This window comes from Xenococcus sp. PCC 7305, from assembly GCF_000332055.1.
Taxonomy (GTDB): domain Bacteria; phylum Cyanobacteriota; class Cyanobacteriia; order Cyanobacteriales; family Xenococcaceae; genus Xenococcus.
Genome location: NZ_ALVZ01000190.1, coordinates 1 through 46849 on the forward strand (window position 1 = coordinate 1; position 46849 = coordinate 46849).

Here is a 46849-nt window from a genome sequence, read left to right on the forward strand (position 1 = left end):
GATTCAACTGTAATTTCTACATTTGCAGTCGCTGTTCCTCCATTTCCATCAGCAATAGTATAGCTGTAGGTATCAATCCCGTTAAAGTCTTCTTCTGGAGTATAGGTAATGCTGCCATCTGCGTTAATAGTAGTTGTGCCATTGCCCCCATCGGTAGCGCTGGTTACTGTTAGGAGATCTTCGTCGGGGTCACTATCGTTGTCTAATACTGCTGTAGTTACTGCTGTATCTTCATCTGTTGTATCTTCATCATCATTCGCTATGGGCTCAGTGTTAAAATCGTTAATCGTTACATTTGCAGTATCAGTTCCGCCATCTGAATCAGTAATCGTATAGGTGAAGCTATCGCTATCGCTAAACTCATCAAGATCAGGGGTATAGGTAAAGGAACCATCAGCGTCGATACTCACTGAACCAGCTAGAGGCTCACTATTTGCAGTAACAGTGAAAAGATCACCTTCGGGGTCGCTGTCAACACCGTCTCCTGTATTATCGCTAATCAGATTGCCACCGATAGAAGGCTCCCCATTAAGAGTGTAAATATTATCAACTGCATCGGGAGGTAGATTATCCGTAACCGTTACAGTCAAAACTTGCGTCGCACTCAACCCCTGAGAATCAGCAACCTCAATTTCAAGTTCGTAGTTATTATCAGTATTGATATCCAGAGGGTTTTCAAAATCGGGGGCTGTGTCGAAGTCTACTATGCCAGTAATAGGATCTATGTTAAATAATGCTGAGTCGGCCCCTCCAATAATGCTATAGGTAAGTCCTAGTCCTTCAGAATCATTATCATCAAGGGACATTACATCGATAACTAAGGTTGTATTCTCTAGTATATTTGCAGTGTCAGGACTGATAATTATGGGAGGATCATTTTGATCAACATTTACTGTTAAGTCCACAAGATCACTGAGACCTCCAGAATCAGTAACTGTGACTTGAACCTCATAATTATTATCACCATCAGCATCTTCAGGATTCTCAAAATCCGGTGTATTAACAAAGGTTAACTCTCCTGTCTCGTTATCTAAGTTAAACAGAAGCGCATCTAAGCCTGTTAAGCTATAGGTCAATCCTTCTCCTTCAATGTCTAGATCATCAGTGGTCTCAATATCTATGACATCGCTTTGCCCGGTAGGAATACTAACAGTGGCAGGAGTAGTATCAGGAATGATAATAGTAGGAGCTTCATTCGGCAAAATAGTAGCATTACCAGGTAATGTCAATGCCACCAGAAAAATAGAATCGTCATTAGAGGGATTAGCCGTATCAATCTGAATAGAACTATCGCCATCATTGAGGAAATCTGTCAAATCATATAATTCGTCATCGCTAGCTAAATTGTCAAAAGGATCAATAGGATTGTCTAATGAATCACCTACCCCACCAACAGTGATCAGTGCACCATTACTGGCAGAGCCATCGTCAAAATCACCTGCTGAACTTGTTAGTCGCACGCCGTTGATATCAACTTCACTAAACTGGAGATCAGGAAGAGTTCCCCGCACAAATCCAAACTGGATTCCTAAAGCTAATTGAGCTATAAAGTCTGGATCGCTTTTATCTATAGGATCAGCTAGAAACACGGTGTTCGTTTGTGGCGTCGGCCCTGTAAGCCCACCTTCTAAGAGGAAAATGCTTCTTTCTGGCAAAGACGGATTTGAGTAAATAACAGATAGACTCGTTCCCTCAATAAATTCAGGTTGACCTGTAGTAGTTTCACCAACAGCAAAATCAAATAGTCCGCCACCGAGGCCCACCCTATCGCTAACAATGGAGGTAACATCTGCACGACCTGTTTCAAAGTTCAATACTGAAGCATCCCCTACATTTTCTAGCCAAGTGATATCAACTAATTGATCATCAAAGCTAATAGTATCGGGTTGGAAAGATACGTCAAATGTTCGGGTTGCCACATGCAAATAGGCAGCCTCTATTGTTGAACCTGCAGGAATATCAGCTTGTAATAATCCTGAATCGGAGGTCCCCAATCCGTCGGTAGAAATCCCAGTAGGCCCAATAAATGTAGCAGCTATATCTGGATCAGGTTGAATCAGATCTAGAGAACCTAAATCTTCATTTAAATCAGCAACTGTGACAGTCAAATCTTGATCATCTGTCAGTCCACCAGAATCAGTCACTATGACTTGAACCTCATAATTATTATCGTCATCAGAATCTCCAGGATTCTCAAAATCTGGTGGATTAATAAAGGTTAAGATACCAAAGCTATTAATCGCAAATAGTTCTTCATCTGCTCCTGCAAGACTATAGATCAATCCTTCTCCTTCAATATCTAGATCATCAGTGGTCCCGATATCTATGACATTAGTTTGTCCTTCCAGGATACTGATAGTTGCAGGATTAGTTTCAGGGTTGATAATAATAGGATTTTCATTGACAAAAGGAGTAATAGTAATTGAACTTGGTAAGTTTTGTGCTCCACGGGAATCTGTTGCTTGAAACTGGATAACAAAACTTTGTTCAGCTTGGGAAATAGTGGGAGTCCAATTAACAGTTATAGTGGCTGGATCATTAGGAATTATAGGATTAGGGACAAAAGTCATCCCTGGAGGTGGATTTAAGGGGACTAGAGAAGCAATATCGTCATCGTCTGGGTCATCAGCTGTTACGGTAAAAGATAGTTGCTGTCCTACTTGAGAAGATAATGGACCAGCAGGATCAAAGCTAATTAGTGGAGCTTCATTTACAGTAGAAGGATCTACGATCTCCAAAATGAAATCAATCGGACTTGATGCTCCTACAGAATCTTCCATAATGACTTGGGTAGTCCACAAATCACCTACAACTGTAAAATCAGGTGTTGCGACATTCTGCCAGCTTAAAAGCCCGGATGAACTTACGACTAAGCCATTTGGGAAGGGAACAATTCCACTTTCTACTGTAGTAGCTAAACGAAAGGTGACATTATCTCCGTTAGGATCTACAAATGGAATTTGGAAACTAAAATTAGCATCATCAGGAACTGTAACAATAGAAGGCAAGCTACTAAAAGGTGGTAGATTGCTTGGGCCATTAGTTCCACCACCGTCAATAGTAACAGTTGTTTCTGTCCTATAATCAGAATCACTACTATTTTGCAGAGTTGAAATTCGAGCAAAGTTCTCGAAAAAAGCTGTATAGTTCCCTGGTGAAGTATAGATGTAATTAATTAGATCGCCACCGGCATCTACAAGACGACCTTGAATTACATCGGCTTGGGAATCAGCCACTGTTATCTCTAAGTACAAAGACTCAGACGATCCATCGCCAAAGTTTAGAGTTCCAACATTTATTATCTCGCCTACTCCGGGAGTTCCAAAAAAACTTCTTCGATAAGCTTGTTCACCACGAAATTGAATCGCTAATGGATCATCTGAATTAGGATTATCTTCCCAAAAAAGCGTTGCATATCTAAAATGTGACATAAAAATATCTCTCTTTCAATTTTGGATAATGAACAAAATAAAAATTTTTTAGAAGTCAAAATTACAAAATTAATTGAATTTAAACTTCTGATTATTGATGAGCAATAAAACAAAATTATGCCTAATAAAGCTGTAAAAACTGCGATTATAAGTTGCTTATCGTTAAAAAAGCTTACCCGGATTCGATAGCTACCAAGGGTTGCCAATGATAGTAAAGGCACTCCAGTAGCGAGGATGAGTTAAATCTATATCCAGTTCTGTAATTTCAGCAGGTAAATCAAACGTTACGTCTTCCACAATTAATTTTCCTTTTTCTAAACGAACTTCTTCATTCAATAGAGACAATTGAGCTTGACGCAAAGCTTCAGCTTTAATTGGTGAACTTTTAAGCTCCCTATAAAATTGAGACATTAATGACAAAGTCCCAGAATCACTCACGTACCATAAACTTCCAAGGGCCGATTTAACTCCTGCCTGATAAGCTAAGCTGGCAAACCCATATTCGGCATCTCTATCTCCCACCGCAGTGTTGCAAGCACTCAGCACGATAAGTTGTACTAACGGATTGTTTAATCCCAGCTGTCTAACTTCGTCTATACCCAATTTGCGATCGCCAAACTGAATGAATGAATTAGAAGGTTTTCCCGGTAAAAACTCAGCATGAGTGGCAAGATGCAAAATGCCAAATGGTTGATTGGTTTGAGTTTGTTGGAGATTCTCTACTGTAAAGTCTTCGTTGAGAAAGGATTCTCCTTCCCATAGACTTTGGGCAATAATATCCAACTCGGTCGGTACTGCTGGAAGAGGTGATAATTCTGGGTCGGCAAAATTATCAGCCCCCATAGCTAATATTTCGACATCCCGAATATCCTGGTATTTGGTATTCGTCAGCCTGAAACTAGGTATCATTCCCACACTATATTTTTCGATCAGATATTCTTCCCCATCATGTAATGCGGCTAAAGGTAGGGATCGAATTCCGCTATCCAAAATAAAAACAAGATTTTCTATTTCTCTTGCTTTTAGCTCTTCCCTAAGAGGTTCAATTAGCCATTGATACAGTTGTTGTGATGGGGGTAAATATTTTTCCTCGGGCAATCCATAAAAAACACTATCGCTAAAACGATTGGCAGCTGCTGTAACTTGAGCTCGATCTGTCCCCTTGATTCGTCTGCGAACAGCATCTCCTTTTGCCGTGACTAATATTAGTTCTAGTTCATCATCGGGTTGGGGAAAAAAACCAACTTGGCCACTATTTAGAGTAGCTTCTGAAGGATAAAACACTGCATAAATGACTGCTGGTTTAATTCCAGCTTCCTCTTCAATTTTAGTGAGGTCTTGCTGAATTTGGGCTAAAGAAACCTCTGATGTTTCTTCCTCTAATTCCCCAATATAGTATTGATAGCTTGTAGTCAAATCTTCATCCACTTTCGCTATTCGTTGAGATAATTCCCGAGGAGGAACTCTATTTTGCGGATAAGAAGTAACTAAGCCTGGTGCCGGTGAGGTAGGAACATTCGGGGTGGGCTGAAGATTGGTTTCGATTTCAATACCCTGTTCTGGAGTAAACTCTGGTGGCCCATCAACTGTTACGCCAGTGGGTACATCAATCGTGCCATTGCCATCAAGATCAATCCCAATTAGACCGTTGTTTGAGGGAATAATTATTTGAGCAGCAACAGAATCAATTGTTAGTGTTAAATAACCTGTTGCTAAGAATATGCAAGATATTACATTGCAGCGGTTGAGAACCGAGGAACAGATTCTACTCTTTCTTTTATTGCTGGGAGAAACCATTGTGCTTTTAGTAGTTTTTTTGAGTTTTTAATAAGAAAATATACTAATTATAGTATCGATCAAAGAATAGGTAAACTTCATGATTTTTAAAATAAACCATCCGCAATTGTAATTGACTTACGATAATCTCCTAAGATTATTTTTTACAGCTCCCCATAGTATTCACAACTTCAACAAAAAACTCTCATTGTTCTTAATCAATATTAACAATTGACTGACTCAATTAAATCAAGAATAAATTATTCTTTTAGCCTCAAATTCCAACATGTTCCTAAACTAAAGAGTAGCTTCATGGTAAAACTCCACCTGAAAATATTAAGTTTTCGTTACTCTATCTTTCTAATAGTCTGAAAATGTTTTTTCTTATATTACTTAAATAACATGTACAGTTTGTAATACTTAACATCTGCCTACTCTTAAACTTAAATTTTTTCTGTCCGGGTTTCGAGATTTTTTCAAAAAACGATTTTGTCATTTTTAACGAATTAACAAGGGTTTTAGGGCTAAATACAGACTATGAATACTTGAAAAATTTTTACATACCAAACATTGACAAAATTTAAATTAGTGTTATATTAGTGCTTTTAGTAATAGGGAATTCAAGTTGGTTAAAATTGATTCAAGTTGGTTAAAATCAACTTTGCTCGGTAAGTAATTCAAGTTTTATCTATAAAGTTTGATCTATTTCTGATGCATATTGTATTACAAAAAGATGCGGTTTTTAGATGACTAAAAAGATAGTTGGGACTATTATAAAAGTGATTTTTTGTTAATTTAAGTTGTAAGCAAATGAAATTTATATTTAAGCGCTTTATGACGTTATATTTTGGCTGCGATAATTCATTTATATTAAAAAATAATTATCTATTTTTCATTGTATTTTTTCTTAGCTTGGTAAGTTCAATTGACAATAATTGTTATGCTCAAGCAGGTATTAATTCCGAATTTGAACATCAAAAAGCTAATATTTTTTTATCCCAAGCTAATCAAGAATCTTTAACGGCTCCTTCCTCTACTCCTTTGAATAAAGTAGATCCACAAGCTTCTATTAAAATAGATACGATAACAGTTTCAGGTAGTACTATCTTCCCACAAGAGGATTTCAAGACAATTATTCAACCCCTAGAAGGCAAGATTTCTTCTCTGTCAGAACTAAGATTAGTTGCCGATCAAATAACTCAGTTATATTTACAGGATGGTTACATAACTTCGAGAGCAGTCATTAATTCTGATTCTCTTGCAGAGGGAAACATTCAAATAGAAATTATTGAAGGAGAGATCGAAGAGATCAAAATTATCGGCGCAGACAAATTAATTAAATATGTTCGTTCTAGGGTTAATTTGGGGGCTGCCTCTCCTCTAAATACTAGGAAACTGGAAGAACAACTACGTCTACTAAGAACAGACCCTTTAATAGAGAATATAGAAGCTAATCTCTCCGCTGGTAGTGGGATAGGCCGAAGTACATTGATAGTCAGAGTGAAAGCTGCTAAACCTTTAGCGTTGGATTTTGGGATAGATAATTATTCGCCTCCAAGTGTTGGTTCAGAACGTTTAGGTTTAGAATTGGCTTATCGGAATCTTAGTGGTTTGGGAGATACATTTTCAACTTCATATTTTCCTAGAATAGAAGCTTTTAGTGATACATTTGATCTAAATTTCCAATATCAAGTTCCCATTAATCCCAAAAATGGAACTATTACTGCTGAAATTGAGCTTAACAGAAATGAAATTGTTAATGGGATTGGGGAAGATTTTGATATTAATGGAGAAACAGAACTTTATAGATTAAATTATCGGCAACCAATAATTCGGAGCACAAAACAAGAAGTTGCTTTGTCGCTAGGCTTTGATTATCAGGATTCACAAACTTTTTTACAAGAAGATGGTTTTAGCTTTATCGCAGGACCAGAAAAGGGAGCAAGTAAGACTAGTGTGCTTCGCTTTGGACAGGATTATATTTTGCGTCAACCTAAGGGCGCTTGGGCATTTGCTTCTAGTCTAAATTTGGGAATAGATCTTTTTGATGCTACTACTAATAGCTCTGAGTCTGTTCCCGATGGGAAATTTTTTAGTTGGTTAGGTCAAATACAAAGAGTACAAGTACTTAATAAGGATAATTTTCTAATTATTCAAAGTGAGTTTCAATTAACTCCTGATAGTTTGCTGCCATCTCAACAATTTATTATTGGGGGTGGTCAATCAGTAAAAGGATATCGTCAAAATACGAGATCAGGAGATAATGGGTTTCTATTTTCTATTGAGGATCGTTTTACTGTAAGTAGAAGTACAGCTGGTCAACCAATCTTCACTTTGGCCCCTTTCTTTAATATGGGTGCTATTTGGAATGCAGATGATAATCCTAATGAGCGGCCAAATCAAAATTTTCTAGCGGCGCTTGGATTAGGATTTATTTGGCAACCTATTAGTGATTTGAATATCCGACTTGATTATGCACCACCATTAATTGATTTAGATGATCGTGGAGATAATGTTCAAGATGATGGATTTCATTTTAGTGTTCGTTACTCTAAAAAAATATAGATATAGCAGCAAGGCATAAAGACTAATTATCTCTGTATTAAAGTTTTTCAAAGAGAGTTCAATTCAATATACTAGCCAGGGCATAGCAGAATTTACGCTTGGGGAGAGTCTCTCTCTTGGGCAGTTGGAGTAATTCTGCCGTCTAACGGAGACTCGTTGCAGCAAAAACCCTCTCGCCTTTAGGCATGGGGTGTGTCAAATCAGTATAATCTGCGAATTTATTCATCATTCCCAATCCTGATTTACTTGTAGATTTATCCTTTCCATTTTAGGATTATCTAGATTCCTATTTGATCAATCTGATTTTCAGGGATTAAAACTTTGTCAACTAATACTACAATCAGATTTTCACTAACCTTTTCAATTTTCTGTACTGTTGAATTATTTAGCAAAATTGCTTCCGTTTGATCTTCGAGAACTACCCCTGTAATGCTTATAGTATTGCCATCGGAGGTAGTGATCTTTTGATTTTTAATATCATCTTCCGAAATTGTTCCAGGAATAGAATAATATTTGATTAATTTATTTATTTCTTCTGGATTCGATAGTTTCTCCTTGTCTTCAGCCGATAAGTTGTTGAATGCATCATCTACTGGAACAATGAGGGTCGTATTCAAATCTTCATTCTTCAATTCGGACTCTAAATCGCTATTTTCTAGCAGGGAAGCAAAAAAAGTTGCATCATGAACTTCAAGCCATCTCTTTATATCCTTGTTTGCACCTCTAAATAAACTAGCAGAAGGATTGAAAAAACTGGCAGAAGGATAGTATATTTGGTTTGAAGGATAGTATATTTGGGCTGAAGCATTAAGCTGAATATGAGAAATAGCAAACGCTAACCCAAGTACCTTAATTAGATTCTTCATATTAAGAAATGTCCATTCAATTTAATTAAGCACAAAGTCAAATGATTAACTTAATCTATTAAAAGTAGTATATCGTAAAACGACATGATATAGGTGATGTAATCCGCCAAGAAACGACATTAGTACCTTATCTTTATATTTTTATATCTTTGTCTTCTTATATATTTCACATACTTAGAAACAAATTTGTATTGTAGGACACATAAATATGTGGATAATAAATAGTCATGAGGATAATTTATGGTATTAGATTTTTGGGCGAAAACTAGTGGGACTTGGATTAATATTGTGACGGTTTTAATTGGTTCTAGTTTTGGTCTAATTTTAAAAAATCGGCTCTCGGCAAAAATACAAAGGATCATTACTCAAGGCATTGGTTTAGTGACTATTTGGATTGGAGTCACTATGACAGATAGTATGGGCAAGATTGATGCAGGAGCTATTAATGGAGTGGTGGTTGGATTGGTTGCAATTGTCTTGGGTGGTATTTTTGGTGAATGGTTGCAGATTGAAGAGAAATTAAAATCTATTGGAGATTTCTTAAAGGCAAAGTTTCGGGGACAGGGTTTGTTTACTGAGGGTTTTGTCGCTAGTAGTTTGTTATTTTGTGTGGGGCCAATGACTTTAATTGGTTGTCTAAATAATGGCTTAAATGGTGATAATACTTTGCTAGTCATCAAGGCAACTATGGATGGTATTGTAGCTATTGCCTTAGCTAATATTTATGGCATTGGAGTGGGATTTTCGGTTGTCGTTTTATTTTTTTATCAGGGAGGGTTGTCGTTACTAGCAGGTTTAGTTGCCAATGTGATTCCTGATCCGAATAATAATCCTTCTATTTTGCTTGTAAGTGGGGTGGGTGGGTTAATGATTATGGCGATCGGTTTTAATTTATTGGAAATTACGAAGATCCGGGTTGCTTCTTTTTTACCGGCGATCGCGATCTCTCCTGTTCTTTATTGTCTTATGGCCCTATTATAAATCCTTTGAAAACTGCTCGCTGTGAAGATGTTTTTTGTATTTTTCATAAAGAGCAACTCCTGGTAACTCTGTAGAAAATTGTGGGGGAATTCTATATTCACTAGCTGAATATTGTTCCCGAATCAAGGTTAAAGATTTATAGGGTTTTTCCCATTTTTTCAAGGTATTGAGTAGCAAAATAAATTCTTGATAGGCTTTGGAATGTCTGTTGACGAGCCCCATATATTGCAGCATCTTGGCGTAGGTTTCAGGAGAATGTTCCTCCTCGGAAACGCCAATTATCGGGGACAGTTTTTCAAAAACATCATAATTTTCCAAAACTAAAACTATCAAGCCCTTGAGTTGGAATAAATCTTGGGCGTCTAGTTGTTGCGTAATGTCAGATACTGTTCTTAAAATAGTGAAATCAGCTAATTGATATTTTTTAAACAAAGCTAATAATTTTAGCCCCAAATCATGTTTAGAAATTTCATTAACTTCTTTGATATAAGACTGTAATGCATTCCTGCCTTCTTCACTATTCAAAAGGGGAAGTATTTGACCAAGTTTCTTTTTCACCTTATCGCGAAAAACATCCTTATCAAGATCATCTGAAATAGTATCCGCAACGAAATTATAAAATTCTTGCTGTTTCCGACTGCGAAAACGCAATTCTGTTGATTCTAATTTTAAAAAACTACTTTGGGCTGCGATCGCAACTTCTAAATATTTAATACTTTGACCAATTGTTTGATATTCATTAAGACCTTGGTCAACCTGTTTTTTGAGCTTGATGTATACCATAAACTCTTCACTGCCAAATTTTTCATCGGAAATCCTCAAAGCCCTATTGGCCAAGGTTTTTAATTCCCTAAAGGTCTTATTGTGTAAAGTGACAGCCTTTTCTGGAGCTTTTGGCTTCCCATATTTTTCCTGTAAACCTTCAACAATCCCTTCTTCTAATACCTTGCCGACTGCTAGAAAAATTGGAGCCATCACAGTCATGAGGATTAGACTAAAGCCAACTATTAAAGGTAAAGGAAAAGTGTTACCTTTCTCACCAGGCAGAGCATCTAAAAGACCTTCACCTTGAAGCATGGCAACAGCTTGTTCGGGGTCAATCTCCGCTCCTTCGGCAAACTCGGCACCCAACAGATTATCTTCAGATGATAATAATTTACGAGCATCTATCATGCCCATCATCTCTGTATCTTCTTCAAGTAGTCCTAGATATCTCTCTTGAATATCTTGATTGATTTGGTCGGCATTGGGCAGTCCAGCTAATTCTTTATCTAAAATTGCTTCCGCTTCTTCTTGCGTAAGATTTGTTGGCTCGTCTAGAAATACTTGATAATAGTCTTCAATTTGCTTATTGAGTTGATCTACAGATTCTAAGCTATCTAATTTTTGTGATAGGTCAACTTGCAAATCCTGTGATTTGTTAGTTTCTGTAGCTTGATTTCCCGATAATAAATTAATAATATCTTGATTTTTGGAAGGCGATAGCAACAGCTTAACATTGCTACTGGAGTAACCGTATTTTCCTGCTAGCAAAGCACCTGCTTGAGTAGGACTAGTAATAGTTCCTAGACTCAATAGATACATAGTTGTTGCAATCGTGAAGTTTGAGCTTATGCTGATCGCGTAGCGCTTTGCCTTTGGCGAAATCGCGATTTTGTTTAGATATCTTCCCATGGTTACTCTATTCTCAAGAAATCCTGCCTCTTGTTTTTTAGAGTACCCATTTCTATTTTTCAATATATCTTGGTTGATGAATTTTTTATGTGCAGGGTAAGTATTTTGGTAAATTTAGGGCATCTGAAGATCAACGACTTGGCATATTTATTTACGTGTCAGGACTGATGTTAGGTTTTAGGTATATTCCCCGTTCCCTGTTCCCCGTTATATATAACGATCAAAAAATTGTGTTATCCAAAATTGTATTAGTTAAATTAGCGTCAGTTAAATTAGCTCCAATGAGCTTGGCTCCTGATAAATTAGCTCCTTGCAAGTTGGCATTTGTCAAATCGGCTTCGATTAACTTCGCCCCCGATAAATTTGTATTCTGCAAGTCTGAAGCTACAAGATTTGCCGCAATTAAATTAATTTTTGTTAGATTCTTACTCGCTAAGTTGGCATTTTGTAAATTGGCATAGGAGAAATTTCTTCTGCCCAAGGCATATCCTCTTAATAGATTAGCGCGATCGCTAATACTAATAGCTCTGACATTACTACTTGAAAACATAAACTTAAATTTCTTCCCATTGGCAATCACTTGTTCTAGCTCCCGATAAAAATCATAGTCCCCAATCCCACTCAAATTTACCCAGCCCCGAGTGCGAGTTAAACCGATAAATAGTTGATTGCGCAAAACTAGATTGTAGGGAGCTTTGCCTAAATTATCTAATCCAATAATATATACAACCGCAGCCTCTTGTCCTTTGGCTCGATAGCTATTGGCGATTGTCACTGCCCCAGAATGCCAAAATTTATTAGTATAGTTATTGCTTTTTTGCTCCAGTGAATTAATAGATTCAGTTCCAGGAATATAAATATTAATGTTTTGCCTCATTAGAAATTTGGCAGTTTGCTGGATTAAAAAATTGCTATTTTGAGTCGAGCCCAAAGGAATAATCAAAATATCATTGGCCAATAGCTCATCTTGCGATAAATTGTATTTTATCTTGGCAGCCAAATCAGTCAGCTCTTGCGGTCGAGAACTGTAAACCTGATAATTGACCATTTCGTCTTGCCACAGCGCTTCGATGGAATTAGCATCATTATTTGCTTTATATTCCAAGATAATTTGATCACCAGATTCCAGTTTGCCTGAGACTTGATAACCAATCGCTTCCCATTCTTCCTCATAATTGAAACTGGTTAAAATTGATTCTGGAGCTAAATAGCCCATTGCGATCGCATTTGCAATATTGAGAATGGAATCTGGACTGCGATAACAGCGAGATAGATTAATAGTTTTTGGAATATTATTGTGGTATTGCCCTGTCACTAAATGGGCTAATTCTTCTCCGAATAATACTTCTGCGGTAGGCACTTGAGAACTAGACAAATTTTGCATTTCATCATAGGCCCAAATCAATCTTTTTTGTTGGGGATGAACTGGATTGACAGGACGCAAAGCCTGATAAGCTAGCCAATAGAAGGGTTGTTTACCTTGATATTGCCATTGCTCTACTAATAAATCTTGACCCTCATCAACTAAAATAGCATCAAAAACCTGAGGAATCGCAGTAGTTTCCAATAAATAGGAACAGACTTCTCCTAAAGATTCATTCGGCTTTCTACTAACAGTTTCGGCTACGGGAATTGCTCTTTTTCTGGTTAAATTACAAATGGTACTATAAAACCCTGGTTGATCTTTGCTACCCCAAGCATGAAGGATTTTGAGATTAGATTTTTCCGCATCATATTGTTGTTCCCTGTTAGTAAAATACTGAATGCAGCGATTAACTTCTTCTGTGATTACTTCATAAAGACTTCTGGAAAAAAATACTAAGGCAATCTGCCATTGGGGATATTTTAAATGCATCAAAGCTGCTTTTTGGCAGAGGATCACTGTCTTGCCTGAACCAGCTACGCCGCGAATTCTCTGCATTCCAGTCGGAATTTGTTTGGCGATGAGCTCTTGTTGCCAATCTAATTGATTTAAACGCGATCGCGCTTGTTGCAAAATACGACGACGACTCTGTTTGTTCTGGCTAGTCTGCTTGACGTTGGTCTGATAAATAGCAGTTCCGGCTAAAGTTGCGAGTAACAGATTCCATTGAGTTATTGTCATTTGAGGAGCCAATCTTAATGACGAACTTGCCTTAATCACCGAATGAAGAGTTTTCGGTTGTACCAAATCATTTTTAAATAAAATCGGCGGATTACTTGGAAGTTGATTAAACCCTCTGGCTTGCCACTCTTCTTGTGTAATATAAGGTAGAGCGATTAATGCTTGAGCCGAAATTTGCTTATTCAAGATCGGTTCGCGATCGCTATAGTCTAATAGCGCAAACAATTGAGTTTCTGCCTGTTGATACGGAGCGCCATAATTAGTATAGAAATTCTGATATTGCCAACGATGTCCATTAATTCCTACTATCTGGGAAATTGCGATCGCTTTAACTTCAATGACAATTAAGCCTAAACTATAATCAGCAATTAGAATATCTGGTTCTTTGCGAAATTTGCCCCCTGGGGAAAAAACCGGATAACGCCAATAAGCCAGACAATTTCTCTCTCCAAATGCGGACTGAATTGCTTCCCAAACTAGTTGTTCCCCTTTTTCTCCCTTAGTTTCTAAGGGTTGTGTCGCAATAAATCTTCCTTTCATTGTTGCGCATGCTGTTGAGATAAGCAGGTTTAAGACTCCCTGACCTTATCTCAACTGATATCAAAATATTTATTCGGTGGTTGCCAAACTTTCTAAACTCAAGGGCACAAAATCACCATATATAGTGAAAGCGAGTAACATGGTCTCGCCTTCTTGGATTAATTTTCCTGTCAGAGCACAACTCTCATCCTTCCTCGCAACCGCCTCAGCAGTGGCACGAATATCAGAAGCCGCAAATTGAGGTCGATAATCTCCTGATTTTTGATGTACATAATTCCATAGGATATCTCTGATCAACGCCTGATATCCCTGATTTCCCGACAGTTCCTTTAGTTTATCCTTAAGGCTTCGTTCCAGACGGATACTGGTGACTTCCATTTCAGTGGTTGACGTACGAGTTAAAGTTCGCATAATTTGCTCCTATAAACGACTAGATATTTCGGTAATATTAGTGTAGTACTAAATACATTTATTTAGACACTACTGACAAGCAACCTTGGTGTTACTTCCTGAACTCTGCAATCCAATATTTCATCAAATCCGAGACAATAGCTCAGCAACAATATTGGATAAAAGATGTTTTTCCGTAGATATGAATAGCAATTGCATCTATATTACCAAGCTGGGAATCTAAACACGATCGCAGTACAGAGTATAGCTTTAATTACAACACAAACCACAGGAAGATTGAATTAAAAATTCAATTAAAATCTGAATTACAACCGAAATGTAACGGAATAAGGTACGAAAAGGATCAATATCAAACAAGAAACTTAACAAAAGTTCATTAGTCTGTCTCTCACAGATTGCTCAGCCACAGATTTTATTTATTTTGTGCCAGAAGTTTTAACTCCTAGAAAAGAAAGGTTATCGGTAAAAAGAAAAGTTAATTTATTAGTTCTGATCAGCAAAATTGCCAGCACTTCTCAAAATTTATTCTCCGCAGTGATTTGTATCAATGCACATTCTTAAGAAATGGTGAAAAGTTGAATAGAGGGGAGATTCGTTCTTCTTTAAAGAGAGTTAGGAGTAATCATGTTTTTATAACTGCTTATAAGTAAGTTTTAGTGAAAATTCAACTAGCTAAGAAAATTATAATTTTTAATGAGGAAAGTAAATAATGTTAAAAATTACTTATACTAATACGGGCTTTTATCTGGAACATTTGCCAGAATCTTTGGAAAATTGGCTGGTAGAGAGGGTTTTACTCTGCTTACGTGCCTCTACAAGCATTTATATTGAACCCAGCACTGCTTCTGTCTTACTGCCTGGAGATCTTCCTCACATTCAAAATATAGCTGCCTTCAAAGATGAATATGAGGGGATTATTGAATTAGATCCTTGTGATGAGGAATCTGTGGAATTCAGATTAAGGGGTACTTGGATCACAACAAAAGAAAATAGTGAATCGGGTATTTTTGTCTCAACTCTTGGTGATCAGGCGGAAACATCAATTTACAAGTTATGGCAATCTGCCAATCTCGGAACATCTCTAATCGGAGAGTGAAAGTATAAGGGATGAGGGATGAGGGATGAAGGATGAGGAACTAGGAGCGAGGAATGAAGCACAAAACTTTCCCTAACTCCTAAAATGGGTGGGCTAATTATGCTTCTGGAGCCGTGCCATTGGGATTATCCTCTATTACAGCCTCACCTTTGGTAGGGTCGACGACTAATTTGTCTCTCACCAATTGTTCAACCTCTTTTGCCAGCTCGCTATTTTCTGTTAGATATGTGATTGTGTTTTCTCGACCTTGACCGATATTATCCCCGTTATAGCTATACCAAGCACCTTTGCGAACTATAATATCTTCACTTTCGGCAATGTCTAGAATGCAACCCATGCGGGAAATCCCTTGACCGAAGATAATATCGAATTCAGCGACTCTAAACGGTGGTGCAACTTTGTTTTTAGCGACTTTGACCTTAACGCGATTGCCGTATTGATCTTCACTACCTTTCTTCAAAGATTGACTACGGCGAATATCTAAACGTACCGAAGCATAAAATTTTAATGCCGTACCTCCTGTCGTAACTTCAGGATTACCATAGGTGATCCCAATTTTCTGGCGTAACTGATTGAGAAAGATTACCGTAGAACCTGATCTACCAATGTTGCCCGCAATTTTCCTTAAAGCTTTACTCATCAAACGAGCTTGCAATCCCATTTGATTGTCACCCATTTCCCCTTCTATCTCTGCACGGGGAACTAATGCTGCTACCGAATCTATTACCACCAAATCTACCGCCGCAGAACGCACCAATTGATCAACTATTTCTAAAGCTGATTCTCCGTGATCTGGTTGCGCCACCAAGAGATTCTCGATATCGACCCCCAAAGCCTTAGAATAAGTCGGGTCAAGGGCATGTTCGGCATCGACAAAGGCTGCTACTCCTCCTGTTTTTTGAATTTCTGCGATCGCGTGTAATGCCAGTGTGGTCTTTCCTGAACTTTCCGGACCATAGATTTCAATAATTCTTCCTTTAGGTAAACCGCCACCAAGAGCAATATCTAGGGTTAAGGCGCCACTGGGGATGGTTTCCACCTTCATTTGTGCCGCATCGCCAAGACGCATGATGGAACCTTTGCCAAAGTTACGCTCGATTTGTTTTAATACTAAATTTAGAGCTTTCTCTTTATCTGGATTACTAGAAATATTCACTGTAGTTGACATAAATGCCTCATTGAATAGGGGTTTAGATTTTAGAAGTTAGATTTTAGGGGTTAGGTACAATTATATTAAATTAAAATTATTTAGATATTGATGCTAAATTAGTAAGCTGTAGCTGAATATTACGGTAAATAACCTTCGTGTCCAAGATTTTATACCGATGGGAGCAAGCTCTCTTATCAATTTTGTCCCAAGCTCAAGCCAAAGACTGGGATATTATGGCCTTGTCTCCCAAACAGGTATCCCAAATCACTACTAAAGGGCTATTACTCCTCGGAACAATCCTTTTATGGTGGTGGAATTGGAAATTACTTTTGGCAACTTCTGTCGGTATCTTAGTCATGTTGGTGGTTTATACTTTCAAACAACAACATTGGCAGAGATTTTATCGTAGATGGCAAGGTTTACTGGCTGGCTACAATCGTAAACTAGCTTTGGCCGTGGCAACCGGTGGCATGGGCGCTTTTGTCACCTATATGACGGCCTCTATTTGGGCAGATTCGGAAAATCGTTGGTTGGCTACAGGCTCAATTTTACAAGGCTTTGGTACCTTAATTACCCTATTTTTACTAGGATGGCATCTTAATCGCGATCGCAATTCTGAAACTCAATTCGAGAAGTTGCTTCTGGAATTAACTGCTGTTGAACCACTCAAACGTTTAATTGCAATCCGACAACTAACTAGTTTAGAGAAAAAAAATCATCTCAGCCGAGAACAACGCTTACAATTAGTAGAATATTTTTATTTAATGCTTGCCCAGCCCCAAGAGTCGATCGTCTCAGAAGCTTTACTAGATAGTTTAGAAAGTTTTGGGTTTTCTCAACTAGAAGCCAAATCCATCAAGATGCCTCTAAAGTTACGACAAAATACCTCAGTTATGCATAAAGTTAATTAGTAGGTTGATGAAATATATAAAAAAATTTGCCCTAGGAAGCTGCAAATAAAAAGTCACTAGCGGTCAAATCACTCGCTAAGATATCGTTGACTGTTGCGTAATAAATATTAGAGTCGTTAGCGTCTTGAATCGTTACAGAGGAGCCCGTCTGTGTGATCGATAAATTTTCAAAGCCACTGATTTGACCGTCATGGATCGCAATTTTATCTTGCCCGTCTTCATAATCGGCAATAATGTTCTGATTATCCCAACCACTTCGCCAAACTTCAAATTGGTCAAATCCAGCACCTCCGTACAAAGAATCCAAACCATCAGCACCGGATAAGGTGTCATTGCCATCCCCACCTTTTAATTGGTCATGACCTGCTCCACCATATAAATAGTCCATATTGGACTGACCCAACATAGTATCATGACCTGCTCCACCAACTAAGGTATCATCGTGAGCGCCTCCCACGAGGAAATCATGATCTTGTCCTCCATCTAGAGAATCCCGGCCTCTACCACCGAATAAACTGTCTCGACCACCACCCCCAAATAAGGTGTCATTGCCTTCGCCACCATTAAAATTATCGTCTCCCTCTTGACCAAATAGGGCATTTGATTCTTCACTGGGAGTCGATTCACTTAAGTCCCCAGATGACAATAAACTTAAACTATCGCTGCTATCAAAGAAAGTATCCATAATTCACTTCTCCAATGAAATACACTAGTAATATTACTTATGTAATATTACTATGCCACAAGAGCCGATACCAGTCAAATTATTAGTTTCGAATAGTTTACGGAAAGAGGTAAGAGGAACAAACGCAGGAATTATGAAGTTATATTATTGTTAGAATGCCGACGAAAAATTATCATGTTTTGACCAACCACAGGGCTTCTCGCAACTAAATTGTCATTGTTATCTTTAATTACTAATTTCCTAAATTCCAAGTTTTGCGATCGCAAAAACATATCTGAGACAATTTCATCTTGTTCTGTAGTTTCTAATTGATACCAATCATCGGCAATTCTCACAGTAAGAACGTTGCTCGTGATATTAGGTTCTAGAGATAACACGAGATCTTCTTGATAGCCTTCAGAAAGCTCTAAAACTTTATGGCTCAACAAAGCAATTAAATTTTGTTCTGGAGTGAGCTTGACATCATGAATGATAGTTTTCACATCCAATTTTTCCTCGGCAAACTCTGAAACTAAAGTTTCAGGAATTAGAATGTTCGGTTCTGGTTCTGAGATGTTTTCTGGAATTCTATCTATTTCTGAAGTTGCTGTTGGGTCTAGTTTTTTGTCTATTATTTTCTCTGTGTTTGAGGATGGATTAGTAGCAGATGTATTTTCCCGCTCAGAAAACTCTTCGGCCGTGGAAATATCGGTGGCTATTTTAGTTTCTATTTGAGCATTAGGTAATACTGTTTCGGGATTAGATTGTGACATTGCTTTTGATTCAGTAGCAACTTCAGGATCTAAAATATTTTCTGTTACCAAATTTGCCGCCTCTTCTGATTCTGGAGCCAATAAAACGTCACTGGGCGCTGAAGGTTCTTGAGCTATAGATTTAGCTGCTAGAGCATTCGTTGTGACTTCTCTGTTTTCTGTTGCTGGCTGTTGAGAAATTTGCTCGGTTACAGTAGATTTTGGTCCCTCTTTTACTTCTTTTGTAACAATAATTGCTTCGTTTTGTAGTTTATTCTCAGTCAGATTATTCGCAATTAAGGGTGATTCTTCCCTAATAATTTCAGTTGTTTCTGCCGGTGAAATTTGTTCTGTGATTCCTGGAGATAAATATTTTAAAGAAATAGGAATTATCGCCACTATGATAGCAATAATTGCGATCGCAATCCAGTTTCTTTTTTTCCGTGCTTTAGGAGTTTTTTTGGGAGATTTCGCCGGTGTTTCGGGAGCTATTTCTTGATTTAATGATTCTGGTTCTTCAGGAATTTTAGATATAGGTATTTGAGATACTAAATTTTCCGATTCTGATATTTCTACTTTTGAAGCCGTTGCTTTCTCTTGAGCAGGAGACGGAATAACTTCTGGCTGAATTTCGGCAACCCCATTAGCTTCAATATCAACTGGAGTCATTTCAGCTTCTGGGGCAACTGTTTCTTCTGGTAAATTAGCGAGCAGGCTTTCTAATTCTTCAGTCGTTGTTATTAGAGTTTCCACTGCATTAGTAGAAGGCAAATCTACTACAGACGTAGAGTTAAGTTGCTCAATAATTGTTTCTAATTTCTTAATTGCTGTCCGCAACTGGTCTACCGTTTTGCTTTTAGATAAAGGGTTTTGGCGATCTTCTGAGTCCATAACATCATAACGCTAGTACAAAACCAACTTTTAACATAAAAACACTTACTCAAAATCAAATCTTCATGGTTATTGAGATAAATTACAGTTTTTTCGCGGATGACCAGTACATATAAACTCTATGATAATTGAATTCATCCGTAATTATCAGTATCGGAATTTTTGGAGTTTTTCCTAATTCAGCATTTACAATTAACTAATTAATAATTATACTGTAAAAAATTAAATAATATCTTAATATTTAATCTTTTGACATTTCCACAGTGCCGTTCAGTGGATTATTAGGAGAGGTTTTGTACTGTAAATGGAACACAAACAAGATACAATATTGATCGTTGATCATAACCCATATGCTTTAAGTCACTTAACGACAACTCTTAATAATAAAGGTTATCAAACAAAAAAAGCCTTTGATGGAAATAAAGCCGTTAATTTTGCTTATGAAGCCGAGCCAGATTTGATTCTTCTAGATTTAGAGACGCCTCCAATCAATGGTTATCAAGTTTGTTCTTCTCTTAAAGACAGTGATCGCACTAATAAAATTCCGATTATTTTTGTCAGTGATTCCCATGATCGAACAGATCGGGTAAAAGCTATTGAAATAGGTGGTGTTGATTATATTACAAAACCTTTTTATCTTGAAGAAGTAATTGCTCGTATTGAAAGGCAACTAGAAATTCAGCGATTACAAAAATTATTGCGGCAACAAAATATATTGCTGCAAAAGGAAATAGAACGACGCATCAAAGTGGAAACAGCTTTACGTGAAGCGAACCAAGAATTGCATTGCTTAGCAACTATCGATACTCTCACGGGGATTGCGAATCGCCGTAAGTTTGACTATTATCTGGAGAAGGAATGGCGAAGACTAGCGAGACAACAAGCACCTCTGTCTTTAATCCTTCTAGATATAGATTATTTTAAAAGATACAACGATAGCAAAGGTCATCAAGAAGGAGATCTTTGCTTAAAGAAAGTAGCATCAGCGATCGCAAAAACCGTGCATCGCCCTGCTGATTTGGTAGCTCGTTATGGTGGTGAAGAATTTGCGGTGATTCTTCCTCATACTGATTTGGATGGCGCTGTTTATATCGGCAATAAAATTAAAATGGCGATCCAAAAGCTGAATATTAAACACCCATTATCGGATATTAGTGATATTGTGACCACGAGTCAGGGAATCAGCAGCGCAATCCCTACCGCAGATATTAGTGCTGAATCTTTAATTTATGATGCGGATATTGCTCTTTATGATGCTAAAAGACAAGGTAGGAATCAACTGCAAGTTAAAGCTGCATGAGTTGACTAAAATGTATTCTGGTCATACCTAATTCCTCATCCTTCATCCCTTAACTAATCACCCGTCACTATTCAATAAATTTCGAATAGCAGTTTCATGTTCTGCCTTAGCCTCAGGAGGGGCGTGACGGGAATCGGTGATTAACCAGTCTAATGCTGCTGCCCTAACATCGATCGCGGCACCAGTTTTGTCTACGCAATAGCGACCGAAAACTAATTTATCTACTAAGCGAATTCCCTCTCCCAAACGGGAATATTCAAAAATGACGCTGTTATCGACAGTGGCATCACGACAAATCCAGCAATTGGGGCCTATCATACTGGGTCCAATAATCGTCGCACCATCTTCTATTTTAGTCATGCCACCAATATAGACTGGACCTTGAATGTTGACTTTATCCCAATTCACTGAGACATTTAAGCCTGTATAAATGCCTGGCTTGACTTCTATCCCGGGAATTCTGACATTTTTAATTTCTCCTTGGAGAACACCTCGAATTGCACGCCAATAATCGGGAACCTTGCCAATATCAACCCATTGGAAATCCATTGCCACGGCATAAAAGGGAGCCTGTTTGGCTACTAGTTGAGGGAATAGTTCTCCGCCAATATCATATTCTTGATTTGGTGGTATGTAGTCAAAAATCTCTGGTTCAAAAATATAGATTCCTGTATTGATATTGGTACTCAAGGCTTCTTGCACTGTCGGCTTTTCCTGAAAAGATTGAATTCTCCCATCTTCATCGGTAACAACAACACCATAGCTAGAGACATCTTCTTTGGGAACAGATTTGGTAACAATGGTTGCGATCGCGCCTTTATCTTTATGCCATTGAATAGCTTCGCTTAGATCAAGATCAATCAAAGCATCGCCACATAGAACAATAAAAGTGTCATCAAAAAAGGTTTTAAACTCTTGAATTTTTTTAAGCCCTCCTGCCGAGCCTAAAGCCTCCCCCACGAGTTCTCCATCAACAATGCGACCTTCAAAAGAATAGCCAATATTAACCCCAAAACGTTGACCATCACGAAAATAGCCTTCTATTTCATGGGCCAGATGACTAACATTAACCATGACTTGGTCAAAACCGTGTTGCCTCAAGAGTTCCAGGAGAAACTCCATTACTGGTTTTTGCAATATAGGAATTAAAGGCTTAGGAATTGTATAAGTTATGGGACGAACACGAGTGCCTTTACCGGCTGCCAGAATCATGGCCTTCATTAAAGCTTCTCCTAAACCAGATGCATACTATAAAAAATCGACTACTCCAGTTTATCAACAATGTTTCCAAACCAAGAAATATCAATAAATTTATTGAATAACCCAGATGGCATTATCCAAACTTGGGGAAAAATAGAAGTCTCTAATTCCCTTGTCTGCTGGATTATTCAAGTTATGTTGATTATTCAACTCCTTCGATTTTGTCTTCAACTTCTTGATACAACTCTCTTAATCTATCGAGATTTTCTTCACTAGTTTCCCAGTAACCACGACCATTGACTTCGAGTAAAGTTCCAACAATCTTACGGAAAGAATTGGGATTCATATCCATCAGACGTTTACACATTTCGGGGTCATCAATAAAAGTGGTATTGACATCTTCATAAACCCAGTTATCCACAGCATCAGCAGTGGCACTCCAGCCCATGGTGTTAACCAAGCGTTTAGAAAGTTCTCTAACACCTTCATAACCGTGACTCAGCATCCCTTCATACCATTTGGGATTGAGTAATTTAGTCCGAGCATCTAAACGGACGGTTTCTGATAGAGTACGAATTTGAGCATTAGCCGTAGTTGTATCCGCAATGAAAGCAGTCGGTTTTTTGCCATCATCACGTAAGCTAGCGACAATTTTGGTCGGGTCAGAATCGAAGTAATGGGATACGTCTGTCAGACTGATTTCTGAAGAGTCAAGATTTTGGAAAGTAACTTCGGCTGTTTTCAGGGATTTCTCAAATATTTGCCGATTTTCACTCATGATTCCTGGATTATCGGAATCAAAAGCAAAGGATTTGCGGTTGAGATACATGTCTTGTAATTCTTTTTCTTCCTCCCAGGTACTATTTTCTACTGCCAAGTTGATATTAGAAGAATAGGAACCAGAAGAATTGGAAAAGATCCGAGTTGCGGCTTGACGCAGATTAACGCCCATTTCCGCCGCCTGCTCAAGGGCATGTTTGCGAACAAAGTTCATTTCTGGAGGTTCGTCTGATTCTGCTGCCATTTTCACGGCTTGGTCTAGCAAATTCATTTGGTTGATAAACAAATCACGGAACACTCCAGAGCAATTGACCACCACATCGATGCGAGGGCGACCTAATTCTTCTAGGGGAATCAGTTCTAACTTATTCACTCTTCCTAAGGCGTCGGGCACAGGACGGACTCCTACCATCCACATGATTTGGGCTAGGGATTCACCATAGGTTTTGATATTATCGGTTCCCCAAAGAACGCAAGCAATGGTTTCGGGGTAATTGCCATCATTATCTAGCTTTTGTCTTTCTACTAGTCGATCTACCACCACCTTGGCACATTTGACAGCAGCTAAGGTGGGAATAGATTGAGGGTCGAGAGCGTGGATATTTTTTCCTGTGGGTAAGACATTGGGATTGCGAATCGGGTCACCACCAGGGCCGGGCAGAACATATTCTCCTTCTAAAGCTTTGAGAAGTCCACCTAGTTCTTGATCAGCACAAATTTGCTCCAAACAAAATTCGAGATATTCAAATAGAGGCTTGAGTAGTTCCTTGTCTACATTGAGATAACCCAAATCATGTAAAGCTGCGACCCAAGGTTCTTTCTTGCCAATATTAAGGAAGTTGAGCTTGGAAACCATGGAAACTCTACCTTCGGCATCGATTTGTGCTCTGACCAAAGCCCCTACTGCATTACGAGTTGCTTGGATAATATCTTGGCATAGTTGGACATCTGCTAAGACACCGCGATCATTATTGGCATAGATTTCATCAATATTCCTCTCGATGCTTTGGGCAATGATGCGAGGTAATGAGACAATTTCATCCTCTTCGCGATCTAAAGCTGCAATATTAACTAGAGTCGCGATCGCCTCTTCTGCTGTGGGAGGTTTGCCAATTACATGTAAGCCACAGGGCAAAAGACGTGATTCAATTTCCATCAGTTGTTTGTAAACTAAACCAATGATTGTGTCTCTTTCGTCTTGAGTTAATTCTTTGGCTGCTTTTTCGGGAAAGTCAATATCTTTATCGAGATTAACAATTCGCGCTTGATCCATCACAGTATCGACAATTTGGACACCGCGACCACTATCTTTGAGACCTTGGTAAGAACCAATAAGTTCACCTAATTCTTTCAACCCTTTGTATAATCCAGCATTTTCCGCTGGGGGAGTGAGGTAAGAAATAGTAGAAGCATAACCACGACGTTTGGCAATAGTCGCTTCTGAAGGATTATTTGCCGCGTAATAATAAATATTGGGAATCGAACCAATCAAGCTATCGGGATAGCATTCCCCAGACATGCCCATTTGTTTGCCTGGCATGAATTCTAAGGAGCCATGAGTACCGAAGTGGAGTACCGCATCAGCTTGCCATACTTGCTCTAGGTAAGTGTAGTAAGCGGCAAAACCATGGTGAGGAGACGCTGATTTGGAGAACAAGAGTAGCATGGGATCTCCTTCATAACCGAAGGTGGGTTGTACTCCGATAAACACATTTCCGAACTGTTTACCGTAGATCAAAAGATTTTGGCCATCACTATTGAGATGTCCTGGAGGGGGTCCCCAATTCTCTTCTAACTTGCTGGAATAGGGAGTTAGTTTTTCATATTCTGCCACAGACATCCGATGGGCAATATTCAATTCGGGAGAGGCATATTGAGCTGTTGCATCATGAATTACTAATTCCATCAACTCTTGGGCCGATTCGGGGAAATCCTGAACATCGTAGCCATTGCCCCTAAGTCCTTTCATGACTTCATAGATTGAGCCAAAGACATCCAGATAGGCCGCAGTTCCCACATTTCCTTTATCGGGGGGGAAACTAAAAACAGTGATGGCAATTTTCTTATCTAATTTAGGCTTTTTGCGAAGATTGCCCCATTTCATTGCTCTTTTGGCGATCGCTTCTATCCGATCCTGCAATGCGATCGCCCGACCTGTATCACCGTCACGACCCGAAACAATAATCGGCTCAATCGCGCCATCAAGTTCGGGAATTGCGATTTGCAATGCTACTTGCACTGGATGCAATCCTAATTCGCTAGCTTCCCATTCTTCAGTAGTTTGGAAGACAATGGGCAATGCCACCATATAAGGACGATTCAATCGTTTCAGAGAATCAATTGCTTTAGGATGATCTTGTCTTGCCGGTCCGCCCACTAGGGCAAAACCAGTGAGAGATACCACCACATCAACTAAAGGTTGGGGTTCAGTGCTGTTAGTGACTTCCCAGAAATACTCTTCTACTGGTTTGGAAAAATCTAGACCTCCAGCAAATACAGGAAGTACTCGCGCTCCCATCGCTTCTAGTTCTTGCACCATGGCTACATAATGGGCATCATCTTTTGTTACTAGATGGGTACGTTGCAAAACCAACCCAATGCAAGGAGCTAAGGGATCTTTTAAATTATCGTCAATATCGCTGCGGGAGTTAAACCAATTAAGATACTCTTTGACATCTTCGAACATTTCTGGGGCGAGGGGATGCCAAACTCCCATATCGGGATAGACAATGGGTTCAGAGTAGGTAACCCCATTGGCAATATTTTTATCCTGATAAACATATTTATCGGCCAGCATTAGCAGGAAGTTCTCTAGGTTGTCAGAGTTGCCACCAAGCCAATATTGAAAACTCAACATGAAATTACGGGCGTCCTGGGCTTTTTCCACAGGCAAGTATTTCAGTACTTTGGGCAAGGTGCGTAACAACTTGAGCATCGCATCTTGGAAGGAGCTGCCTGAATTTTCCTTCCGCTTGCGCATAAACTGTGCGATCGCACTCTTAGATTGTCCCAACTGCGCCATCGAGAAGCTACCCATCTTGTTAAGCCTCATTACTTCTGGCATCGAAGGAAAGACAATCGCAGCATCTAGGCGATCGCGATGAGGGGTAACAGCAGCTACGACTTTCTGAGCCAAATCTTCAATAAAGATCAAAGACGCAATAAAGATATTTGCCTGGGTCATATCCTGCTGGAAATCGGCATAATTTTCTTCATTGCGAAGTTCTTCGATCAAATACCCATTCAGTTCTATAGCCAAATGGGGGTTGTTTTTATTGATATTTCTCGCAGCTTCAGACAAGGTGCTTTGGTACTGAGGCTCCAGCACGACATAGACCACCCTCAGCAAATCACGCCCTTTGAGGTCTTCTGGCGTTACACGACGTATGGTGGACTTGACGTGAGTGAACATATACTTGATTCTCCTTACTTAAACTTGGTGCGACCAGTAATTTTACGGTTCCAGCAAGACCAAAAACTCACTTAGACAACGGGTTGCTCCTAAATGTTTCTATCAAAAAATGCTCCAACAAAACCGCATTTCTCTTGATTTGACACAATTTTATAAAAAAATGGTTATATTTTGTTACATTCTTTTACATTTGTAATGAGTGTACACTTTTATTTTTGTTTACAAAGATTAATAAAATATTTTAACTTACAGGACTAACTGGCCAAAGAAAATGCCCAGCAGCAGTTCCCAGGATAAGTAAAATCAGCTGTGCTGGGATAGGCACAATGGCCTTATAAGACAAACCTGCCACTAGGATCAAGAATGTTAATCCCAACAAAATCATTAGAGGACTGGGGCTGGAGAATAATGGCGTTGCCCTGGCCAGAAAAAAATGACCACCAATGACACCCCAAGCCCAAGTTATGACAAAAAAGCGACTATAAGACCAATTTTGGATAACCTCGCTGATAGTGTCTTCTTGAACATCATTAAAAGCGAGAAAAAAGTCTACGACTATAACGATTACAAATACTACCAGAATAAATTTTTCGGTGAATACTACCCATTTAGAAGCATTAATGTTGAGAGCCAGCTGCTTAATCAAGGGGGTTTGTTCGTTGATACTCATGGTTATTTTATGGAACAATAACGACACCTTATATAATAAACTGCGTCTAATTTGAAACCCTTAGTTTTTGTAAATAGAAAAGAAAACACGCCATCTAACTTGTAAATAAAAATCAAATGACGTGTTTTATAGATATTAAATTAGTTTAACTAATTAGCTATTGATTAACTTTGCCCAACTGCTTCTTTTGCGTCTTCTTGAGCTAAGAATTTTTCTAATTCAGTCAAAGCATCGGCATCAACTTTAGTTTGCATCGGGCAGAATTTAGGCCCACACATTGAGCAAAATTCCGCAGTTTTATAAATATCTGCGGGCAGGGTTTCGTCGTGATACTCTCTAGCGCGATCAGGATCGAGAGACAATTCAAACTGTTTTTCCCAGTCAAAATTATAACGAGCGTGGGAAAGTTGATCATCGCGATCGCGTGCTCCCGGACGATGACGAGCGATATCCGCTGCATGGGCTGCTATTTTATAGGCAATCAAGCCATTGCGCACATCCTCAGCATTTGGCAAACCCAAATGTTCTTTAGGCGTTACATAACAAAGCATTGCTGTACCATACCAGCCTGCCATTGCTGCTCCGATCGCCGAGGTAATATGATCATAACCAGGAGCAATATCCGTTACCAAAGGTCCCAGAACATAGAAAGGAGCTTCGCTACATTCTTCCATTTGTTTGCGGACATTAAATTCAATCTGATCCATAGGCACATGGCCAGGGCCTTCGACCATAACTTGAACATCATGTTCCCAAGCCCGGCGAGTCAACTGTCCGAGGGTCTTTAATTCTGCTAGTTGAGCCTCATCAGAAGCATCATGGGTGCAACCAGGGCGTAGAGAATCACCTAAGCTAAAAGAAACATCATATTTCTTGAAAATCTCAATAATGTCATCGAAATGAGTATAAAGAGGATTTTGCTTGTGATGATGCAGCATCCATCTGGCAATAATTCCGCCACCACGAGAAACAATCCCTGTAATACGGTTTCTGACTAGGGGCAAATGCTCGATCAAAATACCTGCGTGAATTGTCATATAATCCACACCTTGCTGAGCATGTTTCTCGATGATTTGTAAGAAATCATCTGCTGTCAGATTTTCGATATTACCATGAACGCTTTCTAGAGCTTGGTAAATTGGGACAGTGCCAATGGGAATCGGTGAAGCATTAATTACTGCTGAGCGAATCTCATCTAAATTACCGCCTCCAGTAGATAAATCCATTAAGGTATCAGCACCGTATTTCACCGCTTGGTGGAGTTTCTCTAATTCCTCACCAATATCAGAAGAATTGGGAGAAGCCCCAATATTAGCGTTGACCTTACATTTAGAAGCAATCCCGATCGCCATTGGTTCGAGATTAGTGTGATTGATATTGGCGGGAATAATCATTCTTCCTCGCGCAACTTCATCACGAATTAAATCTACTGGTAAGTTTTCTCTTTGGGCAACATAATGCATCTCTTCAGTGATTAGTCCCTGACGGGCATAATGCATTTGGGAGACATTACTTTGTCCGCGCCGTTTGGCAACCCATTCCGTTCTCATATTATTTCCTCAATAAACAGCTTCCCTACGCTGGTACGAACCAGTCTCAGGTTCTAAGAGTATTTCTCAGCCTTTGTACAGTTATTAGCTATCAGTTATCAGTTATCAGTTATTTAATTCAGTGATAATCTATTGTGGCTTGCCAGATTAATAATGAATTGTTTACTGTTTACTGCTCACTGTTCACTGTTCACTGTTCACTGAATAGGCACCCCTAGCTATGGTTAAGGATTTTAGCATTATTAATAACCGTGATGCCATGTCAACTCGACAAACCAGATAAAGATAAATTAATCGAGAGCTAAATAAAATCTCAGCTAGTTCTCAAACACATATGAATCAATAGTATTTGACTAATCTTATTTTTGAAAATAAATACACAGATTTTTATGAGTAAGCTGAATCTGGTTCCAGAAGTTTTACACCATAGCTTGGCAGGAATTCAAAGCTTAGGTTCATTGGGCGGGATTTTATTTGTATTCCTCTACACAGTTACCACGATCGCACTTATTCCAGGCTCGATTCTGACTTTGGGTGCTGGAGTAATCTTTGGCGTTGTTTGGGGTTCATTCTATGTTTTTCTCGGAGCAATATTCGGCGAAACCTTAGCTTTTTTGATTGGTCGTTATTTGGCAAGGGATTGGGTTTATCGAAAAATCAAGGGTAATCAAAAGTTTTTCGCGATTAATAAGGCTTTAAAGAGAAAAGGATTCAAAATAATTTTGCTCACTCGTCTTTCTCCCATTTTTCCTTTTAGTTTATTAAATTATGCTTTCGGGGTGACAGGTGTTTCTCTGCGGGATTATTTTTTAGGGTCTATTGGGATGATTCCCATGACTATTACCTATGTTTATTTCGGTTCTTTGGTTGGAGATTTAACAGCTTTGGGAGCAGATAGTGCCATCGCAAATCAGGGATTACAATGGATAGTCCGAATTTTCGGCTTGTTAAGCGCGATCGCCACAACATTTTACATTACAAGAATTGCTCGTCAAGCTCTCAATGAATCCTTAAGACAAAGCTAATATTTAAAATTACTTTGCTACTTGTTGTTATTCAGATATGTTTCTAAATAGCCTTTAATGTAGTTTACGAGATATTGAAACTTGCTTTTGATTATTTCTATAATATTTCTGTCTTCCGGAGTTTGATTTGGAATTGATACTTTAATTTGTTTTTGTGATTCCTCAACTATGTTTTGAGCTTTCGTTGGCTCTTCTGATGGCACTTCCTCTATTTCGGAAGTAGGTTCAATTTCCTTAATGCTTTGATTTTCGCTTGATTCAGGAATATCTAAAAGAATGTCTTCGACAATGGCCTTGTCTTTAATAGCTCCTGAGTTGTTTATTTCAGGGCTCTCAATGGTCTTGATTTGACTTATTCCCTGTGCGGCAGCTTCAGTGTTGCCTGCTTCTAAGCTCTGTTCTAAGCTCTCTGGTGTAAGTTCCTCTTCAAGCTGCAATCCTGTTTGATTAACTTTTAAGTCCTTGTTAGGAATCCCCTTGTCTGGGTGAATCTCCGGTTCAACAATTTTTTTCCGCTCAGTTGTAGGATTTTCTGGAATAGTTTCTACTTTTTCCTCAGCTTCTTCTACTAAAGTTTTTGGCTTTTCTAAAGTAACTTGCGACTTTGCATCCACTCCTGTTTCCGAGATGTCAAAAATTTCTGTGGTAATTTCTAATTCTTTTGCCTCCTCTTGTATTTCATTAGTTTCTAGAAGGAGCTTTAATTTATCTTGGTCTTCTTCATCAGTTTCTGGTTTGTTTTGCGCAATAGGCTCCTCTGTTGCCGATTCCGATTCACCCTCTACAACAGTTTCTTGCTCTGTAATCTCTTCGATCAGGACTTTTGAGTCATCCACAATGTCGACAGTTATTGAATCTTCTTGGTTAAATTCTGATTGGTCAGCAGTTTCTTCTGAACTAATTTCTTCAGAAACTTCTTGAATATTTTTTTCTAAAGCTTGTTCGTAGTTAGGGTCAACAATTGACATGACATTTTGCAAGTCAATCTCCCCTGTAGTTATTTTTGCTAAGGTGTCCTGATTATCGGCATTTTCAGGATCATAACTAATGAGTCTTACTGTATTGTTGAAGGTATTATCAATACTGTTTCCCTCGTCATCAAGTAGTTCTAATTGAATCCAATTATTACCGATTTCAAATCCTGTAAGATAAACTGGTTGCCATTGATCAAGGATAAAACTTTCACCATTTACTGTTGCGCGAACTCTCCAAGATGGCACTTGTCTTGGCGAAGAGTTGTTGACTATTGCCTCGCGAGAAAGATGACTTAAATAGAAGTCGAGCATAATAGGCTCAGCACCATAGGTTCCATTAGGGCTGCTGTAAGTCAATAAAGGTATTTGGGGATCGGGATTATTTTCTTGGGTTTGAGTCAAAACATGAAATGTGGTTTCCGCATAAGCACCCTGGTTTTTGAAGCCTTCATGCCAAGGTCGCACTGCAAATACCCTAAGAGTATGAGTGCCAGGAGGCAAATTTTCTAAAACAATTGGCTCTTCTATGTTATAGATTGCCTGGTAAGGTTCATTATCCAAAATCAAATGTAAATGGGGCCCCATTTCGAGGTCTTCAGCTTTGAATAAAGAAAAATCAGTAACTTTTAATTGAACGGCAACATTGGTGTCCTCAAGCACTTTATCTGGTGAAGGGCTAAGAATTGAGACTTGAGGTTTATCGCTGTCAATTGCTTGGTCGAGTTTACGAATTAGAATCGGTGGCGCAGCTTCAGACAAATTAATCGGGCTGTCTGGAAAATTATCAAAACTGAGATTCTTGATGTCTGGTATGGGAAATGCCTTTATGCGATCACTGATGTTATTTAGATCACCACAACTGACCAAACCGAAGCTTAACGCGATCGCCAATAAGTAAGAGAAAATATTTTTCATCACCAGGATATTAAAGGAACAAAATAGTCTTCACCGCATCATTTTATTTCAATTTGTAAAGAAAATTGGTTTTTTGTTGACTTCCCTTTGTTTCGATTGGAAACGTAAACCTCGTCACATCAAGAATCACACTGATTTAAAATTTTGTTAAGCATTACCGAAATTACCGAGGACAAGGTCTTATTATCTTATTTAATGCTTTGCTCAGCCTAAACAAAATAGGTTCAAATAAGCATCCTCAAGAGTGAGTGGTAAATTCAGCCATTACTTTTGGCATTATCAAACCCTATTTATTTCAAGTAGGAAAAATCTATTATTAGAGAGAGGAAAACCCTCATGGCCTTAGTTGATAAGGATCCAGTACCTACTTCAACGGAGAAGTGGGGAAAGCCTGGTCACTTTGACCGTACTTTGGCAAAAGGACCCAAAACCACCACTTGGATTTGGAACCTGCACGCCAATGCGCATGACTTTGACAGTCATACAAGTGACCTCGAAGATGTTTCTCGGAAAATCTTCAGCGCGCATTTTGGTCACTTAGCAGTTGTATTTGTTTGGTTAAGCGGAATGTACTTCCATGGTGCTCGTTTTTCCAACTACGAAGCTTGGTTGACTAACCCCACTGGCATTAAGCCCAGCGCGCAAGTAGTTTGGCCCGTTGTTGGTCAAGGAATTTTAAACGCCGATGTCGGCGGCGGCTTCCACGGTATTCAGATTACATCTGGTCTGTTTTACATGTGGCGAGCTGCTGGTTTTACTAATAGCTACCAACTATACTGCACCGCGATCGGTGGTCTAGTTATGGCAGCTTTAATGCTATTTGCTGGTTGGTTTCACTACCACAAATCTGCTCCCAAATTGGAATGGTTCCAAAACACAGAATCCATGCTTAACCACCATTTAGCTGGTTTGTTAGGTTTAGGTTCTTTAGGTTGGGCAGGACACCAAATCCATGTGTCTCTACCAGTCAATAAACTTTTAGATGCGGGGGTCGCAGCCAGCGACATTCCTTTGCCTCATGAGTTTATTTTGGATCCAAGCAAAATGGCAGAGCTATATCCCAGTTTTGCTCTAGGACTTAAACCTTTCTTTACCCTAAATTGGGGAGTCTATTCGGATTTTCTCACTTTTAAGGGAGGATTGAATCCTCTGACTGGAGGTTTGTGGCTTTCTGATACAGCTCATCATCACCTCGCAATTGCTGTCTTGTTCATCGTTGCGGGTCATATGTACCGAACTAACTGGGGCATTGGTCACAGTTTGAAAGAAATTCTCGACGGACATAAAGGAGATCCAGTACTCTTTGGTGGTGAAGGACATAAAGGTTTATATGAAATCTTAACTACTTCATGGCACGCTCAACTAGCAGTGAATTTAGCAATGTTGGGTTCTTTGACCATCATCGTGGCACAGCATATGTACTCGATGCCGCCTTATCCCTATCTTGCAGTTGACTATGGTACCCAGTTATCATTGTTCACTCACCATATGTGGATTGGTGGATTCCTAATTGTCGGTGCTGGTGCCCATGCGGCAATCTTCATGATTCGAGATTATGACCCAGCGAAGAATGTTAATAATGCTCTTGATAGAGTGCTTCGCTCCCGCGATGCCATAATTTCTCACCTTAATTGGGTATGTATTTTCCTAGGCTTCCATAGTTTTGGTCTATACATTCACAACGACACTATGAGAGCTTTGGGTCGTCCCCAAGATATGTTCTCAGATACAGCAATTCAGCTTCAACCGATATTTGCTCAGTGGATCCAAAATATTCACACCCTAGCACCTGGTGGCACAGCGCCTACTGCTTTGGGTTCGGCTAGTGTTGCGTTTGGTGGCGATGTTGTTGCTGTTGGTGGCAAAGTAGCCATGATGCCGATCGCGCTGGGAACAGCTGATTTTATGGTGCATCATATCCATGCATTTACAATTCATGTAACTGTATTGATTCTACTCAAAGGTGTACTATACGCTCGTAATTCTCGCCTGATTCCTGATAAATCAGAATTAGGGTTCCGTTTCCCTTGCGATGGTCCTGGTCGTGGTGGTACTTGCCAAGTTTCAGCTTGGGATCACGTGTTCCTAGGACTATTCTGGATGTACAACTCACTCTCTGTCGTAATTTTCCACTTCAGTTGGAAGATGCAATCAGATGTTTGGGGAACTGTTGCTCCAGATGGCAGTGTGTCCCATATTACCTACGGTAACTTTGCCCAAAGTGCAATTACAATCAATGGTTGGTTGCGCGATTTCTTGTGGGCGCAAGCTGCTCAAGTAATTAACAGCTATGGTACTGCTTTGTCTGCTTACGGCATTATGTTCTTAGCAGGTCACTTCATCTTTGCCTTTAGTCTGATGTTCCTTTTCAGTGGACGTGGTTATTGGCAAGAATTAATTGAGTCAATTGTTTGGGCTCATAATAAACTTAAGGTAGCTCCTGCGATTCAGCCTCGGGCATTGAGTATTACTCAAGGCCGTGCTGTTGGGGTAGCTCACTACCTTCTAGGGGGAATTGTTACTACCTGGGCGTTTTTCTTAGCAAGGTCGCTTTCGCTCTAGACAATTCCTTATGTTTGCCAGTCTTTGTGGGAATGCCTTAGTAATTCGCTAAAGTATTCTCATCAGGATTGGTAGCTTACCCTTCCCCCCTATGGGAAAGTAAGAAGTATTAAAATAAGGCGGTCTTATGCCGTTTTTAAACATAGCTACTTAGAACATATAAAATCTAGGTAGTAACAAAAACAGAAAATGGGTAGCTCCATTTGCACTCATTTTTTTTACCAGAGGAGAATTCCGCTCATACCTATGGCAACTAAATTTCCCAAGTTTAGCCAGGATCTCGCTCAAGACCCGACCACTCGTAGAATTTGGTATGGTATTGCCACTGCTCATGACTTTGAGCTTCACGATGGCATGACTGAAGAGAATCTTTACCAAAAGATTTTTGCTTCCCACTTCGGTCACCTTGCAATCATATTCTTGTGGACTTCCGGGACTCTCTTCCACGTCGCCTGGCAAGGCAATTTTCAACAGTGGATAAAAGATCCTTTAAATACTCGCCCCATCGCCCATGCGATTTGGGACCCCCATTTTGGTCAAGGCGCCATTGATGCCTTCACTCAAGCTGGAGCTTCTAGCCCAGTAAACATCGCTTATTCTGGTGTTTACCATTGGTTTTATACCATTGGGATGACGACCAACCAAGATCTTTATCAAGGTGCGATCTTCTTATTGATTTTTGCTTCCTTGTTATTGTTTGCTGGCTGGTTACACCTACAACCTAAGTTCCGTCCCAGCCTATCTTGGTTTAAGAACGCTGAATCTCGCCTCAATCACCATTTAGCAGGTTTGTTTGGTGTGAGTTCTCTAGCTTGGACTGGTCACTTAGTTCACGTTGCAATCCCTGAATCTCGCGGACAGCATGTAGGTTGGGACAATTTCTTGTCTACACCTCCCCATCCGGCAGGTTTGGCACCTTTCTTCAGTTTGAACTGGGGTGTTTATGCTCAGAATCCTGATACTGCAGGTCATGTATTTGGAACTTCTGAAGGCGCAGGAACTGCAATCTTGACTTTCCTAGGTGGTTTTCATCCTCAAACTGAATCTCTTTGGTTAACAGATATTGCCCATCATCATTTGGCGATCGCTGTAATTTTCATTATTGCAGGACATATGTACCGAACTAATTTCGGTATTGGTCACAATATGAAAGATATAATGGCAGCTCATAACCCTCCCGCAGGTACACCCTTCGGTGGCATGATTGGTGATGGTCACAAAGGAATTTATGACACTTATAACAACTCTTTGCACTTCCAACTTGGGTGGCATTTGGCTTGTTTAGGTGTAATTACCTCTCTGGTTGCCCAGCATATGTATTCGTTGCCATCCTATGTATTTATTGCGGAGGATCAGACGACGCAGGCAGCTTTATACGTGCATCACCAATATATTGCTGGTTTCTTGATGGTGGGGGCTTTTGCCCATGGCGCAATCTTCTTGGTTCGTGATTATGATCCAGTAGCCAACGAAAATAACGTTTTGGCTCGGATGCTCGAACATAAGGAAGCGTTGATTTCTCACTTGAGCTGGGTGACTTTATTCCTTGGGTTCCATACTCTAGGTTTATACGTTCACAACGACGTAGTAGTTGCTTTCGGTACTCCTGAGAAACAAATCCTGATTGAACCTGTATTTGCTCAATGGGTTCAAGCTGTTTCTGGTAAAACTCTTTATGGGTTCGATACTTTACTTTCTAATCCTGACAGTATTGCCTCAACTGCTTGGCCGAATTACGGAGCTGTATGGTTACCTGGTTGGTTAGATGCAATTAATAGTGGAACTAATTCCCTATTCTTAACCATTGGGCCTGGTGATTTCCTAGCTCACCATGCGATCGCTCTAGGTTTACACACTACAACTTTGATTTTGGTCAAAGGTGCCCTAGATGCTCGTGGTTCTAAACTAATGCCCGACAAGAAAGACTTCGGTTTTGCTTTCCCTTGTGATGGCCCCGGACGTGGTGGTACTTGTGATATCTCGGCATGGGATTCTTTTTACCTTGCAATGTTCTGGATGCTGAATACCATAGCCTGGCTAGATTTTTACTGGCATTGGAAACATCTTGGTGTTTGGCAAGGGAATGTGGCTCAGTTCAACGAGAACTCGACTTACCTTATGGGTTGGTTCCGAGATTATCTCTGGGCAAACTCGGCGCAATTAATCAACGGATATAATCCCTACGGCACGAATAACCTTTCTGTTTGGGCTTGGATGTTCCTCTTTGGGCATCTGGTTTGGGCAACTGGTTTCATGTTCCTCATCTCTTGGCGTGGATATTGGCAAGAGTTGATCGAAACTATTGTTTGGGCTCACGAGCGTACTCCTCTAGCTAACTTGGTTCGCTGGAAAGACAAGCCCGTTGCTCTTTCAATTGTGCAAGCTCGCGTAGTTGGTTTAGCCCATTTCACGATCGGCTTTGTCTTAACTTACGCTGCCTTCCTGATAGCTTCTACCTCTGGGATTTACGGTTAGCAAATAACCATAAATTCTTAATCGGTAGTAAACGAAATTATTCCCTTACCTTTTGGTGAGGGATTTTTATTTTGTGTCCTAATGGGCAACTGTTGATCTAGATCTTGTATCCTAAAAGTATTGAGCTTTAGGAAAAAATATAAATTATGACCTTAGCATTAACTACAGATAATGTAGAAACTGTGTTAGACGAATTACGTCCTTATTTGATGTCGGATGGCGGCAATGTAGATCTGGTAGAAATTGAAGGACCAATAGTAAAGTTGAAATTACAAGGTGCTTGTGGCTCTTGTCCCAGTTCTGCTATGACATTAAAAATGGGGATTGAACGCCGTTTACGGGAGAAAATTCCTGAAATTGTGGAAGTTGAACAAGTTATGTAGTTGTCAATGCCTGTGTAAAATCGCTGATCTAATGATTTAGATCAGCGATCCTCTTGTGCAGTGATTGGCAAAAATACTAATTTGATTGTGAAAGTATCTTAATGAATCCAGAATTACCAGATATTAGTTGCCAAGAGTTTTGGCTCTGGGTATTCCGCAGACGTAAACGGTTTCGCGTTGTCGGTGAATCAATGCAGCCTCTATTGCAACCTGGAGAAGAGATTTTAATTAATCCTTATGCTTATCAAAAGTTACATCCTCAAGTCAGAGATGTAGTGGTCGTGATTCATCCAGAGCAATCAAACCTAGAGATCGTCAAAAGAATTGTCGAAATTAGGCAAGATAATACTTATTTTCTGGAAGGAGATAATTTACCATACAGTACAGACAGTAGAAATTTTGGCCCAGTGGAATTCAATCTTATCCGAGGTAGAGTTACTAGTCGTTTTGCTTGATTTTTTAATTCTTTTTAAATAGTATGTCTGAACAAAAAAAATTACTTTTAGTCGATGATGAACCTGGCGTTAGAGAATCAGTACAAGCTTATTTAGAAGATAACGAAGAATGGAAAGTCGCAGCCGCCAGCAATGTAGAAGAAGCTTGGACATTGATCAAGCAGGAAACTCCTGATCTGATTATTTCTGATGTTATGATGCCGCAAGTCGATGGCTACCAATTTTTAGAGCAATTAAGAACTGATGCTCGATATCAGGTAATTCCTGTGATACTTTTGACGGCTAGGGGAATGACCAGAGATCGGATTAAAGGCCATGATATCGGTTGTGATGCTTATTTAGCTAAACCATTTGATCCAGAAGAGTTAGAGTCGATTGTGAGAAATCTCTTGAAGAGAAAAGAGGCGATCGCGGGTGATAATAGCAGCAGTACAGAGCTGGCAAAAATTGCCGAGGAACTTGAATATATCAAAGGCAAGCTGGACGAGAAATCCGAGCCAGGAACTGGTTTTCAGACGACTCCTCCGCCAATGAAAATTGATCTGACCCCAAGAGAACAAAGTGTTCTTGACTTAGTTGCCCAGGGATTAATGAACAAAGAAATTGCTCGGGATCTGAAAACTAGTGTTCGGAATGTCGAAAAATACGTAAGTCGTCTTTTTAATAAAACAAGTACTAATAGTCGTACCGAGTTGGTTCGTTTTGCTCTCAAACATGGGTTAACTAATTAGGGATGAGGGATAAAGGATGAGGGATAAAGGATGAGGGATGAGGAAAATACGAATTCCGTTTAGTATTGAAAAAAATTAACAGATGGCAATAACTATTTTATGGCAGGAGAAGTAGCAAAAAGAATTGGAGAAATTAAGCAAAAAGTTCCGCCTCATGTTCGTTTGATTGCGGTTAGTAAGCAGGTTTCTGCCGATGCGATGCGCATTGCCTATGAAGCAGGAGTTAGGGATTTTGCGGAAAATAGGCTACAAGAGGCGATCGCCAAACAAGAACAATTGCAGGATTTAACAGATATTTGTTGGCATTTTATTGGTCATATTCAAACTAAAAAAGCTCGTAAAATCATGGCCAACTTTCACTGGATTCATTCTATTGATAGCCTCAAGCTAGCTGAAAAAATCAATGCTTTGGCAGTGGAATTGGAGAATAAACCCCAATTATTGCTGCAAGTCAAGCCATTAGCAGATCCGAACAAATATGGTTGGCAGATAGAAGAGTTACTAAGAGATCTACCAGTATTAGATGGTCTAAAAAATATTCAAATCAAAGGATTAATGACAATTCTCCCTTGGGGACTAGCGGCGGAAAAAAACCTCATCGCCTTTAAGATGGTTCAAGAATTGGCAGAGAAAATTCGGCAGCAAAACTATTCTAGTCTTCACATGCAAGAGCTTTCTATGGGCATGTCGGGAGATTATCCTTTGGCAATTCAAGCAGGTAGCACCATGATTCGTCCCGGTAGAATCATTTTTGGGGAACGTTAGATGAAGGCAGAAGGCAGATGGCAGACCTAACCGTATTCGCATATGTTTCGGTAGGGAATCCTAAGAATAGTCGAAATCCTAAAAATCAGTTGCTAAAATCGTTGGCGTTTATTGTGGGTAATCGTCGGCGATCGCATGAAAAAGCATTTAGTTTGGTACAGCATAGTTCTAGCAAATATCATCGGATTATTGCTCTCGGATGTCAGTATGGCGCAAGAAAGAGACATCAAGCAAGCCCAGAGACAGAGTGATCAGCAAGATAATAGGGAAATTTTGACTCCTTTGGGGCAACAGTTTTTTACTCAACCGACGGCTAATCATCTGCAACGGGGAGATTTTACGATTAATGTCGATACTCGTATTTTTTTCTTACCTGATTTTGTCGAAAGTAGTGTCGATGATGAGGATACGGCAGTTAATTTTAATACAGGTTTCAGTTGGGGAATCACCGATAAACTACAAATGACGCTGCAATTTCAACATGTAGATAGTAGTTCTCCAGCTAAGCAAGGAGATTTTACTTCCGAGCGTACCGAAGACAATGAAGCAGCAGGGGAATTCAAATATCAACTATGGCGCAATAGCACTAATACTCAAGCTCTCAGTGGAGTAGTTTCGGCTTCTTGGGGTACTCGGGGTTTTCGGTTTATTGGGGAAGGGCAAGATGTCGAGATTAATAATCGCAATGTCTTTGTCACCTTAGCTACTCCTTTCACCGCACAAGTTAATCAGCGTTGGCAATTTAACTTTTCGCCGACTCTGACATTTTTTAACGACAAAAATGCTGCTTTCTACCATCGCCTACCTACAGACAATGATGAAGAATTTGGCACTGTTTTCGGTTTAACCGGCGGGGTTTCTTACAAGATTAATCCTCGTCTTTATCTTTGGGGTGATGCCTTTATTCCGCTGACAGGAAATAATAGTATAAGTCGAGAATCGGGAAAACCCGACACTGCGATCGCATATAATGCGGGACTTCGCTATTTAGTTAATCCTGGGCTGGCTCTGGATTTTTATGCTTCGAATACTTTTGCCAGTTTTGGCCCTCTTAGCGTCACAGCAGACCGGGACTTAGTGGCATTTGGCACCAACCTAACTTTTATGCCAGATTTTATTGCTGCTAATCGTAAATATCAAGACTCATTTGGCAAAGAACGAATTGAGACTCCTCTAACCATAGATGGCTTAGCTTTCTTCGATGGGGGGATTGTGCCGAGTCAAAAATTTCTCTTACACCTTCAAGGAGGCAGCCAGGGAATACTGACAGCTTTGCGTTACGGATTTCTCGATGATTTTGAGGCGGGAATTTATCTAGATTACGTCTCGGGCGATATTGATGAATCGGAACAGGGAATAAGTGGCAAAATTAGGTTTCTCAATCAAAACGAGGGCTCGCCCCTCACTCTTAGTGTTGCTACAACAGTGGGACTTACTAACCAACCTTTTGTTAATTTCCTCGCTAACGATCGCGATGAATTTGATCGCCGTGATCTCGATAAGGAAGTCCCCATATTTACTCCAGGGGGTGATGACCTGGAAGAAGGCAAGCAATTAATTGTGACACTAGCTTTGCCGATGCATTACCAATTCGAAAATCATCATGCAGTCTGGTTGACTCCGATTGTGGGTTATGTACAACGCGAAGGTACAGAAATTGCTGGTTTTAATATTGGTGGATCGCTCTCATTATCCGAGGAATTTAGTTTACTGGGGGAAGTGGGGGCAAATTTTGCTGGGGAAGGCAATGCCTTTAAGGGTGACAATTTAGACGATGTCATTCCTTGGACCGTCGCATTTCGTTGGAATCCTTCCAAGTTACTTAAAGTGACCACTGATAGTCAATTGGAATTATATCTAACCAATCGGGTGGGCTCTTCTACTTGGCATCAACTAAGAGTCAGAGACGATAATGATCTGGCTATCGGATTGGGTTTACAATTGCCTTTCTAAAACTAATTAGTGCTTTGGATAATAAGAGCGGGTGAAGAGATTCGAACTCTCGACATCGACCTTGGCAAGGTCGCGCTCTACCACTGAGCTACACCCGCGAACTATTTGTTCACCTTTGTAAGTATCACAGAATAAATTTTTCTTGTCAAATATTTTTTTGCACGACTTGGCAATTTATGGTCTAGTCAGGACAGGTGTTGGGTTTTAGGTGATAGGTTTTAGGGCACAAAGAGCTATATAGCACTACGTATTTTTGTTCCCTGTTCCCTGTTCCCTGTTCCCTTTCACCAAATTATATATGCCCTAACTATTTTTTGTAGTGCTATATTTTGATTTTTCAATTAACCAACAGCTTGCCAAGTTGTAATGTCATGGAACAAATTCTCGTAGCCTTCGATATTAGGATGTAGCCCATCTTCTCCATATTGCGATCGCAACCAGTTTTCCCCTCTAGATAACCATAAGTCAAATAAATCCAAATAGGGAATCTGTCTTTCCTGACAAGCTTTGAGCGTAGCTTCTTTGTAACGATATTGATCGAGATGGTTGTAATAAAGACAATCGTAAAAAGGCATTTTAGACTCATCTACGGGAATCATGCCGACAAAAAACACCGGAGCAAGACTAGTGGCCAAATCCAGTAAGGTCGTTAATTGCTGCTGGAACGCGACAAAATCGCTAAATAATCTGCCGTCTGGTTTACCCAGGCGAGGAGAATCATTTGTGCCTACTGAAAGCAAAATTGCATCGGGTACTTGAGATCGCAATTCTCCCCGACGATGGAATTCTATGGGTAAGCGCTGAGTCACATTCACTAGGCGATCGCCTCTGACTCCCAAATTATATAACACGCGATCGCCTGATTCTGGAGACATCCATTGACGACGTAATCTTTCTACCCAACCACCACCAACAAAATCTCCGTAACCATAAACAATGCTGTCACCGATCGCAATTATCTTGAGAGGAGTTTTACTTTGCAGTTGAGATAAGGACTGAGGTACAGATTTAATAGTTGAGGGAGCAGCGTGATCAGTAGAAATGAGAGTTGTCATAAATGAGTGTTATTTAAATTCGTTAAAAAAAATCAGCTTAATATTTATACATATTATCTGATCACTCGCGTTTCGTCTCATTTATATATCCTATGAGGGAAAATGGCGTAATGGGTAATGGGTAATGGGTAATGGGTAATGGGTAATAAGTAATAAGTAATGGGTAATGATCAATGATTAATGTTTTTCTTGATTTGTTCTAATTCTGACTCAACTTCCAACTCTTGGAATTTTGCCTCTAGTGGGTCGCTTGTCGAACTGTTATCACTGTGATTATTATTCATGCCTTGATTCCAACCCTTAGTATAGCGATCGCTATAGGTTTCATTATTGGCAGATTTTATTTCGGCAGACTTGGCTTTGACTGCTTCAAGTCTCTGTTGAATCTGCTGTAAAAGCTCTTTGGCTCGGGGAATCTGCTTCTTTGTCCCCTCCATTTTTCCCCAAACTTGATTGCCTTGTCGCAACAGAGCAGCTTCTCTTTCTTTGGCTGCTTCTGCGAGATCCCGTCTGCCTGCTGCTGTAGCTGTGTCCACCCGAGTATGCCAGAGTTTAATCTTCTCTGCGATCGTGATAATCTCGGCCTGTAAGGCCTTTTCCTTAAGTTGAAACTCGACAATCAGACTTTTGGTGTCTCGCTCTTGTTCTTTGAGCTGCTCTTCTAAGGCTGAAAGTTCTAGATGGGGATGCTTGCGTAAAAAATCCTCTAATTGCTTTTCAACAAATTGGTTAATATTATCAAATAAGCCCATAGACCATAGCGGAGTCAACGCAAGGTAATAATTAGAACGGGACTGACGGGGCTCGAACCCGCGACCTCCTGCGTGACAGGCAGGCATTCTAAACCAACTGAACTACAGTCCCAAATAAGTCACGAATAACATGGTAGATTGTTTTGTCCTAGTTGTCAAACTTTTTAGAATCTGTTGGCATAATTGTCATTGGAAATGAGAGAATAATAAGTCATGTAAACTGCTAGCTGGAATGATGAGTTTGGACTGGATTAAACGCGCCGATCGCCTAAGTGCCTTACCCCCCTATGTTTTTGCTCGTTTAGATGAGCTGAAAGCCCGAGCAAGAGAACAGGGTTTGGACCTCATAGATCTGGGAATGGGTAATCCTGACGGGGCAGCACCTCAACCGATAATTGATGCTGCGATCGCAGCTTTAGCAGAACCGCAAAATCATGGTTATCCTCCCTTTGAAGGCACAGCTAGTTTTCGCGCTAGCATCACTACTTGGTATCAACGCTGTTATGGAGTGGATCTTGACCCAGACAGCGAAGTTCTCCCCACCATTGGCTCCAAAGAAGGTTTAGGACATTTAGCCCTAGCTTATATCAATCCTGGAGATTTGGTGCTCGTGCCCAGTCCTTCCTATCCCGCCCATTTTCGTGGTCCTTTAATTGCTGGAGGACAAATTTATGATCTCAAACTCACAGCAGAACAAGATTGGCTAATTGACTTGGATGCGATACCTGAAGATGTCGCCCAAAAAGCCAAAATGCTCTACTTTAATTATCCGAATAACCCGACCACTGCCACGGCACCTCGGGAATTTTTTGAGGAGGTAGTTGCCTTTGCCCGTCATTATTCCATTTTGCTCGTTCATGACCTATGTTACGCAGAATTAGCTTTTGACGGTTATCAACCCACCAGCTTATTAGAAATTCCTGGAGCCAAGGACATTGGTGTCGAATTCCACACTCTCTCCAAAACCTATAATATGGCAGGCTGGCGTGTTGGATTTGTGGTGGGCAATTCCGATATCATCCAAGGTCTACGCACTCTCAAAACAAATTTGGACTATGGAATTTTTGCCACCATTCAAAAAGCAGCTGAAACAGCTCTCCAGTTACCTGACAAATATATCCAGGATGTTCAAAAACGTTACAGTGAAAGAAGGGATTTTTTAATTCAAGGTTTAGGAGAACTCGGATGGTCAATTCCCCCATCACAAGCAACTATGTATCTCTGGATACCCACTCCTGTCGGGGTTGGTGCCACAGAATTTGCCCTTGATGTTTTGCAGAAAACTGGAGTGGTTTTAACCCCTGGTAATGCTTTTGGCGAAGCGGGAGAAGGTTACGTTAGAGTTAGTCTGATTGCTGACCTTGATCGCCTGCAAGAAGTTCTAAATCGTTTTCACCAAGCAGGAATTAGATATAAGGGATAAGGGATGAGGGATGAAGGATGAGGAAGGAGTGCTAGTGTCGTTTCGCGGAAGTAATGAGAATTAATTAAGTAATAAGTAATGAGTAATGAGTAATGAGTAATAAGTAATAAGTAATGAGTAATGAGTAATGAATCATCAAGCAACCATTAGATTAATGCATGCCAAGCTGCACCGCGTTACCGTGACTGAAGCCAATGTTAACTATATTGGCAGTATTACTGTAGATAAGGACTTGCTCGATCGCGTAGGAATCTTGCCCCTCGAAGAAGTTGATGTGATTAATCTCGATAATGGTAAACGTTGGTCTACCTATGCAATTCCTGGAGAAGCAGGTTCTGGAGAGATTTGTCCCAATGGAGGGGCGGCCTTGCTCTGTAAGCCAGGAGATTTATTGATTATCATCGCCTATGAAGAACGCGATCGCTCAGATGTCCTCACCAAGGGTCATCAAGCAAAAGTCTTGGTTGTTGATGAGCATAATCGCTGTCAGAAGTTTATGTCTCAAAATCTCACTTCAGAAAATAATAAAATCGAATTTTCTTCTATCTAAAGGCGAAATCAGTTCAACTTCTTGAAGGGGCGGTTTCTTCTTTGTTTCTAAAATATAGATGATTATCTATTGTACTAATACAATCAGGGCCATGTCTCAGTGATAGTACTATAAAGCCTAAGTAATAACACTATTATTCTCCGTAATAACACCTAAGCATTCTACGGAGTTAATTTTTGTCCCTAAGTAATAATCCGGATGAAATATCAAAATCAATCATTACAATCATTGTATATATAGTTATTTGGCCTCAAGATCATATCCGTTGATATGCTGAGAGCTAATTCTAATTATTTATGTATGTTTTTGTAGTTCGATTTTTTTTAGTTCAAATCATCCAATACTTAGCAAAATGAACAATCCTAATAAGTATATTCTCGGTATTAATTCTGCTTACCATGAATCCTCTGCTTGTTTAATCAATAATGGTCAAGTTGTAATCGCCGTTGAGGAGGAAAGACTCAATCGTATTAAACATGCAAAACCCGCAAAAGTTGACAATCCCCATATTTTGCCTTTTAAATCGATACAACTTTGTTTAGACAAAGCAGGCATTGGGTTTCAAGATATAGATCAAATAGGTTACTCCTTCAATCCAGAAAGAAGATTGCTCAACAGGGATCTGCAACAACCTTGTATTGATGGTGATTGGGGTAGTAAATCAGGAGAAGAACTTTTTTATCAAAAACTACAAGAAATAATTCAGATTCTCAGTGATTTTGCAGGGGAAGACCTCAGCCGTAAGTTAAAATGGCTCGACCACCATTTATGTCATGCGGCAAGTGCCTATTTTGTCTCACCCTATGAAGATGCGGCGGTTCTTGTTATCGATGGAATTGGCGAGTTTGAATCCACTACTATGTACCAGGGTAAGGGTAATAAATTATCGGAATTAAATAGCATCAAATATCCCAATAGCCTAGGATTTTTATGGGAAAAAATGGCAGAATTTCTGGGTTTTAGCGAGTATGATGCCTGCAAGATTATGGGGCTAGCTTCCTATGGTCACTATAGTTACTATTACAATACATTTAAGCAATTTATTCAAACTGGCCCAGGAAGTTTTTCGATAGACAATGATGTTTTGCAGTTTAGACTTAATGAGTTTACTGGCCTAGAAAGATTATTTGGAGCTAAACGCGCAGCCGATCAGGAATTGGCAGAACGCCATACTGACATTGCCGCCGCATTGCAAAAAATTACCGAGGAGATCGTCTTAGAACTAGGGGCTGATCTTTATCGCCGCACAAAAAGTAAGAATCTTTGTCTTGCTGGCGGTGTTGCTTTAAACTGCGTTTGCAACGGTGTCTTACAAGAACATAGCCCCTACGAGAACATCTATATTCAACCTGCGGCTCATGATGCAGGAACTGCGATCGGCGCAGCCTATATTTTATGGAATCAGGTTTTAGATAATCCGAAAACCTATGTCATGGATAATCCTTATTTGGGTCCAGAATATACGGACGATGAGATCCGAGATGTTCTCGATAGTCAGAATTTGAAATATTCCTATCATGAAAACATCGAAGAAGTTGCTGCTGGGTTGATTGCTAAAGGATATATTATCGGTTGGTTTCAAGGAAAAGCAGAAATTGGCCCTAGAGCATTAGGCAATAGATCTTTACTCGCAGATCCTCGACATCCTTATATGAAGGATATTATTAATATGAAGGTCAAAAAGAGAGAGGGTTTTCGTCCCTTTGCTCCCTCAGTTTTGGCAGAAAAAGCCGATGAATGGTTTAGAATTCCCAATAGACAAAATCCTTCCAACTTTATGTTGATTGCTTATGATGTTCTTAAACATCAACAAGAATTGATTCCTGCTGTGACTCATGTTGATGGTACAAGCCGAGTCCAAACTGTAGAGAAATCATTTAATTCTAAGTATCATAAATTGATAGAAGAATTTGAAAAAATTACTAACATCCCGATTGTTCTTAACACTTCCTTGAACAAGATGGAGCCTGTTGTTTGTAGCCCAGAAGATGCAGTTAATACGATGAAAAAAGCCCATTTATATTATCTGGTTGTGGGCAATTTTGTGGTCGACAATACTTGGTCTAAGTAATAAGTAATAAGTAATAAGTAATAAGTAATAAGTAAT

Annotated in this window: 32 protein-coding genes, 2 tRNA genes and 1 riboswitch; of the genes, 16 read left to right on the forward strand and 18 right to left on the reverse strand. The window is 39.6% G+C overall.

Annotated elements, in window-relative coordinates:
• A partial coding sequence (locus XEN7305_RS26750; protein ID WP_006510291.1) for an Ig-like domain-containing protein occupies window positions 1–3431 on the reverse strand: 3431 nt, incomplete at its 3' end.
• A gap of 189 nt (window positions 3432–3620) precedes the next feature.
• Window positions 3621–5228 (reverse strand): CHAT domain-containing protein, encoded by a 1608-nt coding sequence (locus XEN7305_RS14905; RefSeq protein ID WP_006510292.1) that lies wholly within the window; start codon window positions 5226–5228, stop codon window positions 3621–3623.
• Window positions 5229–6119: 891 nt separating this feature from the next.
• Between XEN7305_RS14905 and XEN7305_RS14910 the strand changes: the two genes are divergently transcribed.
• A complete protein-coding gene (locus tag XEN7305_RS14910) occupies window positions 6120–7772 on the forward strand; it encodes a ShlB/FhaC/HecB family hemolysin secretion/activation protein (protein WP_158500405.1) in 1653 nt (550 codons plus the stop codon).
• 278 nt (window positions 7773–8050) lie between these two features.
• Here the strand turns inward: XEN7305_RS14910 and XEN7305_RS14915 are convergent, their stop codons facing one another.
• A complete protein-coding gene (locus XEN7305_RS14915) occupies window positions 8051–8638 on the reverse strand; it encodes a fasciclin domain-containing protein (RefSeq protein WP_006510294.1) in 588 nt (195 codons plus the stop codon).
• A 240-nt stretch (window positions 8639–8878) separates the two neighbouring features.
• Here XEN7305_RS14915 and XEN7305_RS14920 point away from each other — a divergent pair, with 240 nt between their 5' ends.
• Window positions 8879–9619 carry a DUF554 domain-containing protein gene (locus XEN7305_RS14920; protein ID WP_006510295.1) on the forward strand — a complete coding sequence of 247 codons (741 nt, stop codon included), beginning with the start codon at window positions 8879–8881 and terminating at the stop codon, window positions 9617–9619.
• Here the strand turns inward: XEN7305_RS14920 and XEN7305_RS28225 are convergent.
• From XEN7305_RS28225 to XEN7305_RS14935, 3 genes are all read right to left on the reverse strand, one after another.
• Window positions 9614–11293: a hypothetical protein gene (locus XEN7305_RS28225; protein WP_144053285.1), complete on the reverse strand. Its 1680-nt coding sequence runs from the start codon at window positions 11291–11293 to the stop codon at window positions 9614–9616. The genes XEN7305_RS14920 and XEN7305_RS28225 overlap by 6 nt on opposite strands.
• 220 nt (window positions 11294–11513) lie before the next feature.
• Window positions 11514–13937: a pentapeptide repeat-containing protein gene (locus XEN7305_RS14930; RefSeq protein WP_006510297.1), complete on the reverse strand. Its 2424-nt coding sequence runs from the start codon at window positions 13935–13937 to the stop codon at window positions 11514–11516.
• A gap of 69 nt (window positions 13938–14006) precedes the next feature.
• A complete protein-coding gene (locus tag XEN7305_RS14935; protein ID WP_006510298.1) occupies window positions 14007–14348 on the reverse strand; it encodes a hypothetical protein in 342 nt (113 codons plus the stop codon).
• A 709-nt stretch (window positions 14349–15057) separates the two neighbouring features.
• On the opposite strand from XEN7305_RS14935, the gene XEN7305_RS14940 reads away from it, so the two are divergent.
• Window positions 15058–15444 carry an alr0857 family protein gene (locus XEN7305_RS14940; protein WP_006510299.1) on the forward strand — a complete coding sequence of 129 codons (387 nt, stop codon included), beginning with the start codon at window positions 15058–15060 and terminating at the stop codon, window positions 15442–15444.
• Between the two features lie 97 nt (window positions 15445–15541).
• Here XEN7305_RS14940 and recA read toward each other — a convergent pair whose 3' ends face one another.
• Entirely contained in the window at window positions 15542–16612 is a 1071-nt protein-coding gene (recA, locus tag XEN7305_RS14945) for a recombinase RecA (RefSeq protein WP_006510300.1), read from the reverse strand.
• Window positions 16613–16749: 137 nt separating this feature from the next.
• On the opposite strand from recA, the gene XEN7305_RS14950 reads away from it, so the two are divergent.
• Window positions 16750–17505, forward strand: coding sequence for a hypothetical protein (locus XEN7305_RS14950; protein WP_006510301.1), 756 nt, complete (start codon window positions 16750–16752; stop codon window positions 17503–17505).
• A gap of 31 nt (window positions 17506–17536) precedes the next feature.
• Here XEN7305_RS14950 and XEN7305_RS14955 read toward each other — a convergent pair whose 3' ends face one another.
• Both XEN7305_RS14955 and XEN7305_RS26760 read right to left on the reverse strand, forming a co-directional pair.
• Window positions 17537–18190, reverse strand: a complete 654-nt coding sequence (locus XEN7305_RS14955; protein WP_006510302.1) for a calcium-binding protein — start codon at window positions 18188–18190, stop codon at window positions 17537–17539.
• Between the two features lie 131 nt (window positions 18191–18321).
• The gene (locus XEN7305_RS26760) at window positions 18322–19812 is read right to left on the reverse strand and encodes a hypothetical protein (RefSeq protein WP_006510303.1); all 1491 of its coding nucleotides are present in this window, start codon (window positions 19810–19812) and stop codon (window positions 18322–18324) included.
• Between the two features lie 304 nt (window positions 19813–20116).
• Here XEN7305_RS26760 and XEN7305_RS14965 point away from each other — a divergent pair, with 304 nt between their 5' ends.
• A complete protein-coding gene (locus tag XEN7305_RS14965; protein WP_006510304.1) occupies window positions 20117–21112 on the forward strand; it encodes a diguanylate cyclase domain-containing protein in 996 nt (331 codons plus the stop codon).
• 57 nt (window positions 21113–21169) lie between these two features.
• Here XEN7305_RS14965 and XEN7305_RS14970 read toward each other — a convergent pair whose 3' ends face one another.
• The 4 genes from XEN7305_RS14970 to thiC all read right to left on the reverse strand — a co-directional run bounded on the left by XEN7305_RS14970 (window position 21170) and on the right by thiC (window position 28724).
• Window positions 21170–22333, reverse strand: a complete 1164-nt coding sequence (locus XEN7305_RS14970) for a sugar phosphate nucleotidyltransferase (RefSeq protein WP_006510305.1) — start codon at window positions 22331–22333, stop codon at window positions 21170–21172.
• A gap of 181 nt (window positions 22334–22514) precedes the next feature.
• Window positions 22515–26504 carry a magnesium chelatase subunit H gene (locus XEN7305_RS14975; protein WP_006510306.1) on the reverse strand — a complete coding sequence of 1330 codons (3990 nt, stop codon included), beginning with the start codon at window positions 26502–26504 and terminating at the stop codon, window positions 22515–22517.
• Between the two features lie 241 nt (window positions 26505–26745).
• Window positions 26746–27174, reverse strand: coding sequence for a hypothetical protein (locus tag XEN7305_RS14980; protein WP_006510307.1), 429 nt, complete (start codon window positions 27172–27174; stop codon window positions 26746–26748).
• Between the two features lie 164 nt (window positions 27175–27338).
• On the reverse strand, window positions 27339–28724 hold the full coding sequence (thiC, locus tag XEN7305_RS14985; protein ID WP_006510308.1) for a phosphomethylpyrimidine synthase: 1386 nt from the start codon (window positions 28722–28724) through the stop codon (window positions 27339–27341).
• Window positions 28725–28729: 5 nt separating this feature from the next.
• Window positions 28730–28950: riboswitch (TPP riboswitch) on the reverse strand.
• Between the two features lie 163 nt (window positions 28951–29113).
• Between thiC and XEN7305_RS14990 the strand changes: the two genes are divergently transcribed.
• Window positions 29114–29749, forward strand: coding sequence for a TVP38/TMEM64 family protein (locus XEN7305_RS14990; RefSeq protein ID WP_006510309.1), 636 nt, complete (start codon window positions 29114–29116; stop codon window positions 29747–29749).
• Between the two features lie 17 nt (window positions 29750–29766).
• Here the strand turns inward: XEN7305_RS14990 and XEN7305_RS26765 are convergent, their stop codons facing one another.
• Window positions 29767–31638 carry a hypothetical protein gene (locus tag XEN7305_RS26765; protein WP_006510310.1) on the reverse strand — a complete coding sequence of 624 codons (1872 nt, stop codon included), beginning with the start codon at window positions 31636–31638 and terminating at the stop codon, window positions 29767–29769.
• A gap of 312 nt (window positions 31639–31950) precedes the next feature.
• On the opposite strand from XEN7305_RS26765, the gene psaA reads away from it, so the two are divergent.
• The 7 genes from psaA (at window position 31951) to XEN7305_RS15030 (ending at window position 40962) form a co-directional block, all read left to right on the forward strand.
• Window positions 31951–34200: a photosystem I core protein PsaA gene (psaA, locus tag XEN7305_RS15000; RefSeq protein WP_040898034.1), complete on the forward strand. Its 2250-nt coding sequence runs from the start codon at window positions 31951–31953 to the stop codon at window positions 34198–34200.
• 246 nt (window positions 34201–34446) lie between these two features.
• Window positions 34447–36675 carry a photosystem I core protein PsaB gene (gene psaB / locus XEN7305_RS15005; protein ID WP_006510312.1) on the forward strand — a complete coding sequence of 743 codons (2229 nt, stop codon included), beginning with the start codon at window positions 34447–34449 and terminating at the stop codon, window positions 36673–36675.
• 146 nt (window positions 36676–36821) lie between these two features.
• Window positions 36822–37058 (forward strand): NifU family protein, encoded by a 237-nt coding sequence (locus XEN7305_RS15010; RefSeq protein WP_006510313.1) that lies wholly within the window; start codon window positions 36822–36824, stop codon window positions 37056–37058.
• 101 nt (window positions 37059–37159) lie between these two features.
• Complete coding sequence (sodX, locus tag XEN7305_RS15015) at window positions 37160–37513, forward strand: nickel-type superoxide dismutase maturation protease (protein ID WP_006510314.1); 354 nt, start codon at window positions 37160–37162, stop codon at window positions 37511–37513.
• A 23-nt stretch (window positions 37514–37536) separates the two neighbouring features.
• Complete coding sequence (locus tag XEN7305_RS15020; protein WP_006510315.1) at window positions 37537–38244, forward strand: response regulator transcription factor; 708 nt, start codon at window positions 37537–37539, stop codon at window positions 38242–38244.
• 99 nt (window positions 38245–38343) lie between these two features.
• Window positions 38344–39009, forward strand: a complete 666-nt coding sequence (locus XEN7305_RS15025) for a YggS family pyridoxal phosphate-dependent enzyme (RefSeq protein WP_006510316.1) — start codon at window positions 38344–38346, stop codon at window positions 39007–39009.
• A gap of 135 nt (window positions 39010–39144) precedes the next feature.
• A complete protein-coding gene (locus XEN7305_RS15030) occupies window positions 39145–40962 on the forward strand; it encodes a hypothetical protein (RefSeq protein WP_006510317.1) in 1818 nt (605 codons plus the stop codon).
• A gap of 26 nt (window positions 40963–40988) precedes the next feature.
• Here the strand turns inward: XEN7305_RS15030 and XEN7305_RS15035 are convergent.
• The 4 genes from XEN7305_RS15035 to XEN7305_RS15050 all read right to left on the reverse strand — a co-directional run bounded on the left by XEN7305_RS15035 (window position 40989) and on the right by XEN7305_RS15050 (window position 42881).
• A tRNA-Gly gene (locus tag XEN7305_RS15035) sits at window positions 40989–41060 on the reverse strand.
• A 243-nt stretch (window positions 41061–41303) separates the two neighbouring features.
• Complete coding sequence (locus XEN7305_RS15040; RefSeq protein ID WP_006510318.1) at window positions 41304–42017, reverse strand: GDSL-type esterase/lipase family protein; 714 nt, start codon at window positions 42015–42017, stop codon at window positions 41304–41306.
• A gap of 170 nt (window positions 42018–42187) precedes the next feature.
• On the reverse strand, window positions 42188–42769 hold the full coding sequence (locus XEN7305_RS29050; protein ID WP_040898037.1) for a TIGR04376 family protein: 582 nt from the start codon (window positions 42767–42769) through the stop codon (window positions 42188–42190).
• A 37-nt stretch (window positions 42770–42806) separates the two neighbouring features.
• A tRNA-Asp gene (locus XEN7305_RS15050) sits at window positions 42807–42881 on the reverse strand.
• 123 nt (window positions 42882–43004) lie between these two features.
• On the opposite strand from XEN7305_RS15050, the gene XEN7305_RS15055 reads away from it, so the two are divergent.
• From XEN7305_RS15055 to XEN7305_RS15065, 3 genes are all read left to right on the forward strand, one after another.
• Window positions 43005–44192, forward strand: coding sequence for an aspartate aminotransferase (locus XEN7305_RS15055; protein WP_006510320.1), 1188 nt, complete (start codon window positions 43005–43007; stop codon window positions 44190–44192).
• Window positions 44193–44319: 127 nt separating this feature from the next.
• Window positions 44320–44742, forward strand: coding sequence for an aspartate 1-decarboxylase (panD, locus tag XEN7305_RS15060; protein WP_006510321.1), 423 nt, complete (start codon window positions 44320–44322; stop codon window positions 44740–44742).
• Window positions 44743–45094: 352 nt separating this feature from the next.
• Entirely contained in the window at window positions 45095–46813 is a 1719-nt protein-coding gene (locus tag XEN7305_RS15065; protein WP_006510322.1) for a carbamoyltransferase C-terminal domain-containing protein, read from the forward strand.
• Window positions 46814–46849: the final 36 nt, after the last annotated feature.

Bases quoted from the DNA above. Each gene is read 5' to 3' on its own strand.
- XEN7305_RS14915 (WP_006510294.1), bottom strand. From the start codon at position 8,638: ATGAAGAATCTAATTAAGGTACTTGGGTTAGCGTTTGCTATTTCTCAT.
- XEN7305_RS15010 (WP_006510313.1), top strand. From the start codon at position 36,822: ATGACCTTAGCATTAACTACAGATAATGTAGAAACTGTGTTAGACGAA.
- thiC (WP_006510308.1), bottom strand. From the start codon at position 28,724: ATGAGAACGGAATGGGTTGCCAAACGGCGCGGACAAAGTAATGTCTCC.
- psaB (WP_006510312.1), top strand. From the start codon at position 34,447: ATGGCAACTAAATTTCCCAAGTTTAGCCAGGATCTCGCTCAAGACCCG.
- XEN7305_RS14930 (WP_006510297.1), bottom strand. From the start codon at position 13,937: ATGAAAGGAAGATTTATTGCGACACAACCCTTAGAAACTAAGGGAGAA.
- panD (WP_006510321.1), top strand. From the start codon at position 44,320: ATGAATCATCAAGCAACCATTAGATTAATGCATGCCAAGCTGCACCGC.
- XEN7305_RS14970 (WP_006510305.1), bottom strand. From the start codon at position 22,333: ATGAAGGCCATGATTCTGGCAGCCGGTAAAGGCACTCGTGTTCGTCCC.
- XEN7305_RS14920 (WP_006510295.1), top strand. From the start codon at position 8,879: ATGGTATTAGATTTTTGGGCGAAAACTAGTGGGACTTGGATTAATATT.
- XEN7305_RS14935 (WP_006510298.1), bottom strand. From the start codon at position 14,348: ATGCGAACTTTAACTCGTACGTCAACCACTGAAATGGAAGTCACCAGT.
- XEN7305_RS26760 (WP_006510303.1), bottom strand. From the start codon at position 19,812: ATGGACTCAGAAGATCGCCAAAACCCTTTATCTAAAAGCAAAACGGTA.
- recA (WP_006510300.1), bottom strand. From the start codon at position 16,612: ATGTCAACTACAGTGAATATTTCTAGTAATCCAGATAAAGAGAAAGCT.
- XEN7305_RS14955 (WP_006510302.1), bottom strand. From the start codon at position 18,190: ATGGATACTTTCTTTGATAGCAGCGATAGTTTAAGTTTATTGTCATCT.
- XEN7305_RS15065 (WP_006510322.1), top strand. From the start codon at position 45,095: ATGAACAATCCTAATAAGTATATTCTCGGTATTAATTCTGCTTACCAT.
- sodX (WP_006510314.1), top strand. From the start codon at position 37,160: ATGAATCCAGAATTACCAGATATTAGTTGCCAAGAGTTTTGGCTCTGG.
- XEN7305_RS14990 (WP_006510309.1), top strand. From the start codon at position 29,114: ATGAGTAAGCTGAATCTGGTTCCAGAAGTTTTACACCATAGCTTGGCA.
- XEN7305_RS14975 (WP_006510306.1), bottom strand. From the start codon at position 26,504: ATGTTCACTCACGTCAAGTCCACCATACGTCGTGTAACGCCAGAAGAC.
- XEN7305_RS15025 (WP_006510316.1), top strand. From the start codon at position 38,344: ATGGCAGGAGAAGTAGCAAAAAGAATTGGAGAAATTAAGCAAAAAGTT.
- XEN7305_RS15040 (WP_006510318.1), bottom strand. From the start codon at position 42,017: ATGACAACTCTCATTTCTACTGATCACGCTGCTCCCTCAACTATTAAA.
- XEN7305_RS15055 (WP_006510320.1), top strand. From the start codon at position 43,005: ATGAGTTTGGACTGGATTAAACGCGCCGATCGCCTAAGTGCCTTACCC.
- XEN7305_RS14905 (WP_006510292.1), bottom strand. From the start codon at position 5,228: ATGGTTTCTCCCAGCAATAAAAGAAAGAGTAGAATCTGTTCCTCGGTT.
- XEN7305_RS15030 (WP_006510317.1), top strand. From the start codon at position 39,145: ATGAAAAAGCATTTAGTTTGGTACAGCATAGTTCTAGCAAATATCATC.
- XEN7305_RS14940 (WP_006510299.1), top strand. From the start codon at position 15,058: ATGTTAAAAATTACTTATACTAATACGGGCTTTTATCTGGAACATTTG.
- XEN7305_RS26765 (WP_006510310.1), bottom strand. From the start codon at position 31,638: ATGAAAAATATTTTCTCTTACTTATTGGCGATCGCGTTAAGCTTCGGT.
- XEN7305_RS29050 (WP_040898037.1), bottom strand. From the start codon at position 42,769: ATGGGCTTATTTGATAATATTAACCAATTTGTTGAAAAGCAATTAGAG.
- XEN7305_RS14965 (WP_006510304.1), top strand. From the start codon at position 20,117: ATGGAACACAAACAAGATACAATATTGATCGTTGATCATAACCCATAT.
- XEN7305_RS28225 (WP_144053285.1), bottom strand. From the start codon at position 11,293: ATGGGAAGATATCTAAACAAAATCGCGATTTCGCCAAAGGCAAAGCGC.
- XEN7305_RS14980 (WP_006510307.1), bottom strand. From the start codon at position 27,174: ATGAGTATCAACGAACAAACCCCCTTGATTAAGCAGCTGGCTCTCAAC.
- XEN7305_RS15020 (WP_006510315.1), top strand. From the start codon at position 37,537: ATGTCTGAACAAAAAAAATTACTTTTAGTCGATGATGAACCTGGCGTT.